We start from the raw sequence: 57,671 nt of genomic DNA on the forward strand, positions 1-57,671 counted from the left end.
GTTGATCACAAAATGAAAGCCTGCAAATAATGAAGCGATTGAGCCCAAACAAATCGATAAAATGACCCAATAAGGCACATTCCGCCCAACCTTCATTGCAAACCCTTCAGCAGGTACACCATTGTCAGAAAGTTGCCCACTAGCAGTGCCTCTGACATCTTCAATTTGTGCGCGAATATCAACAATTAACGCTTTTAGCTGCTCGATCCCTTTAACTTTGTAGATCCCTTCAAAACCCAGTTGCAAACAAATGTAATACACTTCTAAAGCGGCAAACTTATTCTCACCACCGGTGCGCAGCTTCGCTAAGCGTTCAAAAAACTCTTCACCTGCACGGTTATTGCCAAAAAACTCTAGCTGCAACGGTCGCGACATCCAATCCATACGAAAATGCGCCCCCGAGCTCATCACAAACTCATCACACATAGCTGTGAGTGCAAACTTTACTTCTTGCATTACACTGGTTGTCACCTGCTGTGCATAACAATGACGTTCAAATTCATCAAAGCTATTTAAAAGCTGCTCGCGAAAATCATTTAGTTCCAGCTCCGTTGATTGTTTTAACTTTAATGGCGATAACGCATTAATAACTGGTGATATACATGCGATTAAATCTTGCTCTTGTGATTGTTGTTGCATCATTCCACCTAACTTAATTACGCGCGACAGTGACTATTTCGATTTGCGCAGCTTGCAAACCAAACGGAATAAATAAACTCAATGATTGCTCTTCAATAATTTGCTGCCAAATATAACCATGCGATTCAAGGCGGAAATACTCATAACCGCTCTTTATTGCTAATTTATTTGGCGGTCGCTGACAATGCGTTAATTGCACACCGGCAAGCGCAGATGAAATCATAATATCGAGCTTTTCTGTGGAGCCCACTTTAACTTGATCACTAAACGTTTCAATCCACTTGGTATCTTCAGCTTCAAAGTACACCGCTAAGTAGAAGTCATTATGCTCAAAGATTGCCGAATCAATAGTGGCAACTTGATAAATTGCGTTAGAGACTTTTTCAAGCTTAAGACCTGCCATTTTCTTCGGCACTACTCCTTCGAGTAATTTGGTCAATAACTCATCTAGCTTGCCAAATACATGACTAAGTTGCTTATGTTGGTACGGTGGAACTTGGTTAACTAAATCGCTGTGTTCAAACATTGATACTGAGCTTATCAAATCAACCAGCTCGCAATACATGCGCTCAGGATGCACTAAAGAAAGGCTTTTTAAATGATCTAAACGTTTAGCCGAAGGTGCCATTGCATTGAGTAATAGAAAGCTATTCATCTCATTTGGTCCAAAATCAGTGACTGAACCAAAGTTTTTTCTGCGCCCAAGTAATACATTCACTTTTGCGTTAACCAGATTGGCGGTACGATTTAAAAGTTCGGTTAAATAAACTGATGCACCGATGTTTAATAGCGGTGGTACAAAATGTTTATTGACAATAAAAGAGCCATCTTCAGCACGAGCAACTTTTAAACACGCTAACGTATCAAAATATGTTTTTACATCACTATCGGTCAATAAAATGAACTTAGGATGGGCTATTAATACTTCGCGATTACGAGCCGCATCATGGCTATCACTTAATTCAATGTAATCCGCATGGTAAGCACTTAATTGGCCAGTAGTTGCATACCCTTCAATGTTGCTAACCACTTTATTAGCGGCAATAGCTATATAAATTATGACTTCATCAGTATTAGGATCTAACTCAAGCTTTAACTCATCATGTTGCTGACGATCAAAATCAAGCAAGCGACCATTCTCAAGTAATACTTTGAAGCTATTAATTTTCAACAACCCGCGCGACAACGCTGACTCGTCAATTGCAAGATGTTGTATACCAAATAACAAAGGTGAAATTAGGTTTTGTCTGACAATTTGATTCTGCTCATGATATTCATCAAATAACTGAAAGTGCTGTTGTGCTAATAGCACACCTTCAGCCCAGACAGGTTTTGCAGGGGTTTTAATACTCATTACTGTGCCTCTTCCACATCAGGCAACTGCACTTCGTTATTAGTGATCAACACATCCAACGACGTTGACAATTTCACAGGACCATCACCTAACGCGTAGTAGGTTTTCCATTTATCACCTTGACGATCCCTAAATAACGCAACAATTGCTACAAAACGGGCATTTTCTGCTTGTTCAAAAGTAATATTAGTCTTCTCTGCTGGGTTTATTGTTCTCTCCTCCAGCGTGATCAAGGTATTTGCCAATACTGACTTATCTGATTTCCAAAGCTCTTCAAAAGTCGCCGTTTTGAAGCTCTGAATATCAGATAATTGATATACTCTCAGCACTACAGGGAGTGCTTCATCAAATTGATTTAAATTTAAATTGTCGGTTGCTGTAATGTCTAATTCAACATTCGTACTCATACATCCGGCTAGCGACATTAATAACACAGCCAAAATTAATTTATTTATTGCGAAACGCATTTAATACCTCATTAGATATTTTTAAATTGATTATTCAGTTTTTACAAAGGATCTCTTCGTAAACAGGACAAATAACCCGATTAAAACGCACTGAAGCGCAATCAGACCATCGGTTACTGTTGAGAATCCTATTAAAAAGACTTGAACCTTTATTCTCTTGATTTTCAACAGCTAAAGATTTAATAACGACATGATCAGTGGATGATATTAACTTTGAATTTAAAACTATTAATTCTTTAATATAACTGGATATATTTTCATTAATTAAAATAATGTTGCCATCATTTTTCGGGGGATTGTTTAAAAAAAAGAAAAACTGATCCAGCACAGACTCAGAAAACACACGATGCGCGGGAATACCTGTTTGATCAAGTAAGGAGGAGATATTACAGGTTAGAGACCAAGCCAATGAGTATAGGCAATCAACCTGATTTATAAAATCTTTTTTAGTCATCTAATCATCCTTGATTTAACTTAACAAGTGAAAAATTACGCCAACACCGTAGCTATTCCGTCCTTAGAATGGGCGCATAATACAAACATAGTTGTTAAAATGTCAACTTAATCTAACGTAAAAATACAACAATTTATCAAAAAAATCGGATTCTAATAACAAACGATTAGTTATATATAACTTTCAAGCTGAACCCATTATGAACTAATAAAAATTCAGTATAATAATCTCGATTACAAATATTTAATTGATTATCTATAGCGTAATGTGTATTTTTACACGAATTATCGACCAAGGTAAGAAAAGGACAAGGACATGTCTCAATCACGATTATTGTTAGATGTTAATAATAAGACAATGAACGTAACACAGGTAAATGGCATTGAGCGCCTAAATAACAGCTTCACGTTTGACCTTATTTTCGACACTCCATATAGCGAAGAGTTTAATGATCTCACCTCACACGCTGCATTAATTACATTTGTAAATAAAGACAATTATTATCGGCATCAATCAGGATTAATAACTCAATGTACTGATTTAGGGTTATACCCTGGGCAAAAGCACAAAAAACGTCGTTATCGTGTCATTGTTCAAGATAGGCTAAGCACCCTAAAAACCACCACCAACAGTAAAGTCTTTATCAGTGTTAATTTAAAGGATGTGCTGCAACATCTAGCCTATCAAGCAGGCTATGCAACGAGTCAAGTTGACTTTAGAGTCACCCAATCACTGGCCGATATGCCACAATGCGTGCAGGCTATGGAAAGTAATTGGCAGTTTTTTCATCGCTTACTGTCGCTGCACGGCTTATTTTATTGGTTTGAAAGTAAAGAAGGTGCTGAAATACTCGTAATAAGCGACAGCAATTTAAATAGCCCCTACCTTGAACGAGGTATATTACAAGTAATAAACAGTGCCGGAATGAATAACCAAGATCAGCAAGATTTTGTTGGTTTTATGCACGCGCAACTAAGCCAATCTATTTATAATAACGCCGCAAGCAGCGCAGCATACGGGCAGTTTAGTACGGTAGCTAGTAACAGTCAGTCATTCTTTGAGCCATGTGCTCCTTCACAGTCCCAAGCCAGTGCGCAAGCACAAAATTTTAGCAATGCGCTCGCCAGCTTAAATAAAATAGTCACTTTAACGGGTAACGTGTGTGATTTATTTGCAGGATGCTCAATCTCATTAGATGACCATACTGGCACTGGTACTAGTAGCGACTTGATGTGCATTGCTGTTGAGCATTTTAGTACACAACCGAGTGATGAAAGTAGCCATCAGGGGCTAACTAAATACAGCTGTACAGCCCACTTTATTGAGCGAGGCACCCCCTTTAAGCCGCTCCCGGTTCCCCATCAAGCAAAACCGATGGCATTTCCTGCGAAAGTAGAGTCATTGACTGGCAATGCATTTATTGATGACAACGGACAATACAGATCTCGCGTTGATTTTGACAAAACAGCTAGGCCGATTACGCAATCAAGCCCTGCACTACAAAAACTGGCGCTGTATGCGTGCCAAAACCAGCCCCAAGCCACAGGTTGGCATTTTCCATTAGTCGGTGACTCAGAAGTATTGATTGGCTGTATTAACAACGACCCAAATCATTCATTTATTATGGGTTTTGCACTAAATAGCGATCAACCCAGTGTTGTCACTGCCGCCAACCCAACGCATAACCGATTATTAACTGCAGCCCACAACGAATTATTATTTGATGACGACGACAATGAGCCAAAAGTTATTTTGCAAACCCTTGCCAGTGAACATTACTTTGAGCTAAATGCCAAACAGTCGGGACGCCAATTCATCGAATGGATTAGTCAGTTAGGCACCATTAACTTACATGCCGGAAAAGATCTCTGCCTAGAAGCCGAGCAAAACAACGTACAGTTTGTTATCAAAAACAATCAATTTATTGATGTCAAAAATGCAGTGACGCAACAAACCAACAACGGCAACATCAATTACCAAAGTGCCAGCAATCAAAACATTAACGGTAAAGAAGTCAGTGTAACAGCAGATCAAGAACTGTCATTAGTCTCTGGCCGTGCGGTAAAAATAAACGCACAAAGTGACATTGTACTTAAAACCAATAACAGTAACTTAAAGCTCAACGTAGCAAACGGCTCAACATTCTTACAAACCAACGATTCAATAAACATCACAGGCTCTGGGCAAGGCGATTTAATCATTCATAACGCCGGCGGCGAAATTAAACTCGACCGCCAAGGCAACGCCACCATCATCGCCACCAATGTGCTCACACTCGACAGTAACCTCATCACCTTTGATGGGCCGGTTGATTACGACATTGAAAGCCCACAAACAGCTAGTAGCCCAAGTGCCTCAAATCCGGCCAGTATTAGTCGTATTAATAATGTAAACATTAACGATTCAGGGGTTGCGGCAACGACTGCCAGTGTCGTCGATTTAGAATATGTATATCAAGACGGCAGCCCGGTGCAGAATGCCCCCTACACCATCACCTTCGATGATGGCACACAAGCTACCGGACAATTAGACGGCAGCGGTAAAGCGCAACTCACCAATATTCCAAACGGCCAGTTCAGTGTTAAATACGGTGAAGATAGCCGTGATTTTCAGCCTGAAGATAACACCACACCAAACCCATTGTATGGGCAAATAACCACCGCCGATGCTGTGCAGATGATCAATAGCGGTAACACTGCGAAACTGGAAGAAGCAGGCAATTTAGCCAACCAAGCAGGCGATTGGTTATGGGGCACACTGCAAGGTGACTTTAATAAAAACCCCAGTACCTCACAAATCGTTGTTGGTACGATTATTTCGATGATACCCGTAGTTGACCAAATCATGGATATTCGGGATATTTGTGCTAATACCATGCTGCTCACGGATGATGACAAAGCAAACGACAGCGACGGCTGGATAGCCTTTACTCTCACCGCCATTGGCTTAATTCCACTCTTTGGTTCTGCTGTAAAAGGCGTGGGTAAAGTCGTCATTAAAAACAGTGGTGAGTCGATGGAAGCCGCCATTGCAGTGTTACGCAAGCTCGGCAAAGGCGACCCAGTAAAATACTTACGGGAAATAAACTGGCAAGATTTAGGCAAACAAGCAGCCAGTGAAGTCAAAGCCGTAATCAAAGGCTTTAGAGATACATTACAAGAAGTCTCAACCAGCTGGAAATATGACTTACTGCTACCAGACTCAGCCATTGACGGCATGCAAGCCATGGTCAAACAGCTTGATGAAGTCACCCCGCAAATTGACCAAGGCGTTAAAAACGCCGCAACTGAAATTGGCAATCGGGTAAACAAAGCCCTAGATGAATTTGAGCCACCTGTAAATACAGGAGTGGTAGGTAAACCGAAGAAAACAGTAGCCAATGAATTAGAAGCCCCAGAAGGGAATGATTTAAAGGGGGCAAAGAGCAAAGAAAGTAAGCAGATTTCTAATAGCTTATTAATTGAAAAGTATGCAAATGAGTTCTCTACGTTAAGCCGCAAGGATTTTAGAACATGGAAAATAAAGCTTGCAAATGAAGGGTTATCTTCAAGCGAAATACAGGATGCTATATATTTCGGCTCTTTAAAAAGTGGCAAAAACATGTGGGGAGACAATTGGAAGAAATATTATGAAGAAATATCAGGAACTAAATACCCCGGACCTCCGAATCATGCTCACCATTTAGTAGAGAAGAAAGGAGGTGGTAAATATGGTGTTGCAAATCGGAAAATTCTTGAAGATGTAGGTATTAATCCTTTATTATCTAGGGAGAATTTTGCTTGGGCACCTAACATAAAAGGACAACATGGATTAGAGCCTCAGGCTCAACTGAATGAAATGCTGAATACATCTCAAGGCAATAAAAAAGCGATACTCAAAGTATTAGAGCAATGGGCAACAATATCAAAAGGTAGAACAATATGAATCTTGAACAAGAAAAATATCAACTTGTCGAAGATCTAAGTGATATTTATAAAGCGCTCTTGAAAAAGTTGATTCACAAATATAAGGACATAAATTCAATAGCTATTCATTGTGATTCAGGCTTTAGTGCATTTGGCTTTTCTTGGAACTCTAATGATTATTTGGAAAAGAAAAAAGAAAAATATCCTGAAAGCGATTGGCTAACAGTCAAATACTCTGTATCTGAATGGGATAATATTTTTTACGAATATGAGAAATTTAACGACATTAATGAAAGGATAGAAGAAATATTTGATGACCTTTATGATGAAGATCTAACAGATGAGCAGATAACCCAATTTTTTTGCGAGATAGTTCATAGGGTGCTATTAGAACTTACGAAAGTATTTCTTGATCATTACACTCCATTTATTTCATTACAATTTAACGATCCCAGTGATAAAGAGATCGACATAATGCTAAAAATCAATCAACTATTAGCGAAGAAGCATAGAAATCTTGAATTTGAAAATTATTTAGAAAGAATATAGTAATTTAAAAACGCTTATGAATGAAGAAGCTCTCTCCCTAATTATGACATTTTCTAACGCTAAGGACAGCACATGCAACCAAACATTAAAAACATCCCCCAACAACTCGGTCAGTACCTTTATCAGCAAATTAATGAGCCGTGGCTAGAGGCACAGCTTGTTTTAAATTGTGAAGATGAAAGCGAGCTTGAATGCACAGCTCACTTTAAGAAAGCAGATAACTCAAGCGAACACCCAATCACTGTTTCTGACGCAATCATTGAGTTATTCAACACCCTTTTTGAGAATGCCACTAAGCACCAACCAGAAAACTGGACACGCGCTATTTTTACCATTAATCGCCAAGGTCAGTTTAACCTGAACTTTGAGCGTGATAATACCGATGATGACGTTATCACTGCACAAAGTGCACACTAAATTAAACAAGTAAATTACGCTAATGCAAAACACTAAGGACGCAAAACATGGAAGTCAATCCCCCGCAGCAAGCTAAGCCTTATGCCTTGCTGTTTTAAAAAAGCTCAGTTATTCATATCACGCTCTGCATCTTCTTGTGATCATATGTTTGCTAATGATCAGAGTGACTATTTTAGTTTTCTACATCACTGCATTTGTATTAATTAGCTTTACAGCTTGGAAACACTTTACTAAATATAAGACTGTAAGAATCCTGAGCTAGTTTTTTCACTGTTCCATTATAGTAGTCATAAAGTATTTATTGTGATTATTATAATAAAACAGCTAAAACCCAGTATTTTTTGCAACTATTATTTGAACCTTAACCTGATACATACTAAAATGCAGACTGATTTCAAATAAAGTAAATATTAAAGTCATGGAAGACTAAAGTAGATACATAATCTCCCTTTTCTGTTATTCCATACTTTACTATTACTGTCAGTAATATAAACAAAGATGTTTATAATGAACAATTTAATGGAGTAATTATGAAAAAGTTAAGTGCGTTAGTTGCAATAGTGATGCTGTCGGGTTGTTCAAGTAGCCCTGAAATAGAACCTCAACCAACCCCAGTAGAACAGCCAATCGTTGTTGAAGAGCCACAAAGCAACACAATCTCTTTAACAGTGCTCACCTCTCCTGAAGATGCACGTATTCGTATCATGAACATAAAACCAAAATACGAAGCTGGCATTGAGCTCGATGAAGGTAAATACGACATCGAAGTCACAAAAGATGGTTACCTCACCTATAGAAAGTGGGTTACTGTTGACAAAAAAACAATTCTAACCATTGAGTTAGATAAAATTGAAGCAAGCCAATCAGCGCTATAATTGCTAAGGATGGCAAGCGTACCTTGCCATCAGTGCTTTTAAAACGACATGTAGTTTAAATACAAAGCCACAGTTTTATACAGTGCCTTTTATATGATGCTGTTAAAAACCATACGGTGAATATGAAAATAGCCTACCTAGTCTTTGTGAATAATAGCAAGCATGTTTATTCAATAGTGACTTCATTAATAATCATTTGGCACTGTGCTTCGCTCATAAACTTTGCTACTGGATAATTCCAGTTCGCTTCTGCTATAGCTGACTTTGCCAATAATGGGATATCAGAACGTTTGATCTCTTTTAAATTGAGCGGAATAGCTAAGTTAGTGAGTAACTGTTCAAGTGTAGCTAAAAACATTGCAGCTTTTTCTGAACGTGTTTGTTGTGAGCAAGTTAGCTGACAATAATCAGCGATATCCGCTAATTTACCATCTATCGTGCTACCATAAAAACGCAAAACCGACATCAGTACTACACTATTAGCTAAGCCATGCGGAGTACCATAATGAGCTCCAAACTGATGAGCTATGGCATGAACATAACCAACCGATGCACGGGTAAATGCCTGACCCGCATAGAATGAAGCTAATAGCATCTTTTCACGAGCGGCTAGATCATCCCCTTTTTTATGTACGATTAATAAATTTTTTAAAATAAGATCAATAGCCTGCAATGATCGCTCATTGCTAAATGTCAAACCGTTAATACCTATATAAGCCTCAATTGCATGTGTAAGAGCATCGATGCCTGTAGTCGCGGTAATATGTGCTGGTACTGATTGAGTAAGTTCGGGTATTAATACAGCGTCACTTGGTACTAAAGTAAAGTCTGTTGCTGCATATTTTTGCTGCGCATTGGGATCATTTACCACTGCTGCTACCGTGGTTTCTGACCCTGTACCTGCCGTTGTAGGAATCGCACATAAAGGGGGGAGTCTTTTTAAAACCTTAAATAAACCTTTTAATTGCTTAATTGATTTTTTAGGTTTAACTGAACGAGCCGCTATCAATTTCGCGCAATCTATCACTGAGCCTCCGCCAATAGCGATGATCCCTGTACAACTTTTAGAGTTGTAAGTGGCGAGTCCATTTTCTACATTATCTATAGTTGGGTTAGGCGCAACATCGTTATATAGGTGCCATGTTATAGTTTGTTCATCAAGCAAATTGAGTATTTCATCAAGCACTCCAAGCTTTACTAACGTTGTATCGCTTACCACTAATAAAGGTTTTTCTTTTGGCCAGCTTTTTAACCACAGCGTAAAACCACTGTATCCTGTATATAAACGTGGATTTGGAATACCTATAAAAAGTACAATACACTTTAAAGCAAAGTGATAACAGCGATAAAAGAAGGACATAATAGTAACCTTATGAAAGCCATTACCTAATGCTGCCCTAAATCAACTGTGTTGCCAATAATAAAGGTATGCAAGCGCACTGCAGTTGATAAGGATCATTAGCCATAACATAGCAATAAATGGACGTTTCTTTGATTTATGCCGAAACCACTGCTGTGCTAATAATGCCCCCGGCCAACCACACAACACAGCCAGAATATGTAAACTCCGCTCAGGAACTCTGACAGTTTGATTTACAGGGTCAATTGCTAAACGTTTATCCCATTTATAAACTAAAATGGTGATCGCACTCATAAACATATAGACACTTGAGACCATCATCGGCCAGTATTCTAAAAACCCACCGATCGCTAAAACAGCTAAAAAACTGCTCGAAAACAACAATAATACTTTTTTTATTAACAAACGTTAACCTATACTGGGATTATAGAAAATAACAAGATTTTTATTATGTCATACTTAAAAACTATTTTACTAACCCTTTGTTTAACTTCGAGTGGCTTCGCTTTAGCAAATGATTCTATAGAGATTGCTAAAGAGCTTGCAGTATTTAAACCTTACTTAGGAACTTGGCAAGCTGACTTTAAGGTTGAACCAGGTAAGCCCCCTATCCAAGATGTTAGTGTGTGGGAGCGTGCTTTAAACGGTAAAGCCATTCGTACCTCGCATTCTATAAACGAAGGAGTTTACGGTGGAGAGTCGATGATTTTTTGGGATAGCAAAGAACAATCGATTGTTTTTTACTACTTCACCACTGCTGGTTTTTATACAAAAGGCACTATGAATGTGTTGTCGCCTACTAAATTTGTTGCATATGAAACGGTGACAGGGTCGAAAGAGGGAATCACAAAAGTACGCTCTACTAGTGAATATAAAGACGATAAATTTATTGTCCTTACCTCTTACTTAAAAAAAGGTGAGTGGACCAAACCTGAAGAGCGTATATATATTCGCAGTGAAAAGGAAGTGAAGTTTAAATAACGGAACAAAAACTGCGTTAGCGCGGGCTTTCACCCGCGCAAATATACTTACTTAGCGAACTTTTTAAACGGCTCATCTACCGGGGTATTTGCAAGGTGATTTGTATAATTACTCATCACTTTTTGAGATAACCCTAACACAATTTCAAGTAATTGCTGCTGTGCATAGCCTGCTGCAAAAAACTTTTCAATTTGTTCGTCGCTGATCACACCACGGTTTTGCGTCATCGCAAGTGTAGTCTCACGAAGCACTTCTAACTTTTCATCTGCAAGCGGGGTTTTATTAACCAGTGCATCCACAATATCTTGATCTACTTTCATACTAGCTGCAATCGCGCTGTGTGCAGGTACACAGTAATGACATGCATGCTCAACATTAATTGTTTGCCATACAACAGTTAATTCTTCAGCATTGAATGAGGTATTTTGGAACAATTCATGCAAAACTTGGTAACCTTCAAGCAAAGTAGGTGCCTCGGCCATTACTGCATGTAGGTTAGGTAGCATACCAAAAGCCGCTACTGACTTTTCCATTAAGGGTTTTGCCGCTTCAGGGGCGTTATCTTGCGTGTATAAAGTAAATTCAGCCATTGTTTAACTCCAAATTAAAAGTGTTTAAGTATGTTCAAACTCATACTATTTGATTTTGAGCAACTGTTCAAGTTAAAATTGAACAAGTGTTCAAATAGAGTAAACGTGTGATGGCCAATAAAATAAAATTCGAACGTGATGAAGTAATACGTACTGCAGGACAACTGTTCTGGCAAAAAGGCTTTAATGCCACATCAACACGTGATCTGCAAAATGCTATTAATATGCGCCCGGGCAGTATTTATGCTGCTTTTGGTTCAAAAGAAGGTTTGTACAGTGAAGCAATCAAAGATTATGCCCAACTAATGCAAGGCCAATTAATTACCGCACTCAATGAACATGAAAGTGTACTCAACGGATTAGCTGCTTTTGTTAAAAAGGTTCTAATTGAAGATGCTCAGTGCGCGCCAAGTAAACTTTGCATGCTAGTTAAAGCCAACTACGAGTTCACCGAAGATGAGCCAACATTGAAATTATTAAGCACTGATCTCGCAAATAAGTTTGAAGCATTTTTAACAGCTCAATTTGAAAAAGCTCAACAGTATAAAGAGCTTGATACTAAAATTGCAGCGGTTGAGTACGCAAGGTATTTTCAAATCCAATTCACAGGTTTACGCAGTTACTTAAACAGACCAAATACACACGCATTAGCTGGCCCCTTGATCGAGCAAATGTTCTCATCAATTAAGCAACTATAACGACCAAGTACTTTAGAAATAAGCAACTAAAAATGGCAGTAACGATGTCACTGCCTTTTATTGAAGTTTAGGTTTTTAGCTTATTGAGCTCGTCATCTTGTTGAGCGACTAATTTATTAAGCATTTGACTGCCATCTCCCGCCTGCGTTGACAAATCGGCCAGTTGCGAAGCAGCATCAGAGATCAATGTTAAATTACGATTGATTTCCTCTGTAACAGAACTTTGCTCCTCAGCAGCAGTGGCAATTTGAGTAATTTGATTGGTAATTTCTTCCACTTTGATTACTACACTATGCAATGCATCAAAGGCAACGGTGGTTTCATCTACTGCGGTTTGTGCTCGTACCACACCTTGCTCAATCACCGTTGATGCATTACCAACTTCAAGTTGTAAATTATCAATTAAACCACTTATATCGTCGGTTGAGGCACGTGTTTTTGAAGCAAGCGCCCTGACTTCATCAGCAACTACAGCAAAACCTCGACCTTGCTCACCTGCACGAGCCGCCTCAATAGCCGCATTTAGAGCGAGTAGATTGGTTTGTTCTGAAATTGTGCGGATCACATCTAAAATCTGCGTAATATCGTTACTACGCGAAGCAACTTTTTCAACCGCCTGATTAGCTTGTTTTATTTCATCAGACATCGTTTTAACTTGTGATACCGCAGACGATAAACTCGCTTCACTGCGTATCACTAAGGTATTAATTTCATCTGCCTGTTGCGCTGATTGCTCTGATGCGCGAGCCACCTCTAGTGCAGTCGCACTCATTTCATTCATTGCCGTAACCACGCTTTCAATTTCTTGAAATTGCGCTTGTACATTCTGTTTTGTATCAACTGCAACATGAGCTGCAATTTCTGCTTGCTGCTTAGTTTGCCCAGATACATTTTTTAATTGCGCAATTAAATCACGGAGCTTTTCTAAAAATGCGTTAAAGCCAATCGCCAATGCAATTAATTCAGCATGTGTATCAACACTTAAGGTTTGCGTTAAATCACCTTCACTACTGGCCAAATTATCAACTCGCTGCTGGATCTGTTGTAATGGCGCCACAATACTCTTAATAACTAAAGTCATAATAATAAATGCAGCCGCTGCTATCACTAAACCCGATATCAAAATTAGCCCACCTAGGGTGTTAGCATTTTCTTGCATGCTTTCACTAAGTTGTTGCGGACCCTGTAATGCCAAGGCTGCTGGCACCTCCACTAACAGTGTCCACTTTTTTTCTGCTAGTTTAATTTCAATTGGATAGTTAACTAAGTACTCGCTAGCCACCTTTTGTACATTGGCCTGATTATTTAAGCTACTGTAATAATTAAAAATAGCAGCTGGTACGGCTTCTTTAAATGGTCGTCCTAACTTTTCTTTATAGTGGCTGCTACCCACAATCAAATCAAGTGAACTGAGCAACGTCACACGCGCTTGACCATTGTATAACTCTTTTGATAATTGCTCAGTCATAGTTTGAAAAACAGGCAGGGTAATATCAACACCACTTAAACCAATAAACTGGCCGGAACGTAATATCGGCACAGTCAATGAAGTCATCATTTCTGAATACCCTGGTGATATCTCGTATAGATAAGGTTCCATTATGCAGGGTTTTTTATTGTCTTTGGCACATAAATACCATTCGGCTTCGCGTAGGCCAAATTCGTTTAAGGTGGTTACGTACTTCTCTTTGGCATCTTCCACAACTTGCTGTTCAACCACCCCATCACGACTGCGCGTAAAGTAAATCTCTAACGTACCTTGTCCTGCTACAGAGTGATCATAGCCATTGCTATATTGTTGATCATTACCATCAAAACCATCGGCCTCAAACTGAGAATAAATAGATGAAAGCAATGAGTTACCAGTAATGATTGCACGGTTTATCTGCTCTACTGATTCACGAGTCAAAGTATCTGCTGCACTTTGACTGCTTAATGTAGCTGCTAAAGAAAATGGAACACGGTACGCTTCGTTGATAAATCCAGCAACTTTCTCACCGTAGGCTGCAGCATTAGTGACCAGTTTATCTTCAACTTCTGCAACAATCAGCTTTTCAGCTTGTACTGAGAGTACTTCATTACTACTTGAAAGTTGCCACCACAGCACACTCGACAATACCAGTACTGTTAAAAATATACTGCCTAAAGTGAGCCAAAGTAATTTTTTTGCTAACGCTAACTGCCGCATTCCTGTTTTCCTCTAATTAAACTACATAAAGAGTTTAGTCTAATTATGAAATGATACAGTAGATTATTGAAAAAACTTGATTAACTGACCGCTCCAGATTGGCAGTCTGTTTAAATAAGGTAATCGTGGCATACCAACTTAGCAGTGCTAAGCTGGTATATAAAAAATTAAATTACTGATAACTCAATCGCAATATTGCCACGGGTTGCATTTGAATAAGGGCAAACTTCATGCGCTTTAGCAACTAATTGCTCAGCTGTGGCTTTATCAACATCACCCACAAACACTGCTAACTTTACTGCAATACCAAAACCACCCTCAATTGGACCAATTGACACTTCTGAGTCAATACGGGTATCTGCCGGCAGTTTTACTTTTGCTTGGCCTGCAACTAATTTTAATGCGCCAATAAAACACGCGGCATAACCTGCGGCAAATAATTGCTCAGGGTTTGTACCTTGACCATCATCGCCACCTAAACCTTTAGGCGTTGAAAGTGCCACATCTAAACGACCATCGTCTGATTTTGCGGTGCCTTCACGGCCACCTGTTGCTGATGCTTTTGCTGTATACGCGACTTGTAGTAATTCTTTCATGGTGTTTTCCTTGTTTAAGTGGAATCAAATTTATTTTGCATGCAAAACAATAGACCAATTTATTGAACATTGCAAATACTTTGCATACAAACTAAAATGCAACATCACTATTCGAGAGTCGCTATGAAATATCCGCAACTAAAATTAGATAATCAACTCTGTCATCGTTTATATATGGCATCCAACTCTGTGGTACGTGCATATCGTGATGCACTCTGTACACTTGAACTGACCTACCCACAGTACGTGGTGATGATGGCGTTGTGGGAAGAAGATAAAATAACGATTGCGCACTTACTGCAAAAAACCGCCATAGACGGTGGAGCCATGACCCAAATTTTAAAAAAAATGACCGATAAACAGTTAGTAATGGTTATTAAAGATGAGGATGACAAGCGCAAAAAACGTGTTAAATTACAGCCACAAGGACTAGAAATGCAACAACAAGCAACTGCTATTCCTCAGCAAATACGCTGTCAATTTCCTTCAATCAATGAACAAGAGGCAATGCAATTAATTACTCTGCTCGATAAACTCAATACTGATTTAGCGTAACAAGTAATAATTATTATCAAAAAATATTTGATAGTGATTCAGTCATAACGCCCTTTTTCTATTATAAAGCTGCGCTATAGTGTGCAGATAGCATATGATTTAACGGAGCAAAACATGAAAGCCATTGGTTACCAAACAGCAACAAAAACACTTAACGCAAACTCTTTTACAGTGATTGAACTACCCACACCAACGGCACAAGGCCATGATTTATTGGTAGAAATAAAAGCAATTTCGGTCAACCCTGTTGATACTAAGATTCGTGCTAATGTCAGCCCAGATGAGGGCCATAAAATCATTGGTTGGGATGCGGTTGGTATAGTGAAAGCCGTAGGCGATAAAGTGAGTCTTTTTAATGTAGGCGATCGCGTATATTACGCAGGTGACTTAACTCGCGCTGGCAGCAATGCTGAACTGCAACTGGTGGATGAACGCATCGTTGGCAAAGCCCCGGCTTCTTTAAATGACGCTGAAACTGCGGCACTGCCATTAACCAGCATTACCGCTTGGGAATTATTATTTGACCGTTTGCAAGTATCACGCAGCAAAGATGCAAAGCCTGAGTCATTATTAGTAATTGGGGCTGCAGGTGGTGTTGGCTCAATTTTAGTACAGCTAGCAAGACAACTTACTAACTTAACGGTTGTAGGCACTGCATCTAGAGCTGATAGTGTGAAATGGCTAAACGAGTTAGGGGCTGAACATATACTTGACCACTCAAAAGGTTTAGATGCACAACGAACGGAACATAGCCTTGGGGAGTTTGACTACGTTATTAGCCTCACACATACCGATCAACACCTTGATGAAATAGTTAGAGTGATCAAGCCACAAGGTAAATTGGCGTTAATTGACGACCCAGCCAGCTTTGATATTTTAAAACTTAAACGTAAAAGTATCTCGCTACATTGGGAGTTTATGTACACCCGCTCAATGTTCCAAACCAAGGATATGATAGCGCAACATGAGTTATTGACTGAGTTAGCCCTGCTGGTTGATAACGGCACCATCAAAACCACCTTAGGCCAACACTTAGGGAAAATTTGCGTCGAGAATTTAATGAAAGCGCACGCAATATTAGAATCTCATCAGTCACGCGGTAAGTTGGTGCTTGAAGGGTTTTAGTTAATCTCAATCGCCCTCTTAAGACAAGTAACGAATCATTGCAGAGGGCATGTTACTTACTTTAAGCGACTACGGTTTTATACGTCTGAATTCGCTTTAATTTTAAAACGTATTCAATATCTAAACCAAGTTATAAATAATGAACAACTCTACTCCTCTTAGCACTAAAGATACGCATCATAAAAGTGCAAATCATCTCGTATTTTTCACTACATTAGTGCTTCCCCATTAAATAAAAACAATACAAAAGTCATAACCCACTGTTCTAAAATAACTAAAAATAAGTTTAAACTCTGGCACAAATTTTTCTTATATAAAAGTGACTCATAAACCATGAGTTTTAACTTCATTATCTCGTCTACAGGGAGCTCGAGCTATGACTAACTTTTATCACATGTTGTATTTATTATGGCGCTTAGACATTAGTATTTGGCATGTTCACCATGCTAACGATCCACACACTACATCTGAAAAGGAGCGCAGATATGTTAAATAATTATCCGCACTTAGATGAAGCGATCAAAAAATTATCGGTGCATCAATTAACGATCAGTGAAGCATCTGAGCACTATAATTTACCGAAACGCGTTATTTATAAAGCACTGCGTCAACAGCAAGCAAGAATATCGCAACAGAAAACGTATTTACTCGCGGCTCAAAAACGTTTGCAACACAGCTTGCAAACAGTGGAGCTAGAGTTAGCTAATTTTAATTAAACCATCGCAGGCTATTTTCTGTATAGTTTAATCACTTACTATAAGAAAATTACGGGATGATCATGACAGCAGTAGAAGTAAATTTTGATGGCCTTGTTGGTCCGACTCACAACTACGCGGGATTATCATATGGTAACGTTGCATCATTAAGTAATGCAGCCAGTTACTCAAATCCAAAAGAGGCGGTGCTGCAAGGCCTTGCAAAAATGAAGGCAATGCATGATTTAGGGCTGACCCAAGGTGTTTTTGCCCCGCATGCCAGACCCGACGTCAACGTATTACGCCGCTTAGGCTTTACAGGTAAAGACAGTGAAGTGATCAGTAAAGCATTTAAGGCTGATCCGGTACTTTTACGTGCCTGTTATTCTGCCTCTGCAATGTGGACTGCAAATGCCGCCACAGTTTCTCCCTCCGCTGATACCCTCGATGGCAAAGTGCACTTTACTGCAGCTAATTTGAATAACAAGTTTCACCGCTCGCTAGAGCCGACAACTACAACTCGCTTACTCAAAGCCATGTTCAATAACGACAGCTACTTTAGTCATCATGAGCATTTACCAGATCAGGGCTTTTTTGGTGATGAGGGTGCCGCCAACCATACTCGCCTGACAGACGCGCACGGTAAGCAAGGGTTAGAGCTGTTCGTATTTGGCGCAAGTAGCTTTAATAGTGCTTTACCTAAGCCTAGTAAATTCCCAGCCCGTCAAACACTTGAAGCATCACAAGCTATTTGCCGGTTGCATCAATTAAAATCAGAAAGCCAGTTATTACTGCAACAAAACCCCGCAGTGATTGATCAAGGTGTGTTCCATAATGATGTTATTGCTGTTGGTAACGCTAATGTGTTGCTCTGCCATGAGCAAGCTTTTTTAAATCAAGACAATGCTTTACAACAAATTAAAAACGCTTATCTAGGTGAAAAAACTCTGCATATAATTGAAGTACCCACTGCAAAAGTCAGTATTGAAGATGCCGTCACCAGTTACTTATTTAACAGCCAGTTAGTGAGTTTAGACAATGGCAAAATGTTACTCGTAGCACCGCAAGAATGTCATAATAACGGCGTAGTAAATACCTATATTAATGAGCTGATTAGCGCTGATAACCCAATCAATCAAGTGCAATTTTTTGACTTAAAACAAAGTATGCAAAATGGCGGTGGCCCAGCGTGTCTACGTTTAAGAGTGGCCTTAAATCAGCAAGAGTTAGCGGCTGTTAACCCCGACGTAATGTTAACGGATAGTAAGTACCAACAATTGAGTCTTTGGGCTAATAAACATTACCGTGACAAACTCAGTAATGATGACTTTGCCGATCCAAGCCTATTACTTGAAAGCTGGCAAGCACTCGATGAGTTAACCCAGATTTTAAATTTAGGATCTGTATATCCATTTCAGCAGTAATGCGTATTACTAATCAATACTTCACATTATGAAATCGTCACTGAGCCCTCAGTCGCCGTATTGGGGGTTATTGCTGGCAAACTTGTGGTTATATAAACTTATCAGCACAGACTGTTTTTTAGTGATAATAGTCACTGTGACCTTGTCATGTTTTTAAGCTCTCCTCAGAGCTGGCTAGATAACCTACTAATATCAAAAAATTGATAAAAAATAATTTCATTAATATATTTACTTCGCCTTGTTTTTCTAAATCTAAGACTTGCATGTTTGCTCCTAACTTTATTGATGCGTGGCCTTAACAACATAAAGTTACTGAGCGAATGTGGAACAAAAATGGAGAAGCTATATGAATGTTATTCAATCATATAGCAGTTAACTATTAGCAACCCATTTAGCAACCCCTAGTGCTTCCATAATAAATTCAACCGATAAAGCAGCCAGTATCATACCCATTATACGTGTTAGAATTGATGCGCCGCCCGGGCCAATTAATTTTAAAATACGCTCTGACAACAGTAATAATATGAGTGTAATCAGCAAAATAACGATCATAGTAAAGGTTGTAATTAACTGCTCTTGCACGCTGTAAATATGGTTATCTGTAATCAAAATAACAGCTAAAATGGCTCCTGGCGAAGCGGTTGCTGGAATGGCTAAAGGAAAAATTGCAATGTCGTGTTGTGGCTCTACATCCCCTTTTGGATCAGGATTTGAGAAGACCATTTGCAATCCAAACAAAAATAAAATAATTCCCCCAGATACTTGAAATGAAAGTAAACTGATCCCCATTGCCGCCAATAGAAACTGGCCAACGACAATCGCACCTATCAATACTAGTGCAGCATAAGCAACCGTTTTAAAGGCCGTTTTTCGACGCTCTGCACTGGAGAGTTTAGCCGTTAAAGCAGCGAATAATGCCATTGTCCCAATAGGGTCGATAGTCGCCCAAATGACTAAAAAATCGTGTAAAATTTTATCTAGCATGAAAGCCTAACATCTCTATAAGTATATATTTAGCCTAGCAATAAAGTGCTTTAAAAACACCTATATTTAATACGAATTTGGCTAAATAACATTTTCTGTCAGTAACTCTCTAAAGAATAATAAACCAACCTGTTTTACAACTGCTGATATTTATAAATTCAAGCTGCATTAAGCTTTAACCTCTACACTGATGCCAACACTGAGAAAAAAGGTTAAATTATGAATATCAAAACAACATTATTAAGTAGCGTCATTTTAGTTGCACTCACGGCATGTGGTGGTTCAGATAACAATGACTCACCTACACCACCGCAATCTGCAAAATTTAGCTTGGGTGTCTCTGATGCACCTGTTAGCGGCTTACAAGAAGTCAATGTCGTATTTAACTCTATTACTCTTAAGCAAGCTAATGGCGCAGATAATATTACCTTTGAAACACGTAAAGCAGATGACGAAACTAAACCTGAAATGGTAAACCTGCTTGATTACACTGGCGATGATATTTTCTCATTATTAGATGACGAAGACGTACCCGCAGGGGAATATTCATGGCTCCGTGCCGATATTATTAATGGCGATGAAAACGATCTTACTATGACCTCACACGTTGTGTATGAAGACGGAAGCATTGCACCTTTGGTTGTTAAACGTAAAGGTAATGACGGTATCGGTGAAATCCAACTTGACGGCTTTACCCTAAATCAAACTGATAATGATTTTGTACTTGAATTTGATTTGAAAAAGTCGCTTGTAGATCCACAGAGCAGCAATGAAATATTCTTAAAACCTCGCGGCGTTCGTTTAGAGAACTTAGCTGAGTCAGAAGATATTGAAGGTACTGTGAGCGACGCACTTATTGCCAACTGCGAAACAGATAATATCGCACTAGCAGCTGAAGATGGCTCATTCGGTCATGCAGTTTACCTTTATAGCAGTGATATAGCCGAGCCTCTGGATAATTACGAAGTAACCGAAAATGAAACACCTGTTGATGCGCCATTGGCAACAGCCGATGTGGTATTTGATAGCGACGACAACCAATATGAGTTTGAGCTTGCTTTCATCACCCCTGGTGACTATCAATTAGCTTACACTTGCGCGGCACACATTGATGATGCTGAACAACGCGATGAGGCATTTACGCTGTACCAAGTTAAACCTGTTACGGTAACTGCGGGTGATGATCTTGACGTAACTTTCACTATTAGCCAATAGTGACTAGTAACAATAAAATCGGTTCTGTATAAGTAAAAAAGCCCGTCAACTAACACTGACGAGCTTTTCTACTTTCAGATACCTTCAAACGCAACGGTTATGTTTCTTTGTTAACAGAAATCGCCGATGCCATCGATTCAGCAATATGCAAAGTGCGCTGCGGAAATGGAATTGTCAGCCCTGCTTGCTCAATAGATTCTTTAACGCGTTTATTAAGATCCCAAACTGTTTGCCAATAATCGCCATTGACTGTCCATGCCCGTAATTGAATATTCACCGCACTTTCACCGATTGATGCCACCATAACTTTTGGTGCAGGTTCAGCCAATAGTCGACTCTCTGCTGCGGCAATATCTTTAAGCACATTTAAACCATCATCAATTGAATCTGCAAACGAAATTCCTACCACAATATCCATGCGTCTTTTGCCATTGCGGGTGAAGTTTTTAATATTGCCCCCCCACACTTTGCCATTGGGTGACGCGATATACAGACCATCATTGGTTTTAAAAATAGTGGTAAATAAGTTTATTTCGCAAACTGACCCCACAGTACCACTAGCATCAACAAAATCACCTACTTTAAATGGTCTGAGTATCAGTAACATGATACCTGCAGCTATGTTACTTAAGGTATTTTTAAGCGCCAAACCAATCGCTAAACCAGCAGCGCCCATCAGCGCAATTAAACTTGCTGTGTTAACACCAAAAATATCTAAAATAAACAACCCGGCAATGATATACACCAAGTAGCCCGCCACACTCGATAAGATCGGCAGTAAGGTATTATCCACTTTCTTAAGAGGTGACTTAGAGTTTTTAATTGCTTTTTTAACAGAGCGCGCAATAAGCGCACTCGCTATAACAATAGCTAACGCTAAAATCAGTTTATAACCTAAAGTCATTATGGTTTCTGAATGGTTTTGCCAAAATACTAAAAGCTTATCTTTCACGTTTTATTTCCGATAATAATTGCTGTAACTCAGCACAATATAACAATGAATAACCTTAATCGTTACTCTCTTGAAGGTCACTATAGTTGCATTGATGGCCTGCCAATGACTTGACTTAAATTTAACCACCCTAAAAAGCTGCGCGAGTATATAGCTATTGCACAATTAAAACTAGAATTTTTAGCATATTTTAAAATCATAAATAAAGCATATTAAAACAATGAATTAGATTTCCTCTTCACACATTATGTCGTTTAAATTAAGCCCTGTTATAACTTACCCAGTCAATGTTGGTACCGGTAAATAAAGTATAAAATGCCCAAAAGCGGGCATTTAATACTTAAGGAGTTAGCTAATGACTACAGCTTAGCCTTGCTTGCTTTAACAGGTTAATTGATTGGATAACCTGCGCAATAATGCCATTATTTATTTCTATGTTTTGCGGTTTACTTAATTTATCTTTATTTTTCAGCGCAGCAATAATCGCTAAATAGCTGGCTTGCCATTCATTGATTGTTAAAAATAACTGCCGGTTATCGTTCAGTATTTGCTGCCACCGCAGTAACTGCGTTTGCAGTGTTGCCAACTGTTGACTGCCACACTGTTGTTGATAATCCGCAACGGCATAATCAAACTGTTTTAATGTTAAACTTTCTACCGGTAAAACATCCACTAATTTGTTTAGCGGCGCTTGTTGGTGATAGTCACCTCGTAAAAAGGCTAAGTGATGCAAAGTATAATAATGCACAGGCTCAATTAATTGACTAAACGTAACTAAGGCATTCACATCTGCATTTGTCACTGCTGGATGTAGCTTTAATCGCTTAATAAACTGTTGTTGATGCAATAAACCAAGTTGCTGGGAAGCAAATTTGTCCATCACACTAAGACGTTTATACATGTCTCGCTCATCAGTTAAACTTGCAGGCGACCAAAAACGTTCACCTATTGCATAAAGCCTTGGCCAAATACGTGAGTCTAAGTTATCACTGGTGATGAGTTCAGCCCAAGCAGTCGCTTCACCACCAAGCACCTTGCCTGTTTTTTTGCGTTGCTGCTCATCTGCTAACGCTTGATTCAATTGCTTTAATGACGGTGTATCAATAATTGCTGCATTAAATTCATAAGGTGTATTACCAATCATTGCAGGTTCACTCGACGTTTCATCAAGGCTGACTGTCAATTTAGTTGGTCCCAACCAAGTATCAATCTGTAATTGATAATACTCAGCAACTTTATTGACCTTTGCGGTAATAAAACGGCCCTTGCCTTTAATGCTTACTTTACTATGTAATTGACCTTGCTGATTGGTAAAAATAGTGGCGTTGCCTACTACGGCACTGCCTTTTAAACGAGTTAATGTAAACTCCACCGTTCCTAAAATGTTTTTTGCTGTAACACTTGTTTGTGGTGGTTGGAGCGGGTGATTACGGTAGTGATAGCTTGTCCACTGCGGTTGATCGATATAAAAACCACTTGAGAGTAATCCATCGAAGCCGGCACTCGTAATATCACTGAGTGAGTGATGCCCGCGCCATGACTGTACAAGGGTATTTTTTGGCAAACTAGGATGCAGTACTTCATCCCAACCAATCATTTGCTTGTTGTGTTTTGCTAAGATTTTAGCAACTCGTTGGTTAAAGTAAGCATGTAAGGCATGGCTATCCGCTAATTGTTGCTCAGCCATATAAGCTTGTATGCTCGTATTCTTTTGCCAATCACTATCATCAACTTCATCGCCGCCAATGTGTAAGTATGGATCAGGAAATAGCCCCGCAAGCTCAGCAACCACTTCGTCAATAAATTGATAAACCTTAGGGTTACTTGGATCGAGTAATGGTTCAAACACCCCCCAATGCCTTTCAATGTCTATACGGGTTGTACCACTACCTAACTCTGGATAAGCAAGCACAATAGTACTTGCATGTCCTGGCACATCAAACTCAGGGACGACACGGATACCTAATTTAGCCGCATACGCAACCACCTCTTTAATTTCGGCTTGGGTGTAATACAAGCCATCAGAAGCGTGTTGATGTAATCTAGGGTAACTGTGTAATTCAATTCGCCAGCCTTGATCATCGGTTAAATGCCAATGAAATACATTAAACTTTGCTGAAGCCAAACCACGTAACGTACGTTTTACATCTTTAATCGGTAAAAAGTGGCGTACCCCGTCAAACAGTAACCCTCGCCACGGATACGTGGGGGCATCTGTGATTGTGAGATTAGTCAGTTCGCGAGGTTTTTTTGCACTAAACAATAACTGCGATAAGCTCGCAAGACCACGTAACATACCATACTGATTATTGCTGGTAAGCTTAATTGAGTTATCAGCGATAACAATTTTATAGCTTTCATCCATCCCTAAATAAGGCAAAGGCGCAGCACTTTGATTGATGCTTATGTGTAACTGTGCCTTTTCAGCATCACGCCAATCAAGCCGTGTAAACTGCTCGGCAAACGTTGAATTAAGCAGTAACGGCCTTAATAACGCTTGCTGCTGTTGACTAATATGCACACCTAGGCGAGCATTTAATTGGCTTTTACCTGCAAGCATCTGTATTTCTGCAGGCATTGGCATCAGCACAGCTTGAGCGCGCGCCTCGATGAGAAACAGTCCAACACTAATTAAAGCGCTCAAAATTAATTTATTCATGCTGCATTTCCTCGCGTTGTGCCTGCAAAATAGCCAGTGCTTGAGCTGATGTATGTGTTTGTACGGGGGTGAATATAGTTACAATGACGGCGCATAGCGCAGAAGCTAAAGTGGCAGGTATAATGGGGTTACCCCAGTACACTAACCAACTTGGGGTGACAATTATTGCCAATGAAATAAGTAAAGATACCAACAATGCAGTTATTGCACCTTGCCAGTTAAAACGCGGCCAAAAATGACCAAATAACACGCATACACATAACCCTGACATTAACGTAGCAATCATATTGGTGATGTAACCAATCACATCATTAGTTAATAGCGCCAACAATAAAGCAATGCCAATAGTCACCACCAAACCGATACGCGAGAGGATCACCACATCCTTGGCATGTGGCATACGTTTGAACACTAAACTGTAGATATCACGAATTAACACGCTTACCGCAGCGATAGCATCTGAGCTGGCACTGGAAATTGTCGCCGACAAACCAGCGATGATCACCAATGCAGCTAAACCAAACGGTAATAGTTCAAACGCCATATAAGGGAACGAAAATGCGCTGTTTTCTAACGTCGGGTTAAGGGCATACGCTGCCATACCAATAATGGCGGGTACAATGGCAAATACTAAATACAAGCCACCCGATAGATAAAATGATTGGCGAATACTTTTGACATGCTTACCTGAATAAATACGCTGGCGAAATGAGGGCGCAACTAAAACACCGATTAACACGGCAAAAAATAGCGATAAGCCATGCACAACACCAATGTTATCCAATGATAAAAAGCTACGATTAACTGCCGGTTGGGCATTGGCAATCTGGGCTATACCACCTACTTCATACAGGGCAACCCCTGCCATTGTGAAAAACCCAACAAATAGCACTAATGCTTGTATTGAATCGGTCCATACCACAGCAACATAGCCGCCGATCACTACATAAACACTAAACCCTAACGCAATCAATAGCTTTGCAGTAAATGGCGACAGCCCTGTCAGCCATGCTAAGTACATACCGCCACCAAGAATATGTGCTCCTAACCAACCAATGCTGGCAACAAAAATAAATACCGCAATGGTATTTTTAACCACGGGGTGTGCGCCAACGTAATAAGAGATCTCTTCACTCATGGTCATAAATTCATGTTCACGCACTGGCGCAAATAGTTTTGCCAGTAGTAAAATACCGCATGCACCACCTAAGCCATAAATCATCCCAGCCCAACCATTATTATAGGCAAAACCAACAGCCCCCATGGAAGAGCCAGTGCCCACCATAGTAGCAACGGTTGTACCAAGGGTGAGTAAAAAAGGCAGGTTGCGTCCGCCCAATAAAAAATTATCACCGCCTTTGGCATTGCGGCTGACCCACCAGCCAAACCAAATCATAAACCCTAAGTAGCCTAAAAAGGCCATTAATAATTGCCACTTCATAAGACACCCTGCTGCACCAATCCACGTTGCGCCTAGTTATGGCACTTATAATTATAATTACGCGGTTGATGTTAATTATTATTTTGTTGATGACCTAAGAGCGATTATTATTTTTTATGCTCTTAGGTATAAATTTTGATGTTGGCAGGGGAAGTTAAGGTGCTTTATAACACGTTACATCCACTTCAACTTTACAGTCGACCACTAAATCCGCCACCGCACAAATACGTGCCGGTGGGTTAGCGCCAAAGTACTCTTTAAAGACTTTATTAAACGACTGAAAATAACGCGAGTCAGTTAAAATAACCGTCACATGCACCACATCTTCGAGGCCATAGCCCGCCTCTTTCATAATGTCGAGGCAGTTTTCAATTGCCAGTGTTGATTGCTCAATGATACCGCCTTCAACCACTTCGCCGTCTTTCATTGGCGTTTGCCCTGATACCATCAGCCAGCCACCCGCTTCTACTGCTCGGGCAAATGGTAAGTGTTGACCACCCGTGCCTTTCCCGCCTTCAATACCAATGCGTCTGATCATGATTACTTACTCCTATGATGTTAAAAATTTACCCGAATACGCAGGTAGGATCTGTTTATCTATTAATGTTGCTTGGCCGTTGGTCCACACGCGGCGAATACCTGAAGCTGGTAGTTCTGAATCGACAAATGTTGCGTTATCAATAACCTCATCGGCATCAAATAGCACTAAATCGGCAAAGTTACCGACTTTGATCACGCCACGATTCGCTAACCGATAATTAGCGGCACTGAGACCGGTCATTTTATGGATCGCTGTGGCTAATGAAAAAACCCCTTGCTCTCGACTGTAATGTCCTAAAACCCGGGGGAATGAGCCCCACAAACGAGGGTGTGGATGCGGATCGCACGGTAAGCCATCAGAGCCAATCATGGTTTTATCAAACGCGAGAATAGTTTTTACATCGTCTTCATTAAGGCCATGATAAACCGCTCCCGCAGGTTGCAGGCGTTTCGCCGCATCAAACAAACTAACACCCCAGTGCGCCGCAATATCGGCTAGTAATTGTTCAGCCATTTCAGGGTGAGAGTCAGACCAAGTAATAAAAATATCAAAGTCATCGGTCACTTGATTTAAATCTAAGGTGCTGGAGCTTGCTGCATACGGATAAGCGTCACAACTGCATTTGGAATGCTCACCTTGCTCGGAAAATTTGGCTAATAACTCGGGTGCACGCCCCCAGTTATTTTTACCTGCACATTTTAGATGCGAAATGATTACTTTGATGTCAAAGGCTTGCTCCATTGCAAACGCTTCATCCATCGCCTCAAGTACCGCATCAAACTCGGTGCGTAAGTGCGTGGTATAAAGAGCATCGTGTTTTTTTAAAACCTCGCCAAACGCTTGCACTTCAGAAGATGGCGCCTGATTAGCATTTTTATACGCAAGGCCCGTACTCAACCCCAGTGCACCTTGGCTGAGTGCCATATCAAGTTGCTGCTGCATTAAGGCTATTTCTTGTGCTGTAGCTGCACGTAGTAAATCATCCATCACATTATTTCTAAGTGTTGTATGTCCAACAAGCGCTGCCACATTCACATTGGCTTTTCGCACATTATAGGCAGCGATATAGTCGCGCATTTGCACAAACTTAAACTCTGTTTTATCCCCTAATAAGTTCATCGGATCAGGCGCATCCGTGGCCAACTGAGCGGGTGCGGCACTAATGCCACAATTTCCCGTGATAACCGTGGTTACTCCTTGGCTGATCTTAGCGGCCATGTCAGGGTTTCTCAGTACCTCTAAATCATCGTGAGTATGTACATCAATAAAACCGGGAGCTAAACACAGCCCCTTACCATTAACCGTATCTAATGCTTGGTATGCAGATAACTCACCCAGCGCGACAATCTGTTGCCCTTTAATTGCAACATCCATGTGCACAGGCTCATTACCTAAGCCATCAAATACTTTTGCTTGATATATAATAGTGTCTACCGGTTGCGAGATATCGTACTGCATTGTTAATCTCCTAATGGCGCGCGGTCTGGTCCTTCACGATATGCATCTAACTCATGTTTAATACGACGAAGTTTTTCACGAGATTTTTTCTGCGTTAAAATAGCCACTTCACTCGCCAAAATATCTACCGCAGCAAGCATGGCGTAACGAGCTGTACTTGGTGTGAAAATATAATCTGATTCGTTTGTTTTAATCGGCAGGTGAATTGTCGCTGTATCAGCAAGTGCGCTATCAGGACAAATGGCAATCACTTTTGCGCCGTAATCTTTGGCAATACTTGCAGCATCAATAAGATCATTGGCAAGCCCTGTTAACGACAACACAATTACAACATCGCTCACGTCAACGCTCGCTGCTGTCATCCGCATCATGACAGGATCACTATAGGCGTTACTGAGCACATCGAGTCGAAATAATCGATTATGGCACTCTTGCGCCACTACAAAGCTGCCGCCGCCAACACCAAAAATAAGTGTATGACGACTACCCGCTATACAACGTGCAGCTTCTTCCACTAAAGACTGTTCAATCAGCCCAGCATTGATATCGAGAATATCGTGAATTGCTTGATAAATTGCCGGAATATCTTCACGTACGGAGGCGTTTTCACTAATAAAACGCTCACCTACTGCCAGTGATTGCGCAAGCTGGAGCTTCATATCGCGTACATTGTTGCAACCTAATGCTTTTGCTAAACGTGTGATGGACGCATGACTCACTTTCGCACGTTGTGCCAAATCACTGATACTTGCTGAGGCTGCATATTGCAGATCAGTTAAAATTAATTGGGCAACAAGTTGCTCTGATTGACGTAAATGGCCTAAGCGTTCTTTAATTCGCGAAACAATATCCAATTATTTACTCTCCTAAAAATACGTATCAAAGATATCAATAACGTTATAATTATCATCAATGACATTAATATAGCGCCATTTATCAAATGTAAGGCATGGGTGCGAAGTGGCAAAGGCAATAATATCGCCCACTTCTAGTTGCTCAGTGATTGGATAAGTTAGCATCGCGTGCTGATCCATTATTTTTTCTACTTTCCATTTGGCCCCCGCAAATTTTACTGTGCCTGATTGATCAACATGTAAGTTAGGAATAGGTAAACCTGCATCAAAAGCGACATCTCGCTTACCCATACCAATAATGGCACGACCGGGCTCTGGCAATGATTGCACGTATGCCCAAATTTCTAAGCAGGACTGTAAATCACTGCCAATATTACAAGCTAATGGATTACGCGCTAACACACTTTGCTGTGCTTGTTCATAAATCCCTTGATCATGGGCCACGTAACAACCTGGGCGGATCACTGGAATCATGTTTTCCAGCATATTGGCAGGGGCAAAGGCATCACAGACTAAGTCGTACCATGCAGAGCCACCAGCCGTGATTATTACTTGTTCTGTGGCAAAAGCTTGCTGAGCAATTAAATCTTTGCATTTAGCTACGGCAGTCGCTAAAAATGCTGTCACTTCATGTTGAGTACTCAATACGCCTTCATATACTTCAAGACCCGCAAGTTGTAATGAGGAATACGACTTAATATGCGCAGCCAACTGCTGTAGCTTTTGACTATCAACAACCCCACAACGCCCACCGGGCACCCCTAACTCGATCAGTAGTTTAAGCTGTAAACCTTGCTCATTAAAAAATTCACCCAAGGTTGTGACATTGCTAACATCATCCACTAAACAATAAAAATCAATTTCATACTGTTTTAATAAATAACTAAGTTGCAGCATATTGGCTGTACCAACTAATTGATTTGCCATAATAATGCGCTTTGCACCTGCGCGAGCAGCTACTACCGCTTGCGGCACCGTTGCAATAGTAATAGCGTAAGCACCGGCTGCTAACTGCTTTTTGAAAATCCCCGGTGCCATAGTGGTTTTACCATGGGGTGAAAACTCCACCTGACTTTGTTTGGCAAACTCTGCCATCCACGCAATATTATTATCTAACCTCGTTTGGTAAATACAGGCGCAAGGCAAGCTAATTTGCTGCAACGCAACATTGTAGTCCCCATGTATGAGTGCATCGCTATTGCCTAAGCCTTTATTCACACTTGCGATAGTACCAGCATCTTTTGTGGCTAACTTTTCCATAAATAAAACTCTTATTTTAAATCATTACCTTAGAGAGCAAGGTTACAGTAAAGCTCAAAAAATTATCAATTGTTAATGTAATTGTTATTGCATTTTGTTTGAAAGTAATGTTAATTAATAACAGAAGAATAGTCAACAAGTGTTACAAATTAACAGAAAATAATAATCAACGCCTAAAATACAGGATAAGGTACATCAGCATGAACATTAAAAACCGTCGCCCAGCCACTCTAAATAGAAGCTTAACGGCAAAAGCTATCGCCGCCATCATTTGTGGTTCCACAAGCTTTGCGGGAGTTGCTGCGGATCAAGTACAAACCGCAAATGACGATATAGAAACCATTGAAGTACGTGGTATTGCCGCCAGTAACAAACAAGATATTAACAACAAACGTTTTAGTACTGGGGTAATGGACTCTATTACCGCAGAAGATATTGGTAAACTGCCTGATGTAACCATTGCTGATACGCTGCAACGTATCCCCGGCATACAAATTCGCCGCTCCGCTGGCGAAGGGTCAACCATAAACGTACGTGGTATGCCACAAGTAACAACCCTTTTAAATGGTGAGCAATTTTTAAGTGCTGGTTCAATTACAACTTTGCAACCTGATTTCACTGATGTCCCCGCCGCATTACTCTCAGGGATTGATGTGCTTAAATCACCTCAAGCTGACACGCTAGCCGGCGGTATCTCAGGTACTCTCGATTTAAAAACACGCAGACCCTTTGATCTTGACCAGGGCACAACATTCTCGTTAACTGGGGAAGCAACACGCGGCAGTCTTTCGGAGCAAACAGACCCAAAACTAGTGGCATTTGCCGGCTACAACAATGACAAATTTGGCATTATTGTCACGGCAGCTTATGACGAAAGCACCTTAGCAAACTACCGTAACGGCACCATTTTGACCTCATCTGAAGTACAAAATGAAACTGACAGAGACTTTAACGGCGATGGCGATTTTAACGACAGCTTTTACAGCCAACGCTTTTATGGTGTGATGGACCGTGAGACCGAACGTGATCGTCTTGGTTTAAACACCACCATTCAATACCAAATTGCCGATACACTGACTTTTACCGGTGATCTGTTTTATACCAAAATGGATGACGCCGACCGTAAACAAGGTGTGATGGTTGATAATGCTCGCGGTTCTATTTGGGCGTATTCTGATAACTTTATTCCTCGCTTAGATAATGAACAAGGCGGACAAATATACACAGTCAACGAAGCTGACTTAAAAGTTCGCCGCGTTAGTGCCTACTCAGAAAGTTTAACGAACGATCGTGAATCAACTAACGCCAGTTTTTTATTCGAATACCAAGGTGACGGGCCACTCTCTGGTGAATTTAGGTATATTCATGGCGAGGCTGAGCGCAGCCATACTGAAAATGTAGCCCATGGCTTCTTAACCTCTGGCGCACAACATGGGTTATTAAAAAATCATGGTGATGGCATTACCCCTGTAAACCCTAATGGTTACGGTCCAGAAGAAGTAGATGTGAGTTTTTCACGCAGTGGCGAGTATCTCAGCCTTGGTTTTGCCGAAGGGTTTGGTAACGATATAAGCCAATATAATCTGGTTTCAACCTACTCTGAAAATAACTTTGAAGAAGAAGCCAGTTTAGATGTTGCCCGTATTGATGGCCATTACGCCTTTGAGACCGATCATCTACAGAACTTTGATTTTGGTCTGCGCGCATCAAAACGTGATGTGGAGCGGGAAACTTATATTTTAGTTGCGCCATTTACCACCGGCAATATTAGTGCTGACGTAATGTGGAAAGATTCCGGCGCCTCATTGGGTGATACCAACGGCGATGGCGAAAATAGCGTTGCAGGTGGTGATTTAACACTTGGTAAAACCAACTTCTTCAGCGATATGCCTGATGGTTGGGTAAATCAAGTCAATGGGTTAGGTCCTGGCGGCACAGGACATAGTTTTTATTTAGTAGACCCTAAAGTGATGGACGACCCAATGGCATTTCAAAATGCTATTTACCCGGGTAATAAACGCTTGGCTAACCCGTCTCGTACTTATCAAGTGAAAGAGCAAACCCAAACCGCCTACTTTAAAGCGAATTTTGCTGGCGAATTAGGTGATTTAAGTTATACCGCCAATATCGGTGCGCAATACATTAAAACCGAACTCGACATGCTGCAAAACCAACTCGGTTCAGAGCGCCCTTGTTCATTATGTACCGCCAGTGAAAAAACCGGTGAAAAATGGTTAAGCAGAGATTACTCTGATTTTTTACCATCAATGAATTTTAATCTAAACGTAACGGACGACGTAATTCTTCGTGCCGGTTATGGTAAAACCATGACCACGCTCGATATTGGCAAGCTCGCAGGTGGTGTCAGTGTTGGTAGAACTCGGGCTGGTGATGTGCTTGCAGCAGAGTTAGGCGTAAGTCCAGATCTATTAGTAGCCGTACAAGGCCGCCAAAATGGTAACCCTGATCTAGAACCATGGCGCGCAACTAACTATAACCTATCTGCTGAATGGTATTTTAATGACAGTGGTTTACTGAGTATTTCAGCCTTTTTAATGGATATAGAGTCTTTTGTTGAAAACGGCATTGTTATGCAAGGCTTACCCGATATAGATGGCGTTATTCGCCGTGAAGTCCCCGTTACCACAGAAGTTAATGGCCAAGGCGGTGATATAAAAGGCTTTGAAGTGGTTTATCAGCAAGCGTTTGACTTTTTACCTGCACCATTTGATGGTTTAGGGACGTCAGTTAACTTTACTTATGCGCCAAGTGACAGCGCCAACGTTGATGTCTACGGCGAAAGCTTACCTATTCAGGATAACTCAGAAAAATCAGCCAATGCCGTGCTTTGGTACGAAAAAGGCCCATTACAACTGCGTCTTGCAGCTAATTACCGAAGTGATCGTTTAGACAGTTTAAGTTCGCCAATGGGCGAAGGCGTAGTGCCATTTTGGACCGACAGCACACTATACTTTGATATGTATGCAGGCTATGAGTTTGCTGAGGACATGAGTATTTATACCTCGGTGAGCAACTTGACCGAAGAAAAAGAAGATATATACGCGCAGTGGTCAGATCATGTGATCACTCAAAATATCTTCGAGCGTCGTATTACCTTTGGTATTCGTACTCGTTTTTAATATTTTCTACTATAACGAGCGCAACAAATTTGGCACACTTCTGCCCAGGAGATTAAAAGGTTAAATTAACCTTTTGCCAAATACTTAACCAAGGTGGTTACACTCCCTATGTAATCACCTTGGTTTATTTAAGCCTTTATCTACCCCACCATTTTTTATGCTAGTATCTATTAGCTCTCAAATTCGACACGCTCACTAACAGAGGTTAACCATGCGACTGCGCTCACGACGAACACTTGCTTTTCTCACTTGTTTTACGCTTGCAGCCCTGACTTTACAAGGTTGCTCTAAAGCCCCCTCAAGTACGACAGCTAAGGTAACGGGCGGTACAGTACAAGGAAGTGAGTCTGGTAAAATTATTACTTTTAAAGGTATACCTTACGCAGCTCCCCCTGTAGGCGATTATCGCTGGCGCTCCCCGCAACCTGTGCCCAAATGGCAAGGTATTAAGCAAGTCGATCACTATGCACCTGACTGTATGCAAAAACCCTTTGTAGACGATGCCGCCCCTCTAGCCACACTACCTGCGGAAGATTGCTTGTATTTAAATGTAATAAGACCGGCTAAACAAAGTGAAGCGGGCTACCCTGTAGTCGTATGGTTTTATGGCGGTGGTTTCGTTAACGGCGGTGCTTCTGCTGAGGTTTATAGTGGTGACAGTTTTGCTAAACAAGGCGTGGTGTTTGTTAGTTTTAATTACCGTTTAGGTCGATTTGGTTTTTTTGCACACCCAGCACTGAGTACTTTTGAAAATGATGCACTCGGTAATTATGCGATTATGGACCAAATAGCTGCTTTAAAATGGGTTAAAAATAACATTGCTGAGTTTGGCGGTGATCCAAACCAAGTAACTATTATGGGCGAATCCGCCGGTGGTAAGTCAGTACACGCTATGCTGCAAGCACCGGGTTCGCAAGGGTTATTTAATAAGGCTATTGTTATGTCGGGCGGTGGTCGAGAGTTATTTAACCTATTACCACTGCACAGTGATAATCAACAAGTCTTATCCGCAGAGCAAGTGGGGATTAATTTTGCCGCCCAACATCAAATTACTGGCAGTGATCAAAGCAGCCTAAAAGCCCTGCGTGAACTGCCTGCTCAGGCTATTGTTGGTAATTTAAACTTAAGTACTTTAAAACAAGAGAATGATTCGCTTGTAACTTACTCTGGTGGGCCTATTCTAGACGGTACACTCATTACGAGCACCAACAGCGAAAACTTACTCAATGGTCAGTTTAGCAAAGTGCCATTAATGGTCGGTACTACCAGCCATGATATTGGTAATGCAAATTTTGCTTCTAAACAGGCTTTATTCGACAGTTTTGCTGATAATGCCAAACAAGCCCAGGTAGCCTATGATCCTGAAAATAATAAACCGCTGGCACAGCTAAATTACCAGGTTGGCCAAGATAAGCTAATGCAAGAGCCAGCCCGTTTTACTGCACAACGCTTTAGTAAAAGTGGCCAAAATGCATATCTTTATCGGTTCGCATATGTGGCGCAAACGCTAAATGTAAAAGGAGCAGCCCACGCCAGCGAAATCCCTTACTTTTTTAATACGGTAGTAACTAAGTATGGTCACGTTACCACTGAACAAGATAAACAAGCAGGTAAAACCATGCACCGCTATGTGACTAACTTTATCAAAACCGGTAACCCAAATGGCCCAGGCTTAATAAATTGGCAACCTTTTCAGCAAGCACCTAAAGCTATTTTAGAGTTAAATAACTCAGGTATTGCTGAGTTTGTTACTGATCCACTGGGGTTGCGGCTCAATGCAACACAAGCGAAAGTAAAACAACACTAGCCCTTTACTTGGATGTACTCTAATGCGGTCATTTTTTTATAGCTCACATTAGGATGCATAATGTGCGCAGGCTCAGGATCAACCACTTCGATAGGAATGTCATAACTGCGTGCAATCTCCAGTGCCATTTGAGTGATATTGACGCTAAACGAGGTGCCCATAAATACAATTTTATCGGCATCTACCATACGCTGCTGCGCTTCGCTAATACGGTAAAGCTCAGTATAATATTCATCAAATAACAGCACAAAAGGCTTTAACGATTGGTTGAGTACCGGCTGGTGGTTTTCAATTTTAAACAATTCAAACAACGAATCATGTAAACGGCTTTCGTCTACGTTATCCCAAGGGGTCGTTTGTGGTGTGACATCATCGCCCTGATGATGAAACAACGTCATTTGATCAAGCCGGCCATGAATAGCAATGTAATTAGTATTCCCTGCTTTACCGTCTAGACCATCAATATTTTGCGTGATTAAGTTTTTATCACTCAGCCAATGATGCACTTCGTTAGGGCCATGATTGCGATAAGTAGCAAAGCGATGGTAATACCACGCTAAAAATTCTTTTGGATTATTTTCATACATTGCGCGAGTGGCCATTTCCATGGGCGTATAATTTTTACTGCCGATAGTCCAATAACCATCTTCGCCACGAAAAGTAGGAATGCCACTGGCAGCACTTACCCCAGCACCAGTGATATATAGAGTGTTCATTATTATTGCTTATTAAAATCATAATCTTGTTCAATAAACTAGCGTAAAAAGCCCACTAGATGAAACGATATTATTAGTTTTGAGTAATTTATCAACTTCATTTGATAATAATATTAAAAACCATTACCATTCATCTGAAATTGTACCCAAAAAAGTATTCCCGCTCATTTTTACTAGGAAGTAGCATGAAAAAAACGCTTTTGTCCCTCGTTATCACCAGTTGCATCAGCCCTTTAATATTTAGTCCGTACGCAATTGCCAACCAACATACTGATGAAGGTATTGAACGTGTGGTTGTAACGGCAAACAGAACGCAAACTGCCATTAGCGATATTGCCGGTACGGTCTGGTTAGTAGATTTAGAGCAAATTGAAACGCAAATTAATGCCGGTGTTGATTTTAAAAATGCGTTAGCGCAGTTAATTCCTAGCCTAGATTTAGGAAGCCAAAGTCGCACTAATTATTCTCAAAACATGCGTGGCCGCCCTATGATGGTGATGATTGACGGCGTATCATTAAATTCATCTAGGGGTTTAAGTCGTCATTTAGACTCAATCGACCCTTTTAATATTGCACGCATTGAAGTTATCTCTGGCTCTACCGCAATTTATGGCGGTGGAAGTATTGGTGGCGTTATTAACATTATTACAAAACAAGGTGATGGTACTACCGAGCTAAATGTAGGTATTAAATCGGGTTTTGCTGGCCATGACGATTTAGATAGCAAGTTAGCAGCTGCCACCAGCTGGGAAAATCAACGCTCAAAAGGACGCATCTCGTTAGCCTATAGCCAAGTGAACGCTATGTATGATGGCAACGGTGAACCGATCATGATGGACACTACACAATCAGGGCTGCAATATACGCGCTCTTTAGATTTGATGGCTTCAAGTACACTGATGATCAATGATCAGCAGTCGATTTCGTTTTTAGGTCAATACTATAATAATGAAAGCGATGGCGAACATGGCTTATATTTTGGCGATAATTCAGGCTCATTATTTGGTGATATGAGTGATGTGGGTATTCGTACCGGACTTGAATCTGAGCATACCCCACAAACTAAGCGTAACTTATTTAATATAGATTATCAGCACCGAGCATTTATGGGCCAAAACTTAAATATTCAAGCCTTCATGCGCTCTGAATATTTTGATTTTTACCCGCGCCCTCGACTAAATGCAACACAAAATGCAGTCGCTAGTTTTTCCAGTTCAGAGCAAAGTACCGACGCATACGGCTTTAAATTTGTACTAAACAAAAAATGGCAATCGGTTGATCTCGCTTATGGTTTTGACTACGACAGTGAAGAGTTTGATGCGATGCAAACCTACTATGATCCTATAATTGCGCAAGCCAGTGGCGGCCTAAATATCCAGTCGTTATTTAGTGTCGACCGTTACCCTGGTTTTGAAGTAGACAGTAAAGCATTTTTTGCACAACTAAGCTGGCAAGTTATTGAGCGTCTTTCGTTATCTGCCGGTGTGCGGCAGCAGAATTTGAACAATACCGTATCAGACTTTGTGTCCGGCAGTGCCGCCACTAAAGTAGCCCAAAACAAAGCTCAATCAGCTGATGCTATTTTAGGTGGCTCAACCGATTATGATGTAACCCTGTTTAATTTTGGTGCTGTGTTTGATGTCACTGATAATCAACAAGTATGGACTAACTTTGCACAAGCATTTGAACTGCCAAATGTTGCCAAATACTACGGCAAAGGTAAATACTTACCCGCAGATGAGAATGGCCACCTAGCTTTACAAGACGGTTCAACGGTCAGCATTGGTAATTCACGCCTCAAAGGAATAAAAACCGACTCTAACGAATTTGGTTGGCGTTATAATAATGAAAATCTATCCGCACAATTGTCTGTGTACCAAAGCCAATCTGATCAAACAATTGTTACGAATAGCAAAACATTACTTATAGATGTAAAAGAAAGCCCACTGCGTACTCAAGGTATTGAAGGTCAGATTGATTATGATTTTAATGCTGCATTTCGAATCGGTATGAGTAGCCATTTAGTCCGCGGACAGAGTAAAACAACTCAAGGTGAATGGGCTAAAATTGATGTCACTAAAGCCAGTTCATCAAAACTCACCAGCTATGTAGCATGGCAAGGTGATACTTTAAAAGCTCGTTTACAGTCAAAATCAATGTTTGATTTAAGCGATGATGCCAGCGAGTTCAACGTTAATAACGAAGATCGCCAAATTGATGGGTACACTGAACTAGACTTAATTTTTAATTACCCATTGTCAGTAGGCACGGTCAACTTTGCCATTACTAACTTATTAGATGAAACATACACAACACAATGGGGTAAACGGGCTATTTATTTCTATAGCCCAAGCTACGGACCCGCTGCACTTTATGATCATAAAGCACGCGGGCGTAGCTACACTCTCGATTACAGCGTAAAATTTTAAAGGAAAGTTAACAACCCAAAACGCTGCTACTTTGCAGCGTTTTGTATTTTATAACCAAGCACTTTATTACTTACTTGCTGCTTATTATCCATGCCGCCAATGCGGTATAAGCTCCCCTGATATTCAAGTAAACCACGGTGATCCATGCTCGCAATTGTGAGCGGTGTAAGTATTTGCCAGCTATTACTTGCTATATCAAAGCACCAGACATGGTTACTCGCGGGGGCAGCTTTGCCGTTATAGCCCATGCCATTGTAGTTATAGGGATTATTTGAGCCTGCTTGAATATAGATAGCGTCGTTAAAGCTGGTGGCTGCCATACGATAATGGGCTGTCCCTGTGGGATGTGGTAAAGTGCGCCAATCAATTTTTAATGGGTTACTCTCATCAATCGTGCCTTTTAAACATTGCGCAACCGCGGCAAAAGAGCGGCGTTTATCAGCATTCGCTTGGGTTTTTACACCATCACACACCACAATCGTATTACCGCTAATTGCTGCGGCTTGGCCAAATACCGGCTCACCTAAAAATGGCGAAGCTTGCTGCCATGTATCTTTTTGCGTGTCGTACACTTGTACTAAATTTACATTGCCATCGTTATGCCAGCCACTGACCAAATAGATATAGCGCTGTTGGTAGCTCAATGCCACACTGTCATCCACTGGTACCGGCATATTGGCAAGTTGAGTATAGCGGTCATTTTTTAAATCATAACGATAGACATCTGGGCTGGATATTTCTGTGTGATCACTACTTACCGTATAGCCACCGAACACGTAGGCATATTCACCAAGTCCCACAGCCGTACTGGCTAAACGCCCTTTGGGTTGTAAACTACTGGGCACAGGTGATTTTGCCTGCCATTGTTTATCACCCAGCTTTAACGCCCACACTTTGTTATGCACGCTGTGGTGATCTTTATTTACACCTAAGCCCATAAAACTTAAAAAATACGGTTGCTCATCAACGACAACTTTTGCGACTGCATTATTCGCAACAGGCTCTGGTAAGGTAGGTAAACTTGCCAAGGCAAGGGAGAAAAGTAGACTCATAAAAATCATTCAAAAAATTGAGGTATGAGTAAGAATAACATAACCTCAGCAGCATTAAACTAATGAGGCCAGAGGCTTATCAGCTTAACGTAGCACTATTAGTGGGAGCTGGGTATTTTCAATCATCTTCATGGTATTACTACCCAGTAGCACTTGCCTAAATTTAGAATGTGCAAACGCCCCCATCACCACCATATCAACTGCATGGTTTTGTTTATAAGCCATCAGTGAATCAAAAATATTGCCTGTTAGATAACTCGCTTCAACCTCAAAGCCATGCTCGACTAACAATGCTTCAGCCGCTTTAAACTTACTTTGCTGGTCGCTGACATTATTTTTAACCGTCACTAAATGACACTTTAAGCCTTGCAGTAATCCGCCTTCAATAATCCGTTGTACAGCTTTGTCGGCAATCTCTCTAGCGTCATAACAGAGCAAAAAATTTTGCGGCTGGATAAAGTCTTGATTGGTAATTAACACCGGCGTATGAACTTGACGAATAATCTGCTCAATGTGTGAACCCAGTGCTTTGAACGATGCACTATGACCTTGCCCACAACGGCCAAGTACGATTAATCGAGCATCCGCTTCCAAGTCACAAATGGCATCTGTAATGGTGCCATGGCGCTGCGTGCTTTCGACCAGCTCATGGCCTTGTGCAACCGCTCTTTGTGTAGCATGCTCAAGTAACTCTTTGCCTAATTGCAGCGCAAGTTTGCTCTGTTGCTCATCAAGTTCCGTCATTTTTTCAAGTAGTGCTGAACGAGCGCCAAAGCCAATTGCACCACTGAGGTTTTCATAATGTGCTTTTTGGTCTTTCTCAATAGCGTGTAAAAATAGCAATGGCTTAGCCAGCTTATCTGCCGCCCAAATGCCCGCATTACACACAGATTCTGTGTAGTTTGAGCCATCAATACAGGTAATTACGTTTTTCATATTTAACTCCTTAATGGCCAGCCATTAGTTTTTCTACTTGCTCTGGATCGTTATGAACTGCAAATTTGTCAACCATAGTGGCGGTCGCCTCACTCATGCCGATTATTTCAACTTCAGCGCCTTCACGTCTAAACTTGATCACCACTTTATCTAACGAGGTCACCGCCGTGATATCCCAAAAGTGCGCATGGCTTAAATCAATCACCACTTTATCGACGACTTCTTTAAAATCAAACGTGGCAATAAATTGCTCACTCGATGCAAAAAACACCTGACCGATTACATTATAGGTACGTTGTTTATCATTTTTCTGAGTTTGCACCACCATAAAGCGGCCAATTTTGTTAGCAAAGAATAATGCTGACATTAGCACCCCAACAAATACACCTATAGCTAAGTTATGAGTTGCCACAACAACAGCAACCGTTACTATCATGACAAGATTACTCGACAGTGGGTTGGTTTTTAGATCCCGTATTGAGCTCCACGAAAAGGTACCAATTGATACCATGATCATCACCGCCACTAATGCAGCCATAGGAATTTGTTTTAGCCATTGATCTAAAAACACCACCATAAACAATAAAAATACACCGGCAGTAAAACACGATAAGCGTCCTCGCCCACCCGATTTAACATTAATGATAGATTGACCAATCATGGCACAACCTGCCATACCCCCCATTAAACCAGCGCCAATATTAGCGACACCTTGGCCTTTACATTCTTGGTTTTTGTCACTCGGCGTATCAGTTAAGTCATCAACAATGGTTGCTGTCATCATCGACTCTAATAAACCAACCACAGCCAAACCAATTGAATAAGGCAGTATAATCACCAATGTTTCAAGGTTTAACGGTACATCTGGCCATAAGAAAATTGGCAATGTATCAGGTAACTCGCCCATATCGCCAACAGTGCGAATATCCATGCCCATAAACATCGCAAATACGGTAAGTGTCACAATACACACCAATGGAGAAGGTATTGATTTACCAATCACTGGTAAGTAAGGGAATAAATAAATGATCCCTAAACCCGCAGCTGTCATGGCATAGACATGCCAAGTCACGTTGGTAAGCTCAGGTAATTGCGCCATAAATATTAATATAGCCAAAGCATTTACGAACCCAGTTACCACAGAGCGCGATACAAAACGCATTAAGCTACCAAGCTTTATAAAACCGGCAATAATTTGAATTACCCCGGTCAATAGCGTTGCAGCCAGTAAGTATTCAAGGCCATGATCTTTTACTAAGGTCACCATTAATAAGGCCATCGCACCGGTTGCCGCTGAGATCATCCCAGGCCTGCCGCCCACTATGGCGATAATCACCGCAATACAAAACGAGGCATACAAACCCACTTTAGGATCAACACCGGCAATAATAGAAAACGCGATAGCCTCAGGTATTAACGCTAATGCAACCACAATACCCGCAAGTAAATCCCCACGGATATTAGAAAACCATTCGAGTTTAAATTTTTCGAACATAGAAAACCTTGTTTTATGTGTTATCAACTCATGGCAGTTAAAAGTTCACCCGCAGAGTCACATCTGCTTTGATAGGTAAATCGTTTAACCTAAAGTAAAAACATGATTGATTTTATGTAATTTGATAAACCACAAACCCAACACTGCAATATCTAAGTAAAGTATCTAATGTAAAGTTGAATTATGATGTTTTAATATTTTTTGTGGCGCGAAAAAGCACCTACTAAGAACAGCAATTGATAGCCACTATTGAGCATGGCAATTTAGAGAGGGGGAAACCTAGGGCGGCGTAATGCGCAAAATATTGAGCCTCATAACACAAAGTTGCTGAGATAGTAGGCTAATCTACCACTAAAATCAATTGTGACGAGCTCCCAACTTTTAAACTACTATAACAAGGTGCTGTAGTATTCCTATATTACCCATTCAATCCTTCGTTATGTTCTACTAAATACTCCATGTATTTAAGCACTGTACAAAGTAGCACTTAAATACATGCTCACACTCAATACAAGGAGCTAAACATGGCTAAAGTACTAATGATCACCGGTGACTTTGTAGAAGACTATGAAAACATGGTGCCGTTTCAAGCATTACTGGCAATGGGGCATGAAGTAGATGCTGTCTGTCCAGATAAAAAAGCGGGCGATATGATTGCCACCTCTATTCATGATTTTGAAGGCGACCAAACCTATACTGAAAAACGCGGTCATAATTTTGCACTCAATGCGACATTTGCCGATATTAATGCCGCAGATTACGATGCTTTATATTTGCCAGGAGGCCGAGCTCCGGAGTATTTACGCTTAAACGCAAAAGTGATCGAAATCATTAAGCACTTTGCCACAGCAGGTAAACCTATAGCCTCTATTTGCCACGGCCCGCAATTGCTAACAGCCGCCGGTGTTATTGAAGGTAAAAAAGTATCTGCTTACCCTGCTTGCCAACCAGAAGTAAAAATGGCGGGTGCCGAGTACGTTGAATTACCAATGGATGGCGCCATTACCGATGGCAAGCTAGTGACAGCGCCGGCATGGCCTGCACACCCTGCCATGCTTAAGCAATTTGTGGCATTACTATAATCTAAACCACAGCATCAAGAGGTCAACTATGTGCCAACTTTTTATTAATGCCGACAGCCGTTTATGGACCTGCCGTACCAAATCACTGCGGATAGATGGTGTTGTTACATCGATTCGTTTAGAGGAGTTTTTTTGGGATATTTTAGAAGAAGTGGCCTTTCGCGATCAAATGACCGTCAATCAGATGATCACAAAACTCTACCTTGAGTCTCTTGATGCTGATCACGATATTGGTAATTTCACCTCATTCTTACGTGTCTGTTGCTCACGTTATTTGTCGCTGGTGGCTGATGGCAATTTAAACCGTGAAGACAACAAACCATTAAACGATATTGACGCAAGTAAAGTGTTAGAGCAAGAGCAGCTACGCACCAATTTGCGTAAAAGCCGCTATATCGATACATCACTAAAGTCATCGCTTAACTAATTATGTCGCACTCATCACTTATTCATGCTTTAAAAAATATTGTAGGCAGCCGTTATGTATTAACAAGTAGTCGCGCTACGGCCCCCTATAGAAAAGGATTTAGAGAAGGCCATGGCCCTGCGCTGGCGGTTATAAAACCCGCTACTTTGTTACAACAATGGCACGCATTACAAGCCTGTGTAAGTGCAAATGTCATCGTTATCATGCAAGCCGCAAACACAGGGTTAACCGGAGGTTCAACGCCAACTCAAGGGTGTGATCGCAACACCGTGATTATTAACACCAGCCGTATTAACGACATTCATGTATTAGCCGAGCAGCAACAAATTATTGCCTTACCCGGTGCCAGTTTATTCTCATTAGAAAAAGCACTGGCCCCATATGGCAGAGTGCCGCATTCAGTTATAGGTTCGTCCTGTATAGGGGCATCTATAGTCGGCGGGGTGTGTAATAACTCGGGTGGAGCATTAGTTGAACGTGGCCCAGCCTACACAGAGCTTGCTTTATACGCACAGGTTAACAGTGATGGCAGCCTAAGTTTAATTAATAATTTAGATATTGAACTGGGCGACACACCAGAGCAAATACTCACCAACTTACAAACAAAGCAATATAGTCAGCAAAATATAAAAACCACGACCAAACAAGCATCCGATCATGAGTATGCACAGTGGGTACGTAAAACTGATCTCGATACCCCTGCTCGCTTTAACGCCGATCCACGACGCTTGCACCAAGCAAGTGGCTGCGCTGGCAAACTTGCGGTATTTGCTGTACGCGTTGACACCTTTGCCAAAAACGAACAAGAGCTCACTTTTTACCTTGGCACTCAGTCTACCGCCGCACTACAGGCAGTACGTAAAATAATGTTAGAGCAAGCCAGCAGCCTACCTGTTTATGCCGAGTATTTGCACCGTGATATTTTTGAACTAGCCGATAACTACGGGCGTGATACAGTGTTATTAATTAAGAACCTTGGTACTAATTGGCTGCCTAAATTTTTTAATATTAAGCGCCAACTCGATGCTGTCTGCCAAAAACTACCTTTTCTACCGAAAAATGCCGTTGATAAATTGGTTTATCGCATCGTTAAATTATTTCCAAGCCAAACACCGAGCCAGCTGCAACACTGGAATACACTGTATCAGCATCAACTAATTTTGACCGTCAAAGGTGAAGCGCAACAGCAAACACTCGATCTGCTTAAAAAAGTACAACAAGACCATCAAATTAATTTTTTTCAGTGTAGCGAACAAGAAGCAAAAGCAGCGTATTTACTGCGCTTTGCCGCAGCAGGAGCTGCAGTACAGTATGCAAAAATAAACCATCATGAAGTCGAAGATATCCTCGCGCTAGATATTGCATTAAAACGCAACGATAACCAATGGTTTGAAAAGCTACCGCCAAATATTAACAACAAACTGATGGGTAAACTCTATTACGGTCACTTTTTATGTCACGTTTTTCATCAGGATTATTTAGTTAAAAAAGGCGAAGATCCAAAAGCAATCAAAGCCGCTTTACTTGAGCTTTTAGAACAACGCGGTGCACAATATCCAGCAGAGCATAACGTAGGGCATCATTATCATGCCAAACCCGCGTTGGCTGAGAACTATCGCAGTCTAGACCCAACTAACAGCTTAAATGCTGGCATTGGCGGCATGTCTAAAAAGCGTGATTACACTATTTAGAATTAGCCACAATAAAGGGAGTTATACCTTGCAAAGCGACGCTTTAATTCGTTAATCTCACATACTTCTCGGCCAGTTCATCTAAGCTTTCGCGATGAACTGGATCGGGCTTGATGCAATCAATAGGGCACACGCTCACGCAGGTAGGCTTATCGTAGTGGCCTACGCATTCAGTGCATTTGGCAGGATCGATTTGATAGGTTTTAGCGCCCATATAAATGGCTTCATTTGGGCACTCGGGGTCGCACATATCACAGTTAATGCATTTACTATTTATGAGTAAAGCCATTTTTTAGCCTTTTCAATTAATATCATTATAAAACAAAAAGATAAGTAAAAACAAAGGTGTGTAAAGGCTAACTTTTATGCAGTTCTAGTTTAATAAAAAACCGCTATTTTTCATTAAATCGTAACACAAATTAGTAACACAAATTTTTATCTTTGGGTGTAAATTACAGCCGCGAATTATGCCTATCTTTCTCTGTTGCTTTGTTGATCTTAATCAATAAAAATCGCCGCAAGGCCTTTATTTATATAGGTTTAATCAAAGTGAAAAAATCACTATCAACGCTTACCAAAGCTCAATACACGAAAGCTAAACTAGAATGGAAGCAACTTAAATCGCCATTTTCTATGCAGCACATAAACCGCTGTGTTATTTTGGCCTCTCAAATCATCTTTTTTGAGGAAAAAGAAAAATTAAAACAAGAGGTTAAGAAGCAAGATACGAAGCGATTATCGAAATATGAGGCACAACACAATCTTCGTCTTATATTTACCCTATCTGGAACAGTATCTTTTTACTCAGCTTTCCCTAAATCATCTGGCATAGCTAATACCAAGTTAGGTGAAGCACCTGAATTAACAATAGCAAAAGCGCGTAAGCTCACTGAACAAATGAAATATGGCGTTTTAAATAATCATAATATTAAAACTGTGTTTGATGCATATGAACAAAGCTTAATAGAGCGCCATAATACCGCACCTACCAAATTTGCAGCTTCATCGCTCAGAACATATCAATGCAGAATAAAAAAACTCAGGCATCATTTTCCGCTTAAGAGAGCGTTCCAGTCTCTTACAGCTGGAGAGTTAGAAAAGATTGTAGATATAATTATCAAGGCAGAGTCCAATAACCAAGCAATCGAACTTTTTGCACAAATTAGAAGAGTATGGCGATTTGCCAAAAACAAATTTAACTCAGGTAAAAACCCAGCAGCTGATATCGATGACTTTTACGTATCTGACCGTGTAGAAAGCCCCCGCCCTTGCCAAGTTTATACAGACTTAGATTCGATAGCTGAATTATGGATAAATCTAGCATCGACCCCAAATGTACATCAAAAAAATGCTGCTCGATTTATGATATTAACAGGCATACGCCCTATCAACATTCCACAAATGAAGTGGGGCTGGCTCAATAATATCGATTTCCCAACCTTAATTACCTTTCCGGCATCTGTTGTTGGGGTTCGTGGAGAAATGAAAAACCAAAAAGAATATAAGCTGCCATTAACCAAGGCCATGCGCGCCATTATTTTAGAGCAGAGAGCCTGGATGGAAAATGCATTACCCAACTGTAACCCTGATCATATATTTCTTCAGCCTCGCGATCTTAACAAACCATTTGCTAAAAGGTCGCTGGACAAAATCATCAAAGATTACTCCCCTGTTGATGCAGTAAAAGGAGACCAAAGAAACATTGTAATGAAAGGATCTGCGGGTGCATTTTGCACAATGTGCCGAAGTTTTTTTAAATCCAACACAAAAGCGATTATGGTTGCCAACGGCTATCATTTTAAACACGCAGAGGAACTCACAAGACTCGCGCTTCATCACCTAAGAAAAGAGGACGATCCAAACGGCTTAAACTATGATAAATCTGAAGAGCTATTTGGCACTTCAACAAAGTTAAAATTTAATGTTTTTAAACTTCATGAAGCTAGTATTTTAAAAAGAGCCAAAGAACTCGAAAGCCAAAAACTCAGACTTACAGGTATGCAGAGTAAACAAGCTAAAAACCTTAAAGAAAACAACCAAAAGAAAGCCCTGAGAGATAGAATTAAAGCTCATTTAGTTCACAAAGGCAGTTATGTAAACTTCATTAATCAGCCACTTGGTGATACGGGCAGAGTAGCAAAAGATTTGATTTTAACCGAAGAAGGAAGAGCTGTCGTTGAGAGATATTTAAGTGACCAAGAAGCTAAAGCAAAAAATAATTAAAAAAAGTTTAATTTCGACTTACCAAAGTTTTTGTAAAAAAAATTAATTTCATATCATTGCCTTATTAGAGCGATACCTCATCAGTTATTTGATGATTTTAACTTTTTTAAGGCTTATGTATTAATGGCAACATCAGTATTAAATTCAATAAACCCATGTGAGGTCATGATTAAAAGTCGTGACCTTTGCATTGTTGAATTTAATGCATTTAAGCCACCGTACAATGACGAGTCAATGGAAGAGCTAGCCAGTCTTGCGACTATTATATTATCGCAGGAAAAAGGTAGAAGACTTTCAAAGTATCAGCTTAAAGATCAAATAAGAATTGTATTCCAGCATGATGGCATCATTAAATTTTTTACTCATTTTAAAAAAACAGATGGCATAAAAAACACTAAGCTTGGTGATTCTAATAATATGAGTTTTTCAGCAGCAAAATTAAAAGCGGCCGAAATATACAAAAAGAACACCTCTAATTACACATTCGAATTTGTAGTGAGTAAACAAATAGAAAACTTACAGGCAATTAATAAACATAGCCCTAGCAAGTTAGCTGAAACCACAGTAACAACATACACCTCTTACCTTAATGCAATTCAAAATGCCTTTGGTAAAAATACGTTATTTCAAACTATTACGCCTAAGATAATAGAAGCAACGCTTGACCAACTGCTAACAGAGAAAAGTGGTCCGCATGTGGCTAAGTTATTCGAGCAGATGAAAAAGCTGTGGGTGTTCGCAAAAAATAAATATAATAACGGCACTAATCCATTCCTAGAGATAGACAATAATTATATATCTTCTCGAACGGCGAAGCCTATTCCTTGTAAGGCATATACTGATATATCTCTAATTTCTCAGCTATACATAGGCCTAAAAGCGGCTAAAAATAATACATTAATAAATGCGGTACTACTGATGATGTTTACTGGGCTAAGGCCCATAAATATTTGTAATCTGCGTCTGTCGTATATAGATGATTTAAATAATCCTAAATTTTTAACGTTTCCTGAAACAACCCATACCACTCGCGGTGCTATGAAAAACCAAAAAGAGTTTAAAATACAACTCACACCCGAGATGAAAAAAGCGATACAACAAGAATTAAAATTAAACCCAGACAAAAATCGCACCTATTTATTCTGCAAGGTTAAAAACGGCTCAAACCCCATAAGTAAAGAGAGTTTAAACCGAGCTCTTAAATATCATGCACCAAAAAACATGGTGGCGGCCCCGCGAGATAATATAAATATAAAAGGCTCAGCCGGAGCATTTCCAACACTGCTTCGCAGCTTCTTAAAGTCACATATGAAAGAAGTGCTAACTAAAAAAATTGGGTCATCAACAATTGCTGAAATTGAGTCTAAAAAAATGCTTCATCACTCTGTTTCAGAGCACGATCCAATGAGTAAACATTATGACCACTCGAATAAAATATATAACACTGATATTAAGGCACTTTATAAAAACTTTTCCCTATTTGAGAAGGAAATACTTACAGAAGTAAAAATACAGGCTAAGTTAAAAAACAAAACGACTAAAAAATCATTTTTAAAATTAGATAATTCAAATAAATTCATCGCCAAAGTCAAAAGCACAGTAAGTGCTTATTCAACTATCTTGGGTAATATAGTTCAGCAAACCCAAAAGCTTAAAAAACGCCGTCCTTTGCAAATATTAGAGTAGCGCTTACATATTGCTATACAGCGTTGTCGTTATTTACAAACCTATAAAGAGTTTTTACTGGGTGGTGTGGATTGATTTCTTATAAAAGCAGGAATATCAAAAATATCAGATGCTTTTGGCTTAGTGACGACTACTTTGGAGCTTGACTTATTTGTAGTGTCATTCAGTATTGATGCCTAGCCAGTAAATTAATTTGTGCAATTGCGCATTCCATTTTAATTCGTGCTGAGCTATTGGCTGAATGAACGGCTATTGTTGGTGGTACAAAGCCATCAATAAACACTGCCCGCTCAATCCAAAGTAAAACGTCATAGCCAGTGCCTTTATTATCATTTCCTAAATCATGATCAAGGCTGAGCTGTTTTACTTTGCCGCTCTGCAAAAGTGCAACCACTTCATCAGGCCAATAGGCTCGTAACCAACCGGCTGGTGTTTCTCTTTCATCATCTAAATATACATTCATAGGTTTATCTCACTGAAAAATGTATTCAGACTCTGAAAGCAATAACTAACAACCCTTTAAGCTATATAATAATAGTTATTTTTCACAAGGAGCTGGTGCTTGATTACGTATAAACGCGGGGATGTCAAAAATATCAGAGGGTTGAGGTTTGCCTCTCGCAGCTGGCGATTGTTCGGTTTCGCTACTAGGCGCTTTATTAAAAGGTTCAACAATCATCTTAGCGCTTGCACCTGTCGCTATAATCAATAATTCATAATTGCTGGCTAAGTTTTCAATTTTAGAGACTCCACAAATAACCAACGCATTTGGGCTAACCTGTTGGCGTACGGTATCGGTAATGAGGTTATAACTACCTAGTGAAATCTCTTCCTTACAGTTTACCTGTATAATTACACCGGTACTTGATGACATATCCACCTGGTTAACAAGTGGATTATTGAGTGCACCATCAAGCGCCTCAGTGAGTTCGCTTTCTTCATTGCATTTACCAACCCCTAGTACAGCATCTCCCTGGCAATCCATAATTTTAGCAAAGTCATTTAAATCAACGTTTATTAAGCCTTGATAGCAAAGCATATCGATGAGTGATTTTATCAGTGAGTGGAGTATTTGGTTACTATGCTTAAAGGCGTCAAATAAGCCAATATCATTACCTAGCACTTCAATAAGTTGATCGTTTGGGAGAGTAATAACAGCATTAGCATGCTCTTTAAGCTCATTTAAACCTGCTTGCGCTATATTGCTTCTAAACTGCCCTTCACTACTAAATGGCAATGTAGCAACAAATATAATGGGCTTACCTTGCTCACTAGCAAGTTGTGCAATATAAGGGCTAGCGCCAGTCCCAGTACCACCACCCAACCCTGTTGCACACAGAATTATATCGCAGCCATTAATAAGCGTTAAAAGCTGCTCTTTACTTTCTTCCGCGGCTTGCAGCCCAACTTTTGGGTCGGCTCCTGCACCGTAACCATGAGTTAACTCAGCCCCTATAAGCACAGCTTCATCACTTTGTGTATGCTCAAGCACCACTTTGTCGGTATTAACGCTGTACAAGTGCGCCTGATCAGACTCACGCTGTTCAAAAATACTGTTAAGCGTATTACAGCCACAACCTCCAATGCCAAATACACCAATAGATAAACCATCTTGCTGCTCAATTAATTGAAACATAACCACTCCTTTATTTTTAAAAGAAGCATAACAAACCGGTGCGTCAAAAATTGACGCACCTAAATTAGAGTTATTGATAATTACTAGCAGCCGCTTTAAGCTTTGTGGTGATTCTTTTCCTGATGCGCTCAGGTTGTATGACTTCAAGCCAATGAGCACATTTAAATAGTTCATCGCTTAGTTGTTCGGTATCAATAGTCTGGTATGTAAGTAATACGTTTTTATCGTCAATCTGTTGCTTGTCAGTCAGCTCGCCAAGCTCAATAAACCCTTGATTAACCGCCGAGTGGCTGTGCACTTTCACAACTAACTCAATCGCTTCTTGCGACATACCTTTATTAATAGCACTGCGTAACGACTTTAACTGCTCAGTGCTTGGCTCACGTCGTGTTTTTTGCAAAATGTGTACATTGCGGATGCGGTAAACCGGCATCTGGTAACACTTATCGTGAAGCGTCCCCACCATAAACTGGGCCATTAAAACGCCGCCTTGCTCAACTAAGTTGTAAAAACTCAATTCAGCAAACTTTAACCAATGCGCCTCATCGTAAAGCACTCTATAAAGCTCAGCGCTCACAGCACGATTGTGCTTAATCGCATGCTCAATTTGCGCCACTAACTGAGTATCAATATTCACTTTTAAGGAGGGCTTTGCCAGGGTTGCAAGCCAATCAGGCACATGGCCATTAAAACGTTTAAGAGCCTGCTCAGCTTTAATATTAACGGACTGTTTAATATCACTGGAGACAGATTGCGGTAGTAACTGCTCCAACAATAAATAGTGCTCAGCCACTTCGCTGCTCATTACTTTTGCATTACCACCACGCCACTGCGCATTGATAGACCAGCCATATGGTTTACTACGCGTGTCTTTTTCAAGACCGAAGCAGCCTTGCTGATAGAGTGATTGAAGATCACGTTGGAGCATGCGGGTTGAAAGGTCAAAGCCCCGTTCAGTCAGTTTTTGCTGTAGCTGTTGAGTCGAGAGTGAGCTTGGCGCTACTGGCACAAGCTCTAAAATTGATAAATGGCGATGTGAATTCATTGATATATTTAGCTACTTCTCAAGTAAATAACTACGAGGTTGTTAGTTGGCAGTATTCCGTCAATAAACAAACTACCTCTAGGGTAATGTTCATTCTGAGCTTGCTCAACATCCTAGCTGCTTTTTTACTAATTGTGTCAATTTCATATTTTAATGACTTCATTTAGTTCGGTAATAATTTTTAACCTACACTTACCTTTTTCTTATTTGCTCGAAAATAGCTCTGGAGTAAAAACCGTTTCGAAAGCAATTACTTTTTTAATTAGCCATTGGCAATAATCATCCCAATTTTCCTCATCATATCCATCACATTCATATTTAGCTTGAATAACGGCCGCTCTATTATCTTTTCCAACAACCCAGTGGAGGTCAGAATCTAATCTAGTTTCAATATTTTGCCTATTTAAAAATAATTGATCATATGCTTTTTCTTGTGTCTTAAAATCATTAAACTTAATTAAAAGCCTTACAGCTACATGATCCCGGCTAAAATTTAGCTGTAACTTATGGCCAGTAACTAAAGAACGTGAGTTTATTAAGGACTTTGGCTGTATTTTTATATTAACAAACGATTCAGAGTTTTGCTCCAAAAGTTGCGGCATGAGCTTATTCCAAAATGATATTCTTTTAGTATGCCGGTTACCATTTTGTTTTGCTTTCACCTGACTTTCGGCTTTTTCCCTCATAGAAATTAAATAATCTTCAGTCTCTTTTAGTGGAATTATTTTATTTACACTAAGCGCTAATTCCTCCCCAAGCTGATATGGTTTAACTTCAATGCATGTTATATCTAAGTTATGCTCTCTAAACCACAAAACAGTGCTCGTCACTTCCTTTCTAAAATTGGCTGCAACTAAAATAACTCGCTGCTTTATTCCTTCATTTAGAATTACCTCTGATTCCTCACTTTCATCCAAGAACTCATAAATAACCTTAGAAGCATCATCTGCATCCACACCTTCACTTTTCAAATAATCTTTAAAGATAGAAACAATTTGTATTGTTGTTAACGTAGAGCAATAAGCAGCATATTTCATAGCCTGCCACACAACATCACGCCCACTATCATCTAATTTATTCTCAATAATTACTAAGTTACCACCTTTGTCCAGCGCCAATAAATCTAAACGTTCTCGGGTATCTTCAAATCCGGCAAACTCTTTTTGAATAATTAATAGCTCTTCACCAAATGCACTTGGATGATTTGCCAACCACTCTTGTAAATGGTTTCTCTCAGTAAAGCCAAGCTCTTTAAAACTTTTATTTTTTATCAGTGTAATACTGTTTGACGAGCGGTCAATCTTAAACATTGTGTTCCCTTTAATTTAGATTTGTTTTTAAACTTGCTAAAAATAGTACTCCATTCAAACGAAATATAATCTTTAAATATCAGACTAATTTAAATAAATTGGCTAAATACTTTTTTCAAAGTACATTCTTTTGCACAAACAAGTGATCTTCGATAATATCAAAACAGCGTTAATGCTCCGTACAATCACTTCATTATTGAAAACACCTGAAATATATAAGAGGTTTAAATAGAAGCTCTATGTCGATATTTTAAAAAATCTAAAAAACAGGAACTAAGACTCTTCCGTTTCATGTTGTAGTTGCGTAATTCTGTTGCCAAAGGCATGCAGCAGATCATCACTATTTAAACCCCAACGGCCACTAAAAAAAGGCACGACAATTAGCAAACTCTTACCTATTTTGCTCCAATATAAAGTACGCTTTTCTCCTGTATCTACTGTGATAATTTCACTTTTAATCGAGTGAACACCATCAGCACCGGCAAAAAACATTAAGAAATCTTTTAAGTAATTTACCCCTGTGCAGATAATTAGTTTTGGCTGGTACTGTTTACGAAGATCAACATAAAACGAGAATCGATTAAAAAAACACCAACTATTAAAAAGGTACTTACTAGCGAACCCCGTTACTGTATCAAAGCCATGTTGATGCCATAAATCATCAGCAGTAGAATTAAATGCGATAGGATATAAATTAAGCTTAAACAACTCCTTACCTGATAACTGCGCTACATTACGATAAGACTCCATAGGCTGCTGTTGGATAACCTGATAAAGCTTAGCAAACCTCACTCCATAGGAGTAACTAATACTATCTTTCCAGTCAAAGTCTGTTTTTTTAACAGGTATAGCTCCTGCTTGCATCTGTAACTTCTGTTGTTCGTAATATTCATTAGCAGCAGCTGGCTTTAAGCCCCACTCTATACCACACAGCCAAATATCAGCTTCGGGATTACCACCATCACAGCCGCTAAAAGAGCAAACCCAAGGTTTTATTTTTTCCAACATTACTTATCTCCACAGCTCTTACACTACGTGGTACAAAATTTAATACTAAAAATCAGCCTTAGCCATAAAGTACTTTCCTTTCTGTTATAAAGCTCTACGTCTCTTTATTCGCTTTAAAACTCTGCGCTTGCTCAAATATTTCTTTGTACACTTCATTGCGGCTGATTGGTGGGTATTTAAATTTAGCTAATACTAAAATCAGCTCTACTTTAAGTGATTATTTAATATCGTCTCTGTGGTTCCAATCTACAAGTCTCACCTTGTCGACTACGATAACTTTTACCGCTTGGGCGAGTTCAATAAGCTTATCTTCCGGATAGTCAAAGTCGTATTTTACTGCGAGTGCCTTTAAAGCGTCGTAAAAGCCTTTTTTCTTGAATACCTAGTTCATTGATAGCTCTCAAGGCCTAAAATTGGTGATTTAAAATCATAAAGTTCACCACCTATTAAATTCAAAGGGACTCACCACTTTCTTCTTTTAATATTAAAAACTGCAAACCCAACCTCAAAAACTGACCTTTGCAAATATTCGAGTAGTGCTTATGCGTCATCCCACTTCAACAAGTCAAAGCTCTAACTTTGCCCCATTGTGCTTCAACCACTCTTTGCACTCTAAATAATCAGGCATAAAACGCTCAACTTCGCACCAAAACTTTGGAGAGTGGTCATGGTGTATTAAATGACAAAGCTCATGCACCACTACGTAGTCCACGATCCGGTTAGGAGCCATTACTACTTTCCAGTTGAAGGTAATATCACCTTCAACGCTACAGCTTCCCCAGCGGCTCTTATAGTTTTTTATACTCACAGAGTTAAACTTAACATTCATTATCTCGGCGTAACGTTTAACTTTTTCGTTAAACTTAATATCAGCATGCTTTTCGTACCAAGCAAGTAATGAATCTTTGATTAAATCAGCATTATCAGTACCTGCAAATAAGGTCACGCAGAAACGGCCATTGATTAATTTAGCCGGTTTGTAATAGCCTTGATTTACCTTTAATCGATAATTACGTCCAAGGTATGAAAAACACTCGCCAGAAACAAACTCTTTATTGCTCTTAGGCTGAGCTTCATGGTGGAGGGCTATTTTTTCTTTTATCCACTGCCTTTTATTTTTAAGTAATTTCTTTATACGCTCTAACTCTAATAAGCGAGGAACTACAACTAATACACTGCTTTCTTCAACTGTAATAGTTGCAGATTTAACCCGATTACTTCTTTTTATTTCAACGATTAAATCATCAAATTCAATAAACTCTTTAGTCATTGTTATTCACTATGTAACAACCTTTTTTCAGATATTTTTTTGTTTCTATATTTAGAAAATTTAGAGCTTATATCTAATCGACCAAATCCCTCTAATATGAAGTCGTAACATTCTAGAAACTCACAATCTAATTGTGTTTCAACTGGAATAGGTAAAGTACTTTCTATTTCTATATGATCATCGACATCTAGCCCATACATATTAAAAGCTAATTTATCTTCATGCGTCAAATTATCTGTATCTATGTGTTGATAAACTTGCGCCTTGAGCCACAGTTTTACATTCCCTAAAGAAAATTCGAATAAATTTATATCTATAGGACCGTCTTTTCTGTCATCAGATTTTTCTGCTGCATGAATAGTCATGACAAGAGCTACGGAATAGTTTTTATTACCTACTTTCATCGTTGGCTCGTCAAACTCACACTCATGATCGCCTTTGCTGAAGTTATAAAACTTATTTTTTCTAATTTCGTTGGTGTTAGCAACTTCACAGTGTTTTAAGTATGGATGACTATGAAAAGTACCTATATGTTCATATCCCATACCAAAAACACTAGCAATGTCTTTTTTGATTTCCAATGTCAAAGGGTTTGGCTCCACACTTCCGCGTTCTTGTATTGCTGAAGTATCAACAGAAACATGCTCTATAGAACACTTAAACGGGTGTGTTTTATTAATCTTTCCCCAAACTTGAGCATGAACTTCTATTGCAACCATATCTTTACCATCATGCTTTACAGCATAAGCCTCAAAAGCAGCCATGATCATCTCAAACAGCGCACTTTTACTTACTTTAATTACTGCCCACATATAAATTATCCTTAATAACTAAAAACTAAACTATCGCTTATCAAACTTAGTTTTTCCAAGTTCCATAAAGCGCTCCTGTACTACTTTAACCAAACTTGGCTCACCGAATGATTGATCGATAATGGCGCGTTTAATCTCTTTTTTCATTCGCTTTACTTCATCCTGCTTATTGAAAAAATCAACGATTTTAGTCGCTTCATCAAAGGTATTAACCAATTTTTGTGTTGTCGCTTTTACTTCTTCCATCACAGTTTCATCAATAACATAGCCACCTTTACTCTCTGCTACCTGCGATACTTCAGCGGTTAAAATATTATAAAAAGCGTATTCTGTTTCTGATAAACCAATATCCTGAGCTGCTTTTTGGTGCTCGCTCTCAATGTTATCAACCATATCAAGTAGCAGCTCTAACTGGCGTTCCCAGTTGCCAGCATTTTTCACAATAATATCTCTTAGCCTTAAGCTTAGTGATTTATAGTATTCAGGGTCTTCTTCAAGGTTTACGGTAATGTGGTGCTTAATGGCACTTTCAACCTCAGAAGCTTTTGACTCGGTTGATTTAACTTCTTTAAGTTTATCTTTAAAGTTAGCAGCTAATAAATCCACAGGGGGGATTTTAGGGTCAACACCGGTGCTAATAATGTGCTCATCAACTAGCTGCCTTACCTTTTCGCCAACGCCCGATAAATCGAGTCCTTCCTCACGGTAGCGTACCCTTGCTGCATTCAGCACTTTGCCTAAAAAGGTTAAATCTTTAATAAAAGGAGACGCTGCCTTATCGGGTAAAATAACGTTCATCTGCTTAGCAAAACGCTTAAACGCCATTTCAAACTGCGATCTTATTGTTTCGTCTTTTAAAACCAGTACATAGTCGTCAACGTCAGTACTTGGTTTGCCATTTACAAGTACCCCTTTAAAAAAGCTCATAGCAACAGTATGGGCCGCTTTTAACTTTGGAATTTCATCTTTTAATGACTGAAAAGTACCGTTTACATCATCGCTGGTAAACATATCCAGCGCATCGGTTAAATGCTGCGAAAGCCCATAGTAATCAACTACAAAACCACAGGTTTTGCCTTTATATGTTCTGTTAACACGCGCTATAGCCTGCATTAAAGTATGGTCTTGTAGCTTGCGGTCAATATACATAACTTGCGCAATTGGCGCGTCAAAGCCCGTTAACAGCATGTCTTTAACAATTAAAAACGCAGTCGAGTTTTCATTTAATGGCTTGGGAAAGTTATCAATCGCTTTTTTTTGTTTAACTTTATCGGTGTACTGCGATATGTAAGTTTCATCATTATGATCGCCTGAAATAATCACTTCTGATGGTGGAGCACCTAACTCATCTAACGTTTTTTTATAAAGCGCAGCGGCATGGCGGCTACCGGTTACTATCATGGCTTTAAAGCCATCTGGTTGGATATGCTCGCGGTAATGTTTTAGTAAATCTATACATACCCATCGAATACGTGCAGGGGCTTCACGTACAGCTCGCTCAACACCATATTTCTTCTTAATTTCGCGTTGTTCTTCTTTAGTGTAGTCACCAAAGTACTCTTCAAAAAGCTTATCGAGAGACTTACCCGACACATCAGTAATTACCTCTCTGCCTTCGTAAAGTATTCTTACTGTAGCGCCATCTTCAACCGCTTCATTAATTTTATATT

The 57,671-nt window shown here is 40.0% G+C and carries 49 protein-coding genes and 1 pseudogene (2 of these 50 cut by a window edge); 19 read left to right on the plus strand and 31 right to left on the minus strand.

The genetic code is table 11. From position 1 onward, the window contains the following. The 4 genes in view from icmH to CWB85_RS06785 are tightly spaced (at most 34 nt apart) and all read right to left on the minus strand, a layout consistent with a single transcriptional unit that may run on beyond the window. A protein-coding gene (icmH, locus tag CWB85_RS06770; RefSeq protein WP_232321822.1) for a type IVB secretion system protein IcmH/DotU crosses the window boundary here: on the minus strand, positions 1-642 show its 5' portion. Its footprint begins 84 nt before the window's first position; the window shows 642 of its 726 coding nt (coding positions 1-642); the start codon lies at positions 640-642; the stop codon falls past the left edge of the window. A 10-nt stretch (positions 643-652) separates the two neighbouring features. Next, complete coding sequence (gene tssK / locus CWB85_RS06775) at positions 653-1,993, minus strand: type VI secretion system baseplate subunit TssK (RefSeq protein ID WP_138554478.1); 1,341 nt, start codon at positions 1,991-1,993, stop codon at positions 653-655. Then, positions 1,993-2,460, minus strand: a complete 468-nt coding sequence (gene tssJ, locus CWB85_RS06780) for a type VI secretion system lipoprotein TssJ (RefSeq protein WP_138554479.1) — start codon at positions 2,458-2,460, stop codon at positions 1,993-1,995. The genes tssK and tssJ overlap by 1 nt, the downstream gene beginning before the upstream one ends. A 34-nt stretch (positions 2,461-2,494) precedes the next feature. Next, positions 2,495-2,914, minus strand: a complete 420-nt coding sequence (locus CWB85_RS06785) for a hypothetical protein (RefSeq protein WP_138554480.1) — start codon at positions 2,912-2,914, stop codon at positions 2,495-2,497. Between the two features lie 315 nt (positions 2,915-3,229). Here CWB85_RS06785 and CWB85_RS06790 point away from each other — a divergent pair, with 315 nt between their 5' ends. The 4 genes from CWB85_RS06790 (at position 3,230) to CWB85_RS06805 (ending at position 8,660) form a co-directional block, all read left to right on the plus strand. Continuing rightward, the gene (locus tag CWB85_RS06790) at positions 3,230-6,838 is read left to right on the plus strand and encodes a contractile injection system protein, VgrG/Pvc8 family (protein WP_249314800.1); all 3,609 of its coding nucleotides are present in this window, start codon (positions 3,230-3,232) and stop codon (positions 6,836-6,838) included. Then, positions 6,835-7,368 (plus strand): DUF4303 domain-containing protein, encoded by a 534-nt coding sequence (locus CWB85_RS06795; protein WP_016707117.1) that lies wholly within the window; start codon positions 6,835-6,837, stop codon positions 7,366-7,368. Before CWB85_RS06790 ends, CWB85_RS06795 begins: the two co-directional genes overlap by 4 nt. 72 nt (positions 7,369-7,440) lie before the next feature. Next, positions 7,441-7,785 carry an immunity protein YezG family protein gene (locus CWB85_RS06800; RefSeq protein WP_016707118.1) on the plus strand — a complete coding sequence of 115 codons (345 nt, stop codon included), beginning with the start codon at positions 7,441-7,443 and terminating at the stop codon, positions 7,783-7,785. A 530-nt stretch (positions 7,786-8,315) separates the two neighbouring features. Beyond that, entirely contained in the window at positions 8,316-8,660 is a 345-nt protein-coding gene (locus tag CWB85_RS06805; protein ID WP_016707119.1) for a PEGA domain-containing protein, read from the plus strand. Positions 8,661-8,826: 166 nt separating this feature from the next. Here CWB85_RS06805 and CWB85_RS06810 read toward each other — a convergent pair whose 3' ends face one another. Then, complete coding sequence (locus CWB85_RS06810) at positions 8,827-10,020, minus strand: iron-containing alcohol dehydrogenase (protein WP_016707120.1); 1,194 nt, start codon at positions 10,018-10,020, stop codon at positions 8,827-8,829. Between the two features lie 42 nt (positions 10,021-10,062). Further along, positions 10,063-10,425 carry a DUF1294 domain-containing protein gene (locus CWB85_RS06815; RefSeq protein WP_016707121.1) on the minus strand — a complete coding sequence of 121 codons (363 nt, stop codon included), beginning with the start codon at positions 10,423-10,425 and terminating at the stop codon, positions 10,063-10,065. 45 nt (positions 10,426-10,470) lie between these two features. On the opposite strand from CWB85_RS06815, the gene CWB85_RS06820 reads away from it, so the two are divergent. Continuing rightward, positions 10,471-11,001, plus strand: a complete 531-nt coding sequence (locus tag CWB85_RS06820; protein ID WP_138554481.1) for a hypothetical protein — start codon at positions 10,471-10,473, stop codon at positions 10,999-11,001. Positions 11,002-11,048: 47 nt separating this feature from the next. On the opposite strand, the gene CWB85_RS06825 is transcribed toward CWB85_RS06820, so the two are convergent. After that, positions 11,049-11,591: a carboxymuconolactone decarboxylase family protein gene (locus CWB85_RS06825; protein ID WP_138554482.1), complete on the minus strand. Its 543-nt coding sequence runs from the start codon at positions 11,589-11,591 to the stop codon at positions 11,049-11,051. Between the two features lie 110 nt (positions 11,592-11,701). Here CWB85_RS06825 and CWB85_RS06830 point away from each other — a divergent pair, with 110 nt between their 5' ends. Next, on the plus strand, positions 11,702-12,289 hold the full coding sequence (locus tag CWB85_RS06830; protein WP_138554483.1) for a TetR/AcrR family transcriptional regulator: 588 nt from the start codon (positions 11,702-11,704) through the stop codon (positions 12,287-12,289). A 67-nt stretch (positions 12,290-12,356) separates the two neighbouring features. On the opposite strand, the gene CWB85_RS06835 is transcribed toward CWB85_RS06830, so the two are convergent. Together CWB85_RS06835 and CWB85_RS06840 are read right to left on the minus strand one after the other, a co-directional pair. After that, complete coding sequence (locus CWB85_RS06835) at positions 12,357-14,477, minus strand: methyl-accepting chemotaxis protein (RefSeq protein WP_016707125.1); 2,121 nt, start codon at positions 14,475-14,477, stop codon at positions 12,357-12,359. Between the two features lie 167 nt (positions 14,478-14,644). Then, entirely contained in the window at positions 14,645-15,073 is a 429-nt protein-coding gene (locus tag CWB85_RS06840; protein WP_016707126.1) for an organic hydroperoxide resistance protein, read from the minus strand. Positions 15,074-15,196: 123 nt separating this feature from the next. Between CWB85_RS06840 and CWB85_RS06845 the strand changes: the two genes are divergently transcribed. The 4 genes from CWB85_RS06845 (at position 15,197) to astB (ending at position 18,872) form a co-directional block, all read left to right on the plus strand. Then, the gene (locus CWB85_RS06845; protein WP_138554484.1) at positions 15,197-15,628 is read left to right on the plus strand and encodes a MarR family winged helix-turn-helix transcriptional regulator; all 432 of its coding nucleotides are present in this window, start codon (positions 15,197-15,199) and stop codon (positions 15,626-15,628) included. Positions 15,629-15,742: 114 nt separating this feature from the next. Then, complete coding sequence (locus CWB85_RS06850) at positions 15,743-16,753, plus strand: zinc-binding alcohol dehydrogenase family protein (RefSeq protein ID WP_138554485.1); 1,011 nt, start codon at positions 15,743-15,745, stop codon at positions 16,751-16,753. A gap of 485 nt (positions 16,754-17,238) precedes the next feature. Further along, positions 17,239-17,469: a helix-turn-helix domain-containing protein gene (locus CWB85_RS06855; RefSeq protein ID WP_016707129.1), complete on the plus strand. Its 231-nt coding sequence runs from the start codon at positions 17,239-17,241 to the stop codon at positions 17,467-17,469. Positions 17,470-17,531: 62 nt separating this feature from the next. After that, on the plus strand, positions 17,532-18,872 hold the full coding sequence (gene astB, locus CWB85_RS06860; RefSeq protein ID WP_138554486.1) for an N-succinylarginine dihydrolase: 1,341 nt from the start codon (positions 17,532-17,534) through the stop codon (positions 18,870-18,872). A gap of 372 nt (positions 18,873-19,244) precedes the next feature. Here the strand turns inward: astB and CWB85_RS06865 are convergent, their stop codons facing one another. Further along, positions 19,245-19,856 carry a MarC family protein gene (locus CWB85_RS06865; protein WP_016707132.1) on the minus strand — a complete coding sequence of 204 codons (612 nt, stop codon included), beginning with the start codon at positions 19,854-19,856 and terminating at the stop codon, positions 19,245-19,247. Positions 19,857-20,075: 219 nt separating this feature from the next. Between CWB85_RS06865 and CWB85_RS06870 the strand changes: the two genes are divergently transcribed. Further along, positions 20,076-21,071 (plus strand): DUF4382 domain-containing protein, encoded by a 996-nt coding sequence (locus CWB85_RS06870; RefSeq protein WP_138554487.1) that lies wholly within the window; start codon positions 20,076-20,078, stop codon positions 21,069-21,071. Positions 21,072-21,168: 97 nt separating this feature from the next. Here CWB85_RS06870 and CWB85_RS06875 read toward each other — a convergent pair whose 3' ends face one another. From CWB85_RS06875 to CWB85_RS06905, 7 genes are all read right to left on the minus strand, one after another. Then, complete coding sequence (locus CWB85_RS06875; RefSeq protein WP_138554488.1) at positions 21,169-22,023, minus strand: mechanosensitive ion channel family protein; 855 nt, start codon at positions 22,021-22,023, stop codon at positions 21,169-21,171. A gap of 352 nt (positions 22,024-22,375) precedes the next feature. Further along, the gene (locus tag CWB85_RS06880) at positions 22,376-24,682 is read right to left on the minus strand and encodes a family 20 glycosylhydrolase (RefSeq protein ID WP_138554489.1); all 2,307 of its coding nucleotides are present in this window, start codon (positions 24,680-24,682) and stop codon (positions 22,376-22,378) included. After that, entirely contained in the window at positions 24,675-26,123 is a 1,449-nt protein-coding gene (locus CWB85_RS06885; protein ID WP_138554490.1) for a sodium:solute symporter family protein, read from the minus strand. The genes CWB85_RS06880 and CWB85_RS06885 overlap by 8 nt, the downstream gene beginning before the upstream one ends. A gap of 154 nt (positions 26,124-26,277) precedes the next feature. Continuing rightward, positions 26,278-26,661 carry a RidA family protein gene (locus CWB85_RS06890; protein ID WP_016707138.1) on the minus strand — a complete coding sequence of 128 codons (384 nt, stop codon included), beginning with the start codon at positions 26,659-26,661 and terminating at the stop codon, positions 26,278-26,280. A gap of 12 nt (positions 26,662-26,673) precedes the next feature. Then, on the minus strand, positions 26,674-28,122 hold the full coding sequence (locus CWB85_RS06895) for an N-acyl-D-amino-acid deacylase family protein (protein ID WP_016707139.1): 1,449 nt from the start codon (positions 28,120-28,122) through the stop codon (positions 26,674-26,676). 2 nt (positions 28,123-28,124) lie between these two features. Next, a complete protein-coding gene (locus tag CWB85_RS06900; protein WP_138554491.1) occupies positions 28,125-28,976 on the minus strand; it encodes a MurR/RpiR family transcriptional regulator in 852 nt (283 codons plus the stop codon). A gap of 12 nt (positions 28,977-28,988) precedes the next feature. Beyond that, a complete protein-coding gene (locus tag CWB85_RS06905) occupies positions 28,989-30,236 on the minus strand; it encodes an amino acid deaminase (protein WP_138554492.1) in 1,248 nt (415 codons plus the stop codon). 200 nt (positions 30,237-30,436) lie between these two features. Between CWB85_RS06905 and CWB85_RS06910 the strand changes: the two genes are divergently transcribed. Next, on the plus strand, positions 30,437-33,376 hold the full coding sequence (locus tag CWB85_RS06910) for a TonB-dependent receptor (protein WP_016707142.1): 2,940 nt from the start codon (positions 30,437-30,439) through the stop codon (positions 33,374-33,376). A gap of 211 nt (positions 33,377-33,587) precedes the next feature. Continuing rightward, a complete protein-coding gene (locus CWB85_RS06915; RefSeq protein ID WP_138554493.1) occupies positions 33,588-35,183 on the plus strand; it encodes a carboxylesterase/lipase family protein in 1,596 nt (531 codons plus the stop codon). Here CWB85_RS06915 and CWB85_RS06920 read toward each other — a convergent pair. Further along, positions 35,180-35,899 carry an SIR2 family NAD-dependent protein deacylase gene (locus tag CWB85_RS06920; protein WP_016707144.1) on the minus strand — a complete coding sequence of 240 codons (720 nt, stop codon included), beginning with the start codon at positions 35,897-35,899 and terminating at the stop codon, positions 35,180-35,182. The two genes, CWB85_RS06915 and CWB85_RS06920, sit on opposite strands and share 4 nt — an antisense overlap. A 185-nt stretch (positions 35,900-36,084) precedes the next feature. Here CWB85_RS06920 and CWB85_RS06925 point away from each other — a divergent pair, with 185 nt between their 5' ends. Beyond that, a complete protein-coding gene (locus tag CWB85_RS06925; protein ID WP_138554494.1) occupies positions 36,085-38,328 on the plus strand; it encodes a TonB-dependent receptor in 2,244 nt (747 codons plus the stop codon). A gap of 26 nt (positions 38,329-38,354) precedes the next feature. Here the strand turns inward: CWB85_RS06925 and CWB85_RS06930 are convergent, their stop codons facing one another. From CWB85_RS06930 to CWB85_RS06940, 3 genes are all read right to left on the minus strand, one after another. Continuing rightward, positions 38,355-39,380, minus strand: coding sequence for a Kelch repeat-containing protein (locus CWB85_RS06930; RefSeq protein WP_138554495.1), 1,026 nt, complete (start codon positions 39,378-39,380; stop codon positions 38,355-38,357). Between the two features lie 84 nt (positions 39,381-39,464). Continuing rightward, positions 39,465-40,316, minus strand: a complete 852-nt coding sequence (locus tag CWB85_RS06935; protein ID WP_138554496.1) for a universal stress protein — start codon at positions 40,314-40,316, stop codon at positions 39,465-39,467. 10 nt (positions 40,317-40,326) lie between these two features. Beyond that, positions 40,327-41,811 carry a SulP family inorganic anion transporter gene (locus tag CWB85_RS06940; RefSeq protein WP_138554497.1) on the minus strand — a complete coding sequence of 495 codons (1,485 nt, stop codon included), beginning with the start codon at positions 41,809-41,811 and terminating at the stop codon, positions 40,327-40,329. A 524-nt stretch (positions 41,812-42,335) separates the two neighbouring features. Here CWB85_RS06940 and CWB85_RS06945 point away from each other — a divergent pair. Genes CWB85_RS06945 through dld form a run of 3 tightly spaced genes read left to right on the plus strand, consistent with a single transcriptional unit; the run spans position 42,336 to position 45,011 of the window. Further along, complete coding sequence (locus CWB85_RS06945; protein ID WP_016707149.1) at positions 42,336-42,893, plus strand: DJ-1/PfpI family protein; 558 nt, start codon at positions 42,336-42,338, stop codon at positions 42,891-42,893. A 28-nt stretch (positions 42,894-42,921) separates the two neighbouring features. Beyond that, the gene (locus tag CWB85_RS06950; protein WP_016707150.1) at positions 42,922-43,320 is read left to right on the plus strand and encodes a ribbon-helix-helix domain-containing protein; all 399 of its coding nucleotides are present in this window, start codon (positions 42,922-42,924) and stop codon (positions 43,318-43,320) included. 2 nt (positions 43,321-43,322) lie between these two features. Further along, positions 43,323-45,011, plus strand: coding sequence for a D-lactate dehydrogenase (gene dld / locus CWB85_RS06955; protein WP_138554498.1), 1,689 nt, complete (start codon positions 43,323-43,325; stop codon positions 45,009-45,011). 43 nt (positions 45,012-45,054) lie between these two features. On the opposite strand, the gene CWB85_RS06960 is transcribed toward dld, so the two are convergent. Then, the gene (locus tag CWB85_RS06960; protein WP_138554499.1) at positions 45,055-45,300 is read right to left on the minus strand and encodes a YfhL family 4Fe-4S dicluster ferredoxin; all 246 of its coding nucleotides are present in this window, start codon (positions 45,298-45,300) and stop codon (positions 45,055-45,057) included. Positions 45,301-45,560: 260 nt separating this feature from the next. Here CWB85_RS06960 and CWB85_RS06965 point away from each other — a divergent pair, with 260 nt between their 5' ends. Continuing rightward, the gene (locus tag CWB85_RS06965) at positions 45,561-47,234 is read left to right on the plus strand and encodes a tyrosine-type recombinase/integrase (RefSeq protein ID WP_138554500.1); all 1,674 of its coding nucleotides are present in this window, start codon (positions 45,561-45,563) and stop codon (positions 47,232-47,234) included. A gap of 123 nt (positions 47,235-47,357) precedes the next feature. Then, on the plus strand, positions 47,358-48,920 hold the full coding sequence (locus tag CWB85_RS06970) for a tyrosine-type recombinase/integrase (protein WP_138554501.1): 1,563 nt from the start codon (positions 47,358-47,360) through the stop codon (positions 48,918-48,920). Positions 48,921-49,083: 163 nt separating this feature from the next. On the opposite strand, the gene CWB85_RS06980 is transcribed toward CWB85_RS06970, so the two are convergent. From CWB85_RS06980 to CWB85_RS07020, 9 genes and pseudogenes are all read right to left on the minus strand, one after another. Next, positions 49,084-49,383 (minus strand): cyclic-phosphate processing receiver domain-containing protein, encoded by a 300-nt coding sequence (locus CWB85_RS06980; RefSeq protein WP_138554502.1) that lies wholly within the window; start codon positions 49,381-49,383, stop codon positions 49,084-49,086. A gap of 75 nt (positions 49,384-49,458) precedes the next feature. Next, a complete protein-coding gene (locus tag CWB85_RS06985) occupies positions 49,459-50,556 on the minus strand; it encodes a cell division protein FtsZ (RefSeq protein ID WP_138554503.1) in 1,098 nt (365 codons plus the stop codon). Between the two features lie 70 nt (positions 50,557-50,626). Then, positions 50,627-51,601 (minus strand): helix-turn-helix transcriptional regulator, encoded by a 975-nt coding sequence (locus CWB85_RS06990; protein WP_249314802.1) that lies wholly within the window; start codon positions 51,599-51,601, stop codon positions 50,627-50,629. 203 nt (positions 51,602-51,804) lie between these two features. Beyond that, the gene (locus tag CWB85_RS06995; RefSeq protein WP_138554504.1) at positions 51,805-52,911 is read right to left on the minus strand and encodes a DUF4268 domain-containing protein; all 1,107 of its coding nucleotides are present in this window, start codon (positions 52,909-52,911) and stop codon (positions 51,805-51,807) included. Between the two features lie 273 nt (positions 52,912-53,184). Next, positions 53,185-53,919, minus strand: coding sequence for a hypothetical protein (locus tag CWB85_RS07000; protein WP_138554505.1), 735 nt, complete (start codon positions 53,917-53,919; stop codon positions 53,185-53,187). Between the two features lie 94 nt (positions 53,920-54,013). Beyond that, positions 54,014-54,277, minus strand: a pseudogene (locus CWB85_RS22995) (type I restriction enzyme endonuclease domain-containing protein); the annotation flags it as partial. A gap of 207 nt (positions 54,278-54,484) precedes the next feature. Then, on the minus strand, positions 54,485-55,189 hold the full coding sequence (locus CWB85_RS07010; protein WP_138554506.1) for a M48 family metallopeptidase: 705 nt from the start codon (positions 55,187-55,189) through the stop codon (positions 54,485-54,487). A gap of 2 nt (positions 55,190-55,191) precedes the next feature. Beyond that, complete coding sequence (locus CWB85_RS07015; RefSeq protein ID WP_138554507.1) at positions 55,192-56,001, minus strand: hypothetical protein; 810 nt, start codon at positions 55,999-56,001, stop codon at positions 55,192-55,194. Between the two features lie 30 nt (positions 56,002-56,031). Next, on the minus strand, positions 56,032-57,671 hold the 3' portion of the coding sequence (locus CWB85_RS07020) for a type I restriction endonuclease subunit R (protein ID WP_138554508.1). It continues 1,396 nt past the right edge of the window; 1,640 of the gene's 3,036 nt are visible here — the last part of the coding sequence; its start codon lies beyond the right edge, outside the window; its stop codon occupies positions 56,032-56,034.

The organism is Pseudoalteromonas sp. S1727 (genome assembly GCF_005886375.1).
In the GTDB taxonomy this organism is placed as follows: Bacteria; Pseudomonadota; Gammaproteobacteria; order Enterobacterales; family Alteromonadaceae; genus Pseudoalteromonas; species Pseudoalteromonas haloplanktis.

Excerpts from the sequence above, each read along its gene's own strand:
- tssK (WP_138554478.1), bottom strand. The coding sequence starts at position 1,993 with ATGAGTATTAAAACCCCTGCAAAACCTGTCTGGGCTGAAGGTGTGCTA.
- tssJ (WP_138554479.1), bottom strand. The coding sequence starts at position 2,460 with ATGCGTTTCGCAATAAATAAATTAATTTTGGCTGTGTTATTAATGTCG.
- CWB85_RS06785 (WP_138554480.1), bottom strand. The coding sequence starts at position 2,914 with ATGACTAAAAAAGATTTTATAAATCAGGTTGATTGCCTATACTCATTG.
- CWB85_RS06790 (WP_249314800.1), top strand. The coding sequence starts at position 3,230 with ATGTCTCAATCACGATTATTGTTAGATGTTAATAATAAGACAATGAAC.
- CWB85_RS06795 (WP_016707117.1), top strand. The coding sequence starts at position 6,835 with ATGAATCTTGAACAAGAAAAATATCAACTTGTCGAAGATCTAAGTGAT.
- CWB85_RS06800 (WP_016707118.1), top strand. The coding sequence starts at position 7,441 with ATGCAACCAAACATTAAAAACATCCCCCAACAACTCGGTCAGTACCTT.
- CWB85_RS06805 (WP_016707119.1), top strand. The coding sequence starts at position 8,316 with ATGAAAAAGTTAAGTGCGTTAGTTGCAATAGTGATGCTGTCGGGTTGT.
- CWB85_RS06810 (WP_016707120.1), bottom strand. The coding sequence starts at position 10,020 with ATGTCCTTCTTTTATCGCTGTTATCACTTTGCTTTAAAGTGTATTGTA.
- CWB85_RS06820 (WP_138554481.1), top strand. The coding sequence starts at position 10,471 with ATGTCATACTTAAAAACTATTTTACTAACCCTTTGTTTAACTTCGAGT.
- CWB85_RS06825 (WP_138554482.1), bottom strand. The coding sequence starts at position 11,591 with ATGGCTGAATTTACTTTATACACGCAAGATAACGCCCCTGAAGCGGCA.
- CWB85_RS06830 (WP_138554483.1), top strand. The coding sequence starts at position 11,702 with ATGGCCAATAAAATAAAATTCGAACGTGATGAAGTAATACGTACTGCA.
- CWB85_RS06835 (WP_016707125.1), bottom strand. The coding sequence starts at position 14,477 with ATGCGGCAGTTAGCGTTAGCAAAAAAATTACTTTGGCTCACTTTAGGC.
- CWB85_RS06840 (WP_016707126.1), bottom strand. The coding sequence starts at position 15,073 with ATGAAAGAATTACTACAAGTCGCGTATACAGCAAAAGCATCAGCAACA.
- CWB85_RS06845 (WP_138554484.1), top strand. The coding sequence starts at position 15,197 with ATGAAATATCCGCAACTAAAATTAGATAATCAACTCTGTCATCGTTTA.
- CWB85_RS06850 (WP_138554485.1), top strand. The coding sequence starts at position 15,743 with ATGAAAGCCATTGGTTACCAAACAGCAACAAAAACACTTAACGCAAAC.
- CWB85_RS06855 (WP_016707129.1), top strand. The coding sequence starts at position 17,239 with ATGTTAAATAATTATCCGCACTTAGATGAAGCGATCAAAAAATTATCG.
- astB (WP_138554486.1), top strand. The coding sequence starts at position 17,532 with ATGACAGCAGTAGAAGTAAATTTTGATGGCCTTGTTGGTCCGACTCAC.
- CWB85_RS06865 (WP_016707132.1), bottom strand. The coding sequence starts at position 19,856 with ATGCTAGATAAAATTTTACACGATTTTTTAGTCATTTGGGCGACTATC.
- CWB85_RS06870 (WP_138554487.1), top strand. The coding sequence starts at position 20,076 with ATGAATATCAAAACAACATTATTAAGTAGCGTCATTTTAGTTGCACTC.
- CWB85_RS06880 (WP_138554489.1), bottom strand. The coding sequence starts at position 24,682 with ATGAATAAATTAATTTTGAGCGCTTTAATTAGTGTTGGACTGTTTCTC.
- CWB85_RS06885 (WP_138554490.1), bottom strand. The coding sequence starts at position 26,123 with ATGAAGTGGCAATTATTAATGGCCTTTTTAGGCTACTTAGGGTTTATG.
- CWB85_RS06890 (WP_016707138.1), bottom strand. The coding sequence starts at position 26,661 with ATGATCAGACGCATTGGTATTGAAGGCGGGAAAGGCACGGGTGGTCAA.
- CWB85_RS06895 (WP_016707139.1), bottom strand. The coding sequence starts at position 28,122 with ATGCAGTACGATATCTCGCAACCGGTAGACACTATTATATATCAAGCA.
- CWB85_RS06905 (WP_138554492.1), bottom strand. The coding sequence starts at position 30,236 with ATGGAAAAGTTAGCCACAAAAGATGCTGGTACTATCGCAAGTGTGAAT.
- CWB85_RS06910 (WP_016707142.1), top strand. The coding sequence starts at position 30,437 with ATGAACATTAAAAACCGTCGCCCAGCCACTCTAAATAGAAGCTTAACG.
- CWB85_RS06915 (WP_138554493.1), top strand. The coding sequence starts at position 33,588 with ATGCGACTGCGCTCACGACGAACACTTGCTTTTCTCACTTGTTTTACG.
- CWB85_RS06920 (WP_016707144.1), bottom strand. The coding sequence starts at position 35,899 with ATGAACACTCTATATATCACTGGTGCTGGGGTAAGTGCTGCCAGTGGC.
- CWB85_RS06925 (WP_138554494.1), top strand. The coding sequence starts at position 36,085 with ATGAAAAAAACGCTTTTGTCCCTCGTTATCACCAGTTGCATCAGCCCT.
- CWB85_RS06930 (WP_138554495.1), bottom strand. The coding sequence starts at position 39,380 with ATGAGTCTACTTTTCTCCCTTGCCTTGGCAAGTTTACCTACCTTACCA.
- CWB85_RS06935 (WP_138554496.1), bottom strand. The coding sequence starts at position 40,316 with ATGAAAAACGTAATTACCTGTATTGATGGCTCAAACTACACAGAATCT.
- CWB85_RS06940 (WP_138554497.1), bottom strand. The coding sequence starts at position 41,811 with ATGTTCGAAAAATTTAAACTCGAATGGTTTTCTAATATCCGTGGGGAT.
- CWB85_RS06945 (WP_016707149.1), top strand. The coding sequence starts at position 42,336 with ATGGCTAAAGTACTAATGATCACCGGTGACTTTGTAGAAGACTATGAA.
- CWB85_RS06950 (WP_016707150.1), top strand. The coding sequence starts at position 42,922 with ATGTGCCAACTTTTTATTAATGCCGACAGCCGTTTATGGACCTGCCGT.
- dld (WP_138554498.1), top strand. The coding sequence starts at position 43,323 with ATGTCGCACTCATCACTTATTCATGCTTTAAAAAATATTGTAGGCAGC.
- CWB85_RS06960 (WP_138554499.1), bottom strand. The coding sequence starts at position 45,300 with ATGGCTTTACTCATAAATAGTAAATGCATTAACTGTGATATGTGCGAC.
- CWB85_RS06970 (WP_138554501.1), top strand. The coding sequence starts at position 47,358 with ATGGCAACATCAGTATTAAATTCAATAAACCCATGTGAGGTCATGATT.
- CWB85_RS06980 (WP_138554502.1), bottom strand. The coding sequence starts at position 49,383 with ATGAATGTATATTTAGATGATGAAAGAGAAACACCAGCCGGTTGGTTA.
- CWB85_RS06985 (WP_138554503.1), bottom strand. The coding sequence starts at position 50,556 with ATGTTTCAATTAATTGAGCAGCAAGATGGTTTATCTATTGGTGTATTT.
- CWB85_RS06990 (WP_249314802.1), bottom strand. The coding sequence starts at position 51,601 with ATGAATTCACATCGCCATTTATCAATTTTAGAGCTTGTGCCAGTAGCG.
- CWB85_RS06995 (WP_138554504.1), bottom strand. The coding sequence starts at position 52,911 with ATGTTTAAGATTGACCGCTCGTCAAACAGTATTACACTGATAAAAAAT.
- CWB85_RS07000 (WP_138554505.1), bottom strand. The coding sequence starts at position 53,919 with ATGTTGGAAAAAATAAAACCTTGGGTTTGCTCTTTTAGCGGCTGTGAT.
- CWB85_RS07010 (WP_138554506.1), bottom strand. The coding sequence starts at position 55,189 with ATGACTAAAGAGTTTATTGAATTTGATGATTTAATCGTTGAAATAAAA.
- CWB85_RS07015 (WP_138554507.1), bottom strand. The coding sequence starts at position 56,001 with ATGTGGGCAGTAATTAAAGTAAGTAAAAGTGCGCTGTTTGAGATGATC.